The organism is Candidatus Dormiibacterota bacterium, assembly GCA_035635555.1.
Classification (GTDB): Bacteria; Acidobacteriota; Polarisedimenticolia; order Gp22-AA2; family Gp22-AA2; genus Gp22-AA3.
Genome location: DASQAT010000051.1, coordinates 1 through 43,136, shown reverse-complemented (window position 1 = coordinate 43,136; position 43,136 = coordinate 1). Strand labels below are relative to the sequence as shown.

At 69.3% G+C, this 43,136-nt stretch carries 41 protein-coding genes and 1 pseudogene; 24 read left to right on the top strand and 18 right to left on the bottom strand.

What is annotated here, in order from left to right; genetic code table 11:
- The 7 genes from VEW47_15840 to VEW47_15810 form a co-directional block, all read left to right on the top strand.
- Positions 1-140, top strand: a 140-nt coding sequence (locus VEW47_15840; protein HYS06650.1) for an aldehyde dehydrogenase family protein, incomplete at its 5' end; no start/stop codon positions are given.
- 6 nt (positions 141-146) lie between these two features.
- Positions 147-512, top strand: a complete 366-nt coding sequence (locus VEW47_15835) for a hypothetical protein (protein ID HYS06649.1) — start codon at positions 147-149, stop codon at positions 510-512.
- Positions 513-524: 12 nt separating this feature from the next.
- Entirely contained in the window at positions 525-1,346 is an 822-nt protein-coding gene (locus VEW47_15830; GenBank protein ID HYS06648.1) for a class I SAM-dependent methyltransferase, read from the top strand.
- Positions 1,343-1,672, top strand: coding sequence for a DMT family protein (locus VEW47_15825; GenBank protein HYS06647.1), 330 nt, complete (start codon positions 1,343-1,345; stop codon positions 1,670-1,672). The genes VEW47_15830 and VEW47_15825 overlap by 4 nt, the downstream gene beginning before the upstream one ends.
- On the top strand, positions 1,669-2,979 hold the full coding sequence (gene chrA, locus VEW47_15820; GenBank protein ID HYS06646.1) for a chromate efflux transporter: 1,311 nt from the start codon (positions 1,669-1,671) through the stop codon (positions 2,977-2,979). The genes VEW47_15825 and chrA overlap by 4 nt, the downstream gene beginning before the upstream one ends.
- A 135-nt stretch (positions 2,980-3,114) precedes the next feature.
- Entirely contained in the window at positions 3,115-3,384 is a 270-nt protein-coding gene (locus VEW47_15815) for an SWIB/MDM2 domain-containing protein (GenBank protein HYS06645.1), read from the top strand.
- A gap of 174 nt (positions 3,385-3,558) precedes the next feature.
- The gene (locus VEW47_15810) at positions 3,559-4,290 is read left to right on the top strand and encodes a YIP1 family protein (GenBank protein ID HYS06644.1); all 732 of its coding nucleotides are present in this window, start codon (positions 3,559-3,561) and stop codon (positions 4,288-4,290) included.
- A gap of 6 nt (positions 4,291-4,296) precedes the next feature.
- Here VEW47_15810 and VEW47_15805 read toward each other — a convergent pair whose 3' ends face one another.
- The 4 genes from VEW47_15805 to VEW47_15790 all read right to left on the bottom strand — a co-directional run bounded on the left by VEW47_15805 (position 4,297) and on the right by VEW47_15790 (position 9,474).
- Complete coding sequence (locus VEW47_15805; GenBank protein ID HYS06643.1) at positions 4,297-5,445, bottom strand: M20 family metallopeptidase; 1,149 nt, start codon at positions 5,443-5,445, stop codon at positions 4,297-4,299.
- A 26-nt stretch (positions 5,446-5,471) separates the two neighbouring features.
- Positions 5,472-6,812 (bottom strand): aspartate aminotransferase family protein, encoded by a 1,341-nt coding sequence (locus VEW47_15800; GenBank protein ID HYS06642.1) that lies wholly within the window; start codon positions 6,810-6,812, stop codon positions 5,472-5,474.
- A gap of 398 nt (positions 6,813-7,210) precedes the next feature.
- A complete protein-coding gene (locus VEW47_15795; protein HYS06641.1) occupies positions 7,211-8,542 on the bottom strand; it encodes a DUF393 domain-containing protein in 1,332 nt (443 codons plus the stop codon).
- The gene (locus tag VEW47_15790; protein ID HYS06640.1) at positions 8,539-9,474 is read right to left on the bottom strand and encodes a hypothetical protein; all 936 of its coding nucleotides are present in this window, start codon (positions 9,472-9,474) and stop codon (positions 8,539-8,541) included. Before VEW47_15790 ends, VEW47_15795 begins: the two co-directional genes overlap by 4 nt.
- A 134-nt stretch (positions 9,475-9,608) precedes the next feature.
- On the opposite strand from VEW47_15790, the gene VEW47_15785 reads away from it, so the two are divergent.
- The 4 genes and pseudogenes from VEW47_15785 (at position 9,609) to VEW47_15770 (ending at position 13,005) form a co-directional block, all read left to right on the top strand.
- Positions 9,609-11,000, top strand: coding sequence for an FAD-binding protein (locus VEW47_15785; GenBank protein HYS06639.1), 1,392 nt, complete (start codon positions 9,609-9,611; stop codon positions 10,998-11,000).
- A 13-nt stretch (positions 11,001-11,013) separates the two neighbouring features.
- Positions 11,014-11,229: pseudogene (locus VEW47_15780) on the top strand (DUF190 domain-containing protein).
- A gap of 4 nt (positions 11,230-11,233) precedes the next feature.
- Positions 11,234-12,172 carry a MauE/DoxX family redox-associated membrane protein gene (locus VEW47_15775; GenBank protein ID HYS06638.1) on the top strand — a complete coding sequence of 313 codons (939 nt, stop codon included), beginning with the start codon at positions 11,234-11,236 and terminating at the stop codon, positions 12,170-12,172.
- A gap of 11 nt (positions 12,173-12,183) precedes the next feature.
- Entirely contained in the window at positions 12,184-13,005 is an 822-nt protein-coding gene (locus VEW47_15770) for a thioredoxin family protein (protein ID HYS06637.1), read from the top strand.
- Here the strand turns inward: VEW47_15770 and VEW47_15765 are convergent.
- Positions 12,998-13,339 (bottom strand): hypothetical protein, encoded by a 342-nt coding sequence (locus VEW47_15765; protein ID HYS06636.1) that lies wholly within the window; start codon positions 13,337-13,339, stop codon positions 12,998-13,000. The genes VEW47_15770 and VEW47_15765 overlap by 8 nt on opposite strands.
- Before the next feature lie 51 nt (positions 13,340-13,390).
- Between VEW47_15765 and VEW47_15760 the strand changes: the two genes are divergently transcribed.
- Positions 13,391-13,681, top strand: a complete 291-nt coding sequence (locus VEW47_15760) for a hypothetical protein (GenBank protein ID HYS06635.1) — start codon at positions 13,391-13,393, stop codon at positions 13,679-13,681.
- 19 nt (positions 13,682-13,700) lie between these two features.
- Here VEW47_15760 and VEW47_15755 read toward each other — a convergent pair whose 3' ends face one another.
- A complete protein-coding gene (locus VEW47_15755) occupies positions 13,701-14,771 on the bottom strand; it encodes a tetratricopeptide repeat protein (protein ID HYS06634.1) in 1,071 nt (356 codons plus the stop codon).
- Positions 14,772-14,798: 27 nt separating this feature from the next.
- On the opposite strand from VEW47_15755, the gene VEW47_15750 reads away from it, so the two are divergent.
- Entirely contained in the window at positions 14,799-16,394 is a 1,596-nt protein-coding gene (locus tag VEW47_15750; GenBank protein HYS06633.1) for an HEXXH motif-containing putative peptide modification protein, read from the top strand.
- A gap of 9 nt (positions 16,395-16,403) precedes the next feature.
- On the opposite strand, the gene VEW47_15745 is transcribed toward VEW47_15750, so the two are convergent.
- From VEW47_15745 to VEW47_15700, 10 genes are all read right to left on the bottom strand, one after another.
- Positions 16,404-17,627 (bottom strand): aminoacetone oxidase family FAD-binding enzyme, encoded by a 1,224-nt coding sequence (locus tag VEW47_15745; GenBank protein ID HYS06632.1) that lies wholly within the window; start codon positions 17,625-17,627, stop codon positions 16,404-16,406.
- Entirely contained in the window at positions 17,624-18,163 is a 540-nt protein-coding gene (locus VEW47_15740) for a YaeQ family protein (protein HYS06631.1), read from the bottom strand. The genes VEW47_15745 and VEW47_15740 overlap by 4 nt, the downstream gene beginning before the upstream one ends.
- Before the next feature lie 57 nt (positions 18,164-18,220).
- Positions 18,221-19,942: a CRTAC1 family protein gene (locus VEW47_15735; protein HYS06630.1), complete on the bottom strand. Its 1,722-nt coding sequence runs from the start codon at positions 19,940-19,942 to the stop codon at positions 18,221-18,223.
- Positions 19,939-22,902 carry a tetratricopeptide repeat protein gene (locus VEW47_15730; protein ID HYS06629.1) on the bottom strand — a complete coding sequence of 988 codons (2,964 nt, stop codon included), beginning with the start codon at positions 22,900-22,902 and terminating at the stop codon, positions 19,939-19,941. The genes VEW47_15735 and VEW47_15730 overlap by 4 nt, the downstream gene beginning before the upstream one ends.
- A gap of 1 nt (position 22,903) precedes the next feature.
- Complete coding sequence (locus VEW47_15725; GenBank protein HYS06628.1) at positions 22,904-24,298, bottom strand: sigma-54 dependent transcriptional regulator; 1,395 nt, start codon at positions 24,296-24,298, stop codon at positions 22,904-22,906.
- Between the two features lie 20 nt (positions 24,299-24,318).
- Complete coding sequence (locus tag VEW47_15720) at positions 24,319-25,980, bottom strand: HAMP domain-containing sensor histidine kinase (protein ID HYS06627.1); 1,662 nt, start codon at positions 25,978-25,980, stop codon at positions 24,319-24,321.
- Between the two features lie 219 nt (positions 25,981-26,199).
- Positions 26,200-26,583: a hypothetical protein gene (locus tag VEW47_15715; GenBank protein HYS06626.1), complete on the bottom strand. Its 384-nt coding sequence runs from the start codon at positions 26,581-26,583 to the stop codon at positions 26,200-26,202.
- A gap of 102 nt (positions 26,584-26,685) precedes the next feature.
- Positions 26,686-27,807, bottom strand: coding sequence for a hypothetical protein (locus VEW47_15710; GenBank protein ID HYS06625.1), 1,122 nt, complete (start codon positions 27,805-27,807; stop codon positions 26,686-26,688).
- Between the two features lie 359 nt (positions 27,808-28,166).
- Positions 28,167-30,548 (bottom strand): ATP-binding protein, encoded by a 2,382-nt coding sequence (locus VEW47_15705; protein ID HYS06624.1) that lies wholly within the window; start codon positions 30,546-30,548, stop codon positions 28,167-28,169.
- 8 nt (positions 30,549-30,556) lie between these two features.
- Entirely contained in the window at positions 30,557-31,531 is a 975-nt protein-coding gene (locus tag VEW47_15700) for an ABC transporter substrate-binding protein (protein ID HYS06623.1), read from the bottom strand.
- 212 nt (positions 31,532-31,743) lie between these two features.
- On the opposite strand from VEW47_15700, the gene VEW47_15695 reads away from it, so the two are divergent.
- Positions 31,744-33,183, top strand: coding sequence for a hypothetical protein (locus VEW47_15695; protein HYS06622.1), 1,440 nt, complete (start codon positions 31,744-31,746; stop codon positions 33,181-33,183).
- A 25-nt stretch (positions 33,184-33,208) separates the two neighbouring features.
- Here the strand turns inward: VEW47_15695 and VEW47_15690 are convergent, their stop codons facing one another.
- Positions 33,209-34,408 (bottom strand): aminotransferase class I/II-fold pyridoxal phosphate-dependent enzyme, encoded by a 1,200-nt coding sequence (locus VEW47_15690; GenBank protein HYS06621.1) that lies wholly within the window; start codon positions 34,406-34,408, stop codon positions 33,209-33,211.
- 413 nt (positions 34,409-34,821) lie between these two features.
- On the opposite strand from VEW47_15690, the gene VEW47_15685 reads away from it, so the two are divergent.
- The 5 genes from VEW47_15685 to VEW47_15665 all read left to right on the top strand — a co-directional run bounded on the left by VEW47_15685 (position 34,822) and on the right by VEW47_15665 (position 37,906).
- Positions 34,822-35,826, top strand: coding sequence for an ornithine cyclodeaminase family protein (locus VEW47_15685; protein ID HYS06620.1), 1,005 nt, complete (start codon positions 34,822-34,824; stop codon positions 35,824-35,826).
- A gap of 58 nt (positions 35,827-35,884) precedes the next feature.
- Positions 35,885-36,187, top strand: coding sequence for a hypothetical protein (locus VEW47_15680; GenBank protein HYS06619.1), 303 nt, complete (start codon positions 35,885-35,887; stop codon positions 36,185-36,187).
- Between the two features lie 14 nt (positions 36,188-36,201).
- Positions 36,202-36,612, top strand: coding sequence for a hypothetical protein (locus VEW47_15675; GenBank protein HYS06618.1), 411 nt, complete (start codon positions 36,202-36,204; stop codon positions 36,610-36,612).
- 184 nt (positions 36,613-36,796) lie between these two features.
- On the top strand, positions 36,797-37,291 hold the full coding sequence (locus VEW47_15670; protein ID HYS06617.1) for a roadblock/LC7 domain-containing protein: 495 nt from the start codon (positions 36,797-36,799) through the stop codon (positions 37,289-37,291).
- Positions 37,292-37,318: 27 nt separating this feature from the next.
- Entirely contained in the window at positions 37,319-37,906 is a 588-nt protein-coding gene (locus VEW47_15665; GenBank protein HYS06616.1) for an ADP-ribosylation factor-like protein, read from the top strand.
- Between the two features lie 19 nt (positions 37,907-37,925).
- Here VEW47_15665 and VEW47_15660 read toward each other — a convergent pair whose 3' ends face one another.
- Positions 37,926-39,923 (bottom strand): tetratricopeptide repeat protein, encoded by a 1,998-nt coding sequence (locus tag VEW47_15660; protein HYS06615.1) that lies wholly within the window; start codon positions 39,921-39,923, stop codon positions 37,926-37,928.
- A gap of 396 nt (positions 39,924-40,319) precedes the next feature.
- On the opposite strand from VEW47_15660, the gene rplU reads away from it, so the two are divergent.
- From rplU to VEW47_15635, 5 genes are all read left to right on the top strand, one after another.
- On the top strand, positions 40,320-40,637 hold the full coding sequence (gene rplU / locus VEW47_15655; GenBank protein HYS06614.1) for a 50S ribosomal protein L21: 318 nt from the start codon (positions 40,320-40,322) through the stop codon (positions 40,635-40,637).
- Between the two features lie 24 nt (positions 40,638-40,661).
- Positions 40,662-40,937, top strand: a complete 276-nt coding sequence (rpmA, locus tag VEW47_15650) for a 50S ribosomal protein L27 (GenBank protein ID HYS06613.1) — start codon at positions 40,662-40,664, stop codon at positions 40,935-40,937.
- 79 nt (positions 40,938-41,016) lie between these two features.
- On the top strand, positions 41,017-42,087 hold the full coding sequence (gene obgE / locus VEW47_15645) for a GTPase ObgE (protein HYS06612.1): 1,071 nt from the start codon (positions 41,017-41,019) through the stop codon (positions 42,085-42,087).
- A gap of 47 nt (positions 42,088-42,134) precedes the next feature.
- A complete protein-coding gene (rsfS, locus tag VEW47_15640) occupies positions 42,135-42,506 on the top strand; it encodes a ribosome silencing factor (protein ID HYS06611.1) in 372 nt (123 codons plus the stop codon).
- Positions 42,507-42,561: 55 nt separating this feature from the next.
- The coding region (locus tag VEW47_15635) for a sigma-54 factor interaction domain-containing protein (GenBank protein HYS06610.1) at positions 42,562-43,136 on the top strand (575 nt) is incomplete at its 3' end.

The window sequence follows — 43,136 nt, the reverse complement described above, 5'->3', positions numbered from 1 at the left end:
CCCCCGTGGAGGCCCCGTGGGGCGGCTACAAGCAGTCCGGGTTCGGGCGCGAGCTCGGTCCGCACGGCCTCGACGAGTACCTGGAGGTCAAGCACGTCTACATCAACCTCGACGAGCGGCCGATCGGGTGGTACAAGTAGCCGGGGATGCGCGAACCCCGTCCCGTTCCGATGCACCCCCCCAGGTTCTTCCTCAAGCACCTGGCCCGGAGCGCCGGCGTGGCCGGGGTGGTCGTCATCGGATCTCTCGGTCTGGGTGTGCTCGGATATCATCGCTTCGGCGGTCTCGACTGGCTCGATGCCCTCGTCAACGCCTCGATGATTCTGGCGGGGATGGGTCCCGTCGATCCGATCACCTCGGTGTCGGGCAAACTGTTCGAGTCGTTCTACGCCCTGTTCAGCGGCGTGACCTTCCTGACCATCGCCGCCGTCCTGCTCGCACCCGCGGTGCACCGCTTCCTGCACCGATTCCACCTGGAGCTCGCGGACGAGCCGCCCGAGAAGAAGAGTTGACGCGTGACGTGCATGCAATCCAGGCTGCTCGACATGCGGGACTGCCGTGACGGCGCTCTTGCAGCGATCCATCGCGACATGCTCGAGCTCGATCTGTCGCAGCAGCCACGCTGGTTCCGCCCCCTCCTGACGAAGAGCCGCGCCCTGCAGGCCATGACCGGCTACGACCACTGGTCGCGCGCCTGGGAATATCCCTGGGCGGTCCTGGCCGCCGACCTGGGGCCGCGGCCGCTCGCTGTGCTCGACGTGGGTGGCGGGGGGAGCCCGTTCTCCCTCTACCTCGCGGCCCGCGGTCACGAGTCACACGTGGCCGACCCGTCCCTCGATCAGGGGACGAGCTTCGTTTTCGATCCGAAAAAGAGCCTGTACAGGAACACCCGCTCCCTGGCCAAGCGGCTGATCTTCCGCGCCGCCGGGATCCACTCGCTGTGGGGGCTTCCAGGCGAAGACGGCCGGCGCCCCGTCCGCTATCATGCCTGCCCGGCCGACCGGCTCGATTTCGAAGACCGGCGCTTCGAAAGGGTGTTCTGCCTGAGCGTCATGGAGCACATTCCACGGGCCGCCTGGAAGGGCTGCATGCGTGAGTTCGAGCGTGTCCTGAAACCCGGCGGCCGACTGGTCATCACGCTCGACATGACCCCCGAAGAGGCCGATGACCGGGTCTACGGGGAGCTCCTGGCCCACTGCACCCTCGCGCTCCTCGGCGACCCCCGGTACGACGTGCCGATCGGGAAGGAGAGCAAGGCGGCGCGACACCCGGGGCACGGGTACGAGACGCTCGGGATGGTCTGGGAGAAACGCGGCGGGGGCGCGGCCGGGGATGCAGGACGATGATGACGATCGTCCTTCTCACGCTCTCCAACATCTTCATGACCTTCGCCTGGTACGGGCACCTCAAGTACAAGTCCTCGCCGCTGTGGAAGGCGGTCCTCTTCAGCTGGCTCATCGCCTCGTTCGAGTACTGTCTTCAAGTACCCGCGAACCGTTACGGCAGTGCCCGGTTCACGACCACCCAGCTCAAGACGATCCAGGAGGTCATCACGCTGGCCGTGTTCTGCGTCTTCTCGGTCCTGTATCTTCGGGAAGACTTGAAGTGGAACTACCTCGCAGGATTCGGCCTGATGATCCTGGCGGTCTTCGTCATCTTCAAGAAGTGGTGAGCTTCCGCGAGGCCCTGCGCTTCTGGGTGAAGCTCGGGTTCATCAACTTCGGCGGACCGGCCGGACAGATCGCCATCATGCACCGGGAGATCGTCGAGCGCAGGCGCTGGATCCCGGAGGAGCAGTTCCTGCGCGCCCTCAACTTCTGCATGATCCTCCCCGGGCCGGAGGCCCAGCAGCTCGCCGTGTATATCGGCTGGCTCCTGCACGGCACGGCCGGCGGCATCGCCGCCGGCGTGCTCTTCGTGGTGCCTTCGATTTTCGTCCTGCTGGTCCTGAGCTGGCTGGTGGCGGCGCACGCCGATGTTCCGGCTGTGGCGGGCCTGCTCTACGGCGTGCGGCCGGTCGTGATCGCCATCGTGGCCGAGGCGGTGCTGCGGATCGGCCGAAGGACCCTGCGCCATCCGGCCCTGTACCTCTTCGCGGCGGCGGCCTTCATCGCGATCGCCTTCTTCGCCGTGCCGTTCCCGCTCATCGTGGCGGCGGCCGCCGCCTCAGGCATCCTCCTCGAGCGCGCGCTTCCGGAGGCCGTCCGCGCGCGCGGCGCAGGCACGCCCGATGCGGAACGTCCCGTCGCCGGCGCGAATCGAGCGGTGCCGGGAGCCCGGTCCGCCCCGACCGGATCGTCCTACCCGCCGGCCGGACGCGCCGCGCGGATCGTTCTCCTGTTCGCCGCGCTGTGGGCGCTGCCCGTGGGCCTCCTCCGCCTGTGGCGGGGAGGCGGAGACGTCCTCGTGAAGGAGGCCCTGTTCTTCACCCGGGCCGCGCTCATCACCTTCGGCGGCGCGTACGCCGTCCTCAGCTACATCGCGCACGTGGCGGTGAACGTGTACGGCTGGCTGACCGCCGACCAGATGATCCAGGGTCTGGCCCTCGCCGAATCGACCCCCGGACCGCTCATCATGGTCACCCAGTACGTCGGCTTCATCGGCGCCTGGAACCAGGCGCACGGTCTCAGCCCGCTCGCCAGCGGCGTGCTCGGCGCGCTGATCACGACCTACGTCACCTTCCTCTTCTGCTTCATGTTCATTTTCGTCGGGGCGCCGTACGTGGAGGCGCTCGCCGGGAATCGCAGGCTGCAGGCCGCCCTGGTGGGAGTGACGTCGGCCGTCGTCGGCGTGATCCTGAACCTCGCGACGTTCTTCGGCGCGCATGTGCTGCTCCCCGCGGGCCGCGGCCTCGACGTGTTCGCCCTGGTCCTGGCGCTCGCATCGCTCGCCGCGATCGTGCGGTTCAGGCTGCCGATTCAGTATCTCGTCCCTGCCGGCGCACTGGTCGGGATGGCCTGGTCGCTCCTGAACCGGTGACCGCCCGCTCGATCCCCGGCCTCGTCCCTCCCGGGGCCTTCTTGACGTCGCAGCAACGGGCGGGCCTCACCCGTGGTAGAGTTTCGGCGGTTTTGCCGGTCCGGTCCGATTCCAACACTCTAGCTGGAGGAGCAGATGGCAGCCAAGAAAGGTCGAAAGCCGAGCGCCGCTTTCATGAAGCCGCTGATGCCGAGCGACGCGCTCGCCGAGGTCATCGGGTCGAAGGCGTTGCCGCGCACGCAGGTGACCAAGAAGCTGTGGGACTACATCAAGAAGAACAAGCTCCAGGACAGCAAGAACCGCCGCATGATCAACGCGGATGAGTCGCTCAAGAAGGTCTTCGGCGGCAAGAAGCAGGTCAGCATGTTCGAGATGACCAAGCTGGTCTCCAAGCACCTCAAGTAAACCTCGTCGCGCGGATCACCCGTCTCCGCGGCCGCCCGAGTCCGCGCAGGCTCGGGCGCCAGGACAGAAGCCGCGAGTGACGGAGTCCGCTCCTCCGCCCGACGGGCGGCCGGCGTCCGATGGCGCCGGCGCTCCGAGCCCGCGGGCGGAGGGGTTGCTCCGAGGGGGAGTTCGATGAGCGAGATGACCTCTGCTCCGGGCGCGCACGGAGCGACGCCACCCCCGCTCCTCGAACCGCCACCGGTCGTCACCTCCTCCTCCGGCACTCAGGCCGGTTCGGCCGCTCCGGCCGAGCCGCTGGTCCCCTGGATCTCGATCTGGACCCGCCCGCGCGCCACGCTCCGGCAGATCCTCGACTCCGACCCGCGCCGCTCGGTGTACCGGCTCGCCGCCCTGGGTGGTGTGGCCGGAGCTCTGAGGCTCGCGTCCACCTCCGGCTTCGGTGACACACATCCCGCGTCGGTCGTCCTCGTCGTCTGCATTGCGGGCGGGGCCGTCGGCGGCATCCTGGCCCTGTTCCTGTTGACGAGCCTGGTGGGTCTGGCGGGCCGCTGGCTGGGGGGCCAGGGACGCATGTCCGCGGTCATGGCGGCTCTGGCGTGGAGCTACGCGCCGGCGATCTGGGGCCTCGCGCTCTGGCTGCCGAGAGCCGCGCTCCTCGGTGAGAAGACCTTCCAGTCCCTCCCCGCGACCATCGAGGGGAACCCGCCCGCGGCGCTTCTCTTCGGATTCCTGCAGCTGGCGCACGACCTGATCGGCATCTGGGGATTCCTGATCACGCTGAAGTGCATCGCGGAGGCAGAGCGTTTCTCCGCCTGGAGGGCGTTCGGCGCGTTCGTGCTTGCGGGACTGATGGTCGGCGTTCCGGTCGGCCTGGTCCTGGTGGCGCTGCAGGCGTTGAGCTGAATTTTTCTAGGCGCCTTCGACCTGCTCGAGCAGGGAGCCCAGGAAGGCGGCCCGCCATGCGATCCGGTCGGTGCGCACCCTTTCGCTCACGGCATGCGCCCCTTCCCCTTCGACACCGAGACCGTCGAGGATCGGAACACCGAGCGCGGCGCAGTACGACCCGTCGCTCCCCCCTCCGGTCGATCCTTCCCGCAGGTCGAAGCCAAGCTCCCCCGCCACCCGCCGGGCCTTCCCGTACAGGGAGGCGATCGCCTCGGTGCGGACCATGGGGGGGTGGGTCAGGGCCGCCTCGACGCGCAGGCGGGCCTTCGGGTGGCGCGTCCGCAGATTGAGGACGGCCGTCTCCACGCGTCTCCACTCCGGAAGCGACGGGACGCGCACGTCGAACTCGGCGCGCGCCTTGGGTGCTATGACGTTCTTCGCCACGCCCCCCCCGATGAGTCCCGCGTGCAGCGTGGTCCCGGCCGGCCCCGATTCCAGGAGCTTGACCGCCAGAACCTGCGCCGCCAATTCCTCGATGGCGTTGACCCCCTTCTCCGGGTCGATGCCGGCGTGGGCCGCGACCCCCTGCACCTCGACGACGACCCGACCGACTCCCTTCCGCTCCGTCTTCGCCCCGCCGTCCGGATTGCTCGGCTCGAGTCCCAGGACGTAGCGCGAGCCGCGAGCCTCCGCCTCGATGTGCGCGCGCGACGCCGGGCTCCCGGTCTCCTCGTCGCCGCTGAAGAGACAGACGACCGGCAGGCAGGGCCTGAGGACGTTCTCCCTGGCCGCCCGCGCCAGGAGAACGCAGAGCACCAGCCCAACCTTCATGTCGAAGACACCCGGCCCGAAGGCCCAGGAGCCCTCGACGCGGAACGGGCGACGGGCCGCCTCCCCGTCCGGCCAGACGGTGTCGAGGTGACCCAGGAGCATCGCGGGGCGCCCGCCTTGGGAGCCGAACGCCGCCCTCAGGACATCGCCGGCCCTCTCCTGACGGAGGATGTCGACGCTCGCGCCCGCCTCCCGAAGCTCCGCGGCGAGGAGCGCCGCGACCCGGTCGACCCCCCCCTTGTCCGATGTCGGCGAGTCGATGGCGACCAGTCGCCCGAGCAGATCGAGGGTCCGGTCCCCGCGTGCCTCGAAATAGGCGAGAAGCTCCCGCGCCCGGCTCATCGACTGGTCACCGCCCGGAGCGGTCCTCAGAGGGATTTCAGGAGGGGTGCGACCTTCGCGAAGGCCTTGAGGTGCGTTTCGACGTCGGCCTCGGTGTGCTGCACCGTGATCGTCCACTGTTCGTCGGGGCCGGGCGGCTGAGGGATGATCCCTTCGTTCAGCATCGCCAGGTACCAGGCCTGCGAGGCGAGCTTGTCGACGGAGGCCCAGTCGCGGTAGTCCTTGATGACGTCCTTCCTGAAGTTGATCGTCCCCATGCAGCCGACTCCGTTGGCGTAGCAGGGCATGCCGTGGTCGCGGATGATCTGGCTGTACCCGTCGACCAGTCTCTTGTTGAGGGAGAACACCCGGCGGTACGCCTCGTCGGTGAGGATCTCCTTGAGCGTCACCTCGGCCGCCGCGAGGGTGACCGGATTGCTGGCATAGGTGCCGACATGAATGACGCGGAGCGAGTTCAGCTCCTCCATGATCTCCGCCGAGGCGCCGAACGCGGCCAGAGGCATCCCCCCGCCGATCGCCTTCGCCAGGACGGTGATGTCCGGTCTGACCTTGAAATACTCGGTGGCGCCGCCGCGCGCGATCTTCACGCCGGTCTTCACCTCGTCGAAGATGAGCAGGGCGCCGAACTCGCTGCACAGCGCGCGCAGACCGGGCAGGAAGTCCGGCAGCGGCTCGGTCACTCCCATGTTCATCATGATCGGCTCGAGGATGAGACAGGCGACCTCGTTCAGGTGCTCTTCGAACAGGGCGCGCACCCCCTTCAGGTCGTTGAAGGAGGCGACCAGCGTGTGGGCGTAGGACTCCTCCGGGATCCCCTCGCTCCAGCTGACCACGCGCGGGCGGGATCGAAGGCCGGCCAGACGCAGCGGTGGCTTGTTGGAGACGAGGACTGTGTCGTGCGCCCCGTGGTATCCCCCCTCGAACTTGATCACCTTGGACCGCCCCGTGTAGCCGCGCGCCAGCCGGATGGCGTGCATGGTCGCCTCGGTCCCGGAGTTCGCGAAACGCCACTGCTCCTGGCCGAAGCGCTCCTTCAGCTCCTTCGCGACGGACATCTCCAGACGGTGCGGCATGGCGTGCAGGGTGCCGCGCTTCGCCTGCGACTCGATCGCCTGGACGACTTTGGGGTGGGCGTGGCCGACGAGCAGCGCACCGAACGCGTTGGAGAAATCGGTGTACCGGTTGCCGTCGGCGTCCGTGATCACGGCACCGACCGCCGTCTCGATGAAGATCGGGTTCGGGTCGACCACCCTGAAGTTGGAGGACACGCCGCGAGGCAGGAGGCGCTTCGCCTCGCCGTGCAGCTCGCGGGATTTCCTCGTCCGTTCGATGTAGCGGTTGACGATCGCGTCGTAGGTGCTGGACATCCTGCGTACCTCCCCGCCGCCCGGTACCGGGACCACCCGTCGTTGGGGGGTTCTGTCCCATGCAGGCCGGTCCGGCGGGGGGACACCGGGACTGCCTCGGCCTGGTGCAGATGGTGCGGCTGAAGCGCCGAGTCTACCAGAGAAAGAGAAAACCCGGAAGCGTCTGCGGCGCAGCGCGCCGCCCCGGCTGGACCTGCGCCGGGACTTCCGGGTTCGGTGGCCGGCCGGTATTCCTCAGGCGGAGATACCGAGCGGCCCGATGACCGTGGGTCCGCCTAAGTTGCCGCCACCTCACGGGTCCGGTCGAACACCTCGCTTCTACTGTGATAACTCATCTGCTGGACCACCTCCTTTCTCGTGTACCGGAGAAGATACTCCGGTCGGAGGAGGCCCGCAACTCACTGCGCGTCGTTTCGCGGGGGGGCGGACGGGTCCGGCGGGGCGAGGCGGCCGGCGGTGGCGGGGACCGCCGGGATCGACGGCGCCTCGGATTCCTCCGGCATGCCGGCCCAGACCTCGTCCCCGAACGGGGCGTCGAAGCGGACGTCCGAGTACTCCACCACCGCCTCGAGCGGTCCGATCGTGGCGGCCACGTCCGAGGCATGCGTCTCGCGGCGCGTCGCGACGCGCACGCCGCCGAATGTCCTGTGGTCGGACCAGAGCGACAGCCAGTAGGACCGGTCCTCCCCGCGGTACGAATGGATCCGGTCGATGAGGTGGTTCACGCGGCTCACATAGAGGTCGTGCCAGTCGTCCTTGCGCGACGGGTCCTTCTCATCGAAGGTGAGCCTCACGACATCGCACTCGTCGGACGGCACGTGGCCCGCCCGGGGAGGCGTCCTCTCTCCTCTGTACTGCAGGCGCGATTCCGTGTCGAGCAGGTTCCAGGGAAGAAGAAACGTGAAGCGCGCGATCCGCATGAAGGCCCGCGGGAACTCGAGCTGCGTCGGCTCGGTCACCGGGGCGCCCGACCGGATGACCTCGATGCGCGAGCCCGCCACCCTCACCACCTGGAGTTCAGCCCCCTCGAGGTCCTGGGCGAACGATCTCTCGCCGGCGCCGAGATCGATCCGGTGCACCTGGTGCACGATCTTCTGCGGCTCCTTCCCGCCGGCGTAGAGCTGCAGCCTGTACGTGTACTCGACGTTGTGGTGGGCGCTCCAGGCGGTGTGGGGGCCGTACGCCTCGAACATCGCGAGGACGACGTCCTCGGCCTGCGGGTCGGCGATCGCCTGCAGGCGCTCGGACACGAGGTCGGGCGGGCCTTCCCCGCAACCCCAGACCGAGGTCGACGCGACCAGCGTCGGGACCAGCAGGGCCAGAAGACCGAGCGCCCGCGGACCGGCGCCCGCCTGCCCGCGACAGGCGGCGTTGCTGCAGGACAGGCGATACCGCCGCGCCGCGATGTAACGGTAGACGCGGTCCATCACGAAGGGGACACCCGGTATCCTGTAGAGGCCGGACACCCACGAGAGTCCATCCAGAACGCCGAACAGGATGCGCCAGCCCTCCGCCCCCTTGTGGACCGATCCGTCGGGAGTGTAGACCCACATCTGGCGCAGCGCGTCTTCGCGGTCGATGCCGGGGAAGCGCGTCGTGACCGACGGATCGTGCACCGACACCCACTCGATCGCCCTTTTCGAATCGCGCCGGATCATCCGATCCCGCCAGCGTATGCAGAACCTGCAGTCGCCGTCGTACAGCGCGACGTAGCGGGCCGGGGCGCTCACCGCGCGCCTCCCCGACCCGGGGGGGGCGGGCTCGGGGCGGGTTTCACCAAGGGTGTCGGGTTCGGACCGAGCCAGGTGACCCCTCCCTCCCGATCGACGCGGAACATGAAGCGTCCCGTCAGGACCAGGAGCGGCGCTAAGACCGGCTGGCGCATCACCAGGGCCACGTCGGTGGGAGCCGGGAGATCTCCCTTGTCGTGCTCGTGCAAAAGCGGCGCGCCGGGCGCGCGCGGCAGGAGCGACAGGGAGGCCACGCTGTCGTGCAGCCTGTCAACGGAAAGTACCTGCCGGCCGTTCGCCGCGACCCTGACGATGAAATCGCGCCCGATCACGATGCTCGGCGGCGTGGCGGGCGCGGGCGCCGCCTCATCCGGCTTCTGCGAGATGACGTACACCGTGAACGTGGAGTCCTTCTCCCGGATCACCGCGTCCACGAACGGCGGCCCGGCCTCGGGACGGCTGAGCGTCGCGCTCTCGGCCTCGTCCAGGGCGCGGCTGTACGCCTGGATCGTCGCCGGGGCCGATCGCGGCGGCACGATCAGGCCGAGCGTCCCCACCTGCCCGGAGTCCGGGCTGAAGGTGGTCTCGCCCACGATCGAGAGCCCGCCGCGGGCAGGGGCGGCCATGCCGGGCTCCTTCGTCAGATCCTTGAGGCAGACGACGCGCCAGCCGGCGCTGTCCGGGAGGACCACGGTGCGGTCCGAGGGAGGCGCGCCGCTTCCCTGGGCCTTGAGGAGATCGGCCGTCCGGTCAACAGCCTGCAGGTAGAGGGCGATCAGACGCCCGCGTTCCTGCAACGACAGCAGCGTCTCCTCCGCCGGCCGGTCGGCCTGCGCCGATGCGGTGGCCGGGGAGACGATCAGGCAGGCCAGCGCGAGGCCCGCGCGCAACAGCGCGGCCGTGCAGCATGCTCCCCGCAGCGACACCCTCATCCCGTCCCTCCCCGGAGTAGACATCCAGTCTACACCAGCCCATCGGCCGGAAACGGAGGGCCGGAGCACGCTTGAAGGACCCGTTTCGATCCCGTATCATGGCCGGTCTTGACCACTCTTCACGGAACAGGGTGATGGCGGGAAATCTGGCGGGCGACCTCAGGGCGCTCATCGCGGGACAGGTGCTGGACGACCAGGCCCTCCGCGCCGACGCGAGCAGCGATTTCGGCCGGATGATCAGGCGCGTCCCGGGGGTCGTGGTCCGGCCGTCCTCGACCCAGGACGTCGCGGAAGTCATCCGCTACGCCCGCAAGAACTCCGTGCCGGTCGCCACGCGCGGCGAGGCGCACACCCAGAGCGGCCAGGCCACCGTGGCGGACGGGATCCTCATCGACCTGACCTCCCTCGATCGCATCCTCTCGATCGATCCCGTGGGTCTTCTGGCGGACTGCCAGGCCGGCGTCAAGTGGGAGACCCTGGTGCGCCAGGCGATTCCGCAAGGACTCGTGCCGCCGGTCCTGACCAACAACCTCGGCGTCACGGTCGGGGGAACGCTGTCGGTCGCCGGGCTGGGGGTGGCCTCCTTCCGCTTCGGAGCGCAGGGGGACAACGTCACCGAGATCGAGGCGGTCACAGGCCTGGGGGACATCGTGGTCGCGTCGGAGTCGCGTGAGCACGCGGTCTTCGATGCGGTGCGTTCGACCTTCGGGCAGATCGGCGTGATCACGCGCGCCCGGTTGAAGCTGCGCCGCTGCAGGCCCAGGACTCGCACCTATTTCCTGTTGTACGACGATCTCGGGGCGATCATGCGCGACGCCCAGCTCGCCATCGAGCAGGACCGGGTGGATTACATCGAGGCGACCTGCTCCCCCTGCCCGCAGGGGTTCAAGAGCACGCCCTCCGGCAAGGAGGCGTTCGCCGCCTGGTTCTTTCCCCTGCAGCTGACGGTCGAGTTCGAGCCGCAGTCGCCACCCGACGACGCGCGCGTCCTGCAGGGGCTCGCGCCGTACCGCCGCACCCACATCGACGACCAGGATCTCCTCGGCTTCGCCGCCCGCCTGGAGCCGCTGTTCGCCATCTGGAAGCGGATGGGGAACTGGGGGATGGCGCACCCGTGGACGGAAACGATCATCCCGTGGGGGGCGGCCCAGCCGTTCATCACGCAGGTCCTCGCCGGCCTGCCGCCCACCGCGCTCGGAGGGGGGCATGTCCTTCTCTGGCCTTGCCGCGGCACCGTGTCGCACATTCCCTTCTTCATGTACCCTCAGACACCGCTCGTGATGGGCTTCGGAATCCTGCCGGGAGTCCCGCCGGACCTCCTGCCGCAGGCGAAGGCGCGCCTGAACCTGGTGTCGGACATGAGCCTGGCGGCCGGCGCGAAGCGCTATCTCTCCGGCTTCATCGAGTTCGACCGGAAGCGCTGGAAGCAGCATTTCGGGACGCGCTGGGACGAGCTCTGCCGTCTCAAGACGACCTACGACCCGGACGGCGTCCTGAACCCCGGGTTCATCGACTACGGTCCGTGAGATCCCGATGAAGGTAAGGAAGGCGCGCGAGCAGGGCCTGGCGGGAGCCACGGTGCTGCGGGGGGTGGAGGGGTTCGGCGCCCACAGCCGCCTTCACACCGCCAAGATCCTGCGCCTCTCCGAAGACCTGCCCATCGTCGACGCCGCAATCCCGGAGGGACTCGCCACGATCGAGAAGGTCCAGATCCGGCTGTATCGCAGCGGCCAGATCCCGAAGCGGAGGACCTGAGGACATGGACGCGGCGACGGAGGCGCACGCCCTGCAGCGGAACGCCCGCTGGCCATCCTGGCGCGGCGGCCTGGGGCATGCCGGGCGGATTCTCCTCGGTGCGATCTTCCTGTTCTCCGGAATCGCCAAGGGACTCACTCCCTCCGAGTTCACGCAACAGGTGGCGGGATACGGCATCCTCGGTCCACGCCTGACGGCCCTCGCCGCCCCCGCCCTCATCGTGTTCGAGATCGTCCTCGGCGTGGCGCTGGTGTGCGCCGTGCGGCCGGTCCTGACCGCGGGCGCATCCATCGTCCTGCTGCTGATCTTCATCGGCATCGAGGCCTACGGCCTCTCGGCCGGTCGCACGGAGGCGTGCGGCTGTTTCGGGGCCTACTCGAGCAGGACCCCGGCGGAGGTGATCGGCGAAGATCTGCTGTTCGTCCTCCTGGGTGCGATCGCGATCTGGGGATCGAGGGGATGGGAAGGACTCCGAGCCGGCGGGGCCGGCGCCGTGCTGGTCGCGTCTCTCCTGATCTCGACGGCCTTCGTGGTCGCGTCCCCTTCGTTGCCGTTCTTCAACATTCCCGTCATCACGCGACTGGCTCCCGGGGCGGTCCTGGCGGACCTCAAACTCGAGAAGCGTCTGCCCGCGCTCGCCGAGGGGCGTCACCTCGTCGCCCTCTTCGACGTGACCGACGCGCGCGCGGCGGGGATCGCCGAGGCGCTGAACGCCCTCGCCGCGACGCAGGGAGCCCCGCCGATCCTAGGTCTCACGCCCTCGACCGAGCAGGAGATCGACGCCTTCCTGTGGACGGCGGTGCCGGCGTTCGAGGTCAAGCGAATCGACCGCGAGGTGATCCCCGTGCTCTACCGGAGGCTGCCGCGCTTCTTCCTGGTCGACTCCGGCCGCGTGACGGCGGTCTACGACGGCGCTCCCCCGGAGGCGAAAGACCTGCTATGATCGGAGGCCTCATGATGCTTGATATGGCCTCTCTCCGGACGATCCGTCTTCTGCCGGTCCTGGCACTGGCGCTCGCCGCGACCTCACCGGCGCTCGCGGACGCGATCGTGTGCAAGCCGAACTACGACTACAGCGTCGAGGTCGACGGCTCCTATCCGAAGAACGCCACCCTCTACCAGGCGGCGAGCCCCGGCATGTATTACGTCGACGTCCCGGCGTGCAAGACCGGCCTGCTCATGGACATGAAGGCCCGCAAGGTCGTGGCGGTGCCGCGCGAGCAGATCAAGCAGGTGGATGGCGGCCTTCAGATGAACGACACCGCCCCTCCGACCGCCACCGCCTACGCCCTGGCGGTGGACGGACCCTTCGTGCAGTTCCAGGCCGAGGACAAGAAGGTGCGCATCCTGCGCTGCCTGGACCGCCCGCCGATCGTCGGGGCGGTCGAGATGGACACGCTCGTCGCCGACCGGCCGGAGTACCGGGAGGGGATGCGGGAGTACGCGCCCAAGGGAGAGTCGATCGCGGCCTTGAACAAGTACACGAAGAAGGTCCAGATCGACGCCTTCTTCGCGACCTGGTGCCCCCACTGCAAAGAGTACATGCCGAAGTTCCTGCGGGTCGTCTCGGAAGTCAAGAACCCCAACATCAAGGTCAATCTCTACGGCGTGCCGAAGGGGTTCACCCAGGCACCGGGGCCCTGGCAGGGCCGGAACATCAACTCGATCCCGACCATCATCGTGAAGATCGACGGGCGGGAGATCACCCGGATGGGATCCCAGCCCGGCGCGGTCCCCGAGACGGAGCTGGCCGACATCTTCGGCGCGGTCAGGTAGACCGCTTCGTCCTGGCCCCTCCCTTGCCCGATCGCACCTCCTCGATCGCCTTGTCCCGCTGCTCCTCGATCCGGCGCCTGTCGCCGAGGTAATGCTCCTCGAGCTCCTTGAGCTTCTCCGCTCCCTCGGGATCGGAGAGGAGCCTGGCCCGTTCCGAGCGGTGCAGGATCTCCCGCTCGGCCAGCCGGGCCTCGTGGACCTTGCGCAGGTCGGCGATTTTCTTCTTCTGTCCGTCCGTCAAGGCCGCGGGGGCGGTCTCGCCTCGCTCGCGATCGCGCGCCTTCAGCTTCTCCATCGTGATCTCGTAGGCGCTCTTCGGTCTGTCGTCGCTCATGCGGCTCCCTTCACGCTATAATGAGGGTTCAGTTTCGGGTGCGGTCCCGCCATGTCGAAGAGCCTGAAGATCGTCTGTCCCTGCTGCGATACTCTCCTGACCGTCGACCCCCGGACAGGGGCGATTCTCCTCGAGGAGCGGCGCCGGCACCGCGAGCACCAGTCGCTCGACGAGGCGATGGGGCAGGTCAAGGCCCAGCGCAAGGAAGCCGAGGACAAGCTCGCCCGGGCGATGGACGAGGCGCGACACCGCGAGGAGATCCTGGAGAAGAAATTCCAGGAGGCGCGCAAGAAGGCCGCCGAATCCGACGAGCCCCCGCCCCGACCCTTCGACGCCGATTGAAGCCGGCGCCGGCCGTCCCTCAGGCGCCCGCCGGGGCCGGGGCTTTCCGGATTCGCCTCACGACCAGCCGGCCGACCAGTGCCATCCCCCCGAGGACGAGCAGGCCCAGGATCACCAGGACCCAGACACTCGACAGGGTGTCGGCGAGCCTCTGCTTCGCCGGGAGCCACCGGGTCAGGGCCCACTCCGGGTTGGTCGGCTTCGGGTTCGTCTTCGCCTTGATCTGAGCCAGCGCGTAGAGCTGCGCGCTCTGCTTCGGGGAGCGGAGCAGCAGCAGATCGGCCGCCTTCTCGAGGGCGGCCGGCGCTTCCGCGGACGTCGGATTCATGGAGACGTACTGGGTGAAGTAGTCCGCCCCCTCCGCGCTCTGCCGCAGTTCGGACAGGACGAGGCCCATCTCGAAGTGGGCTTCGATCGTCGCGGGCTTGCCCGGGAACTTCTCGATCAATTTCCTGTAGATCGCCACCGCCTCCTCGAGCTTGGCGCGGTCCTTGTTGCCGGTGCCCAGATCGTGCGTGGCGATGGCCAGCTGGTACAGGGCCGTCGGCAGGAGACCGTGGTCCGGAAAATCCTTCTCGAAGTCCTTCAGGACCTCGATCGCCTCTCCCGCCCGTCCGGTCATCCGCAGCGCGAGGGCGAGCTGGAGCTTGAGGGGCGGCAGGATGTCCGCTGTCGGGTTTCTCGCCAGCGCCCTGCGGTAGAGGTCGATCGCCTTGTCGAACTCGCCCGCGCTCTGGGACACGGAGCCCGCCTGGAACAGAAGGTTCGAGGCGCGCGGGTCATCCGGAAAGCGCGTCGCGGCCTCCTCGAGGAGACCGACCGCCGGAAGCATCTCGTCCTGCAGCAGGTGCCCGCGCGCCTCGCCCTCGAGAGCCGAAACGATCTCGTCCGGCTCCGCACAGAGAGTGCGCGCCTCCTGGAACTGCATGATCGCCTCCGCCCCCTTCTTCTGCGCCAGCAGGCTGTCGCCGCGCACCAGGTGGTCCGCGACCGTCCCGCCGAACCCCTGCGCAAAGATCTCAGGCCCCGCGCAGACCAAGGCCGGCAGGACCCCGAGACGAACGGCGATCCGCACGATGTGACTTGTCATGGCGGGGTATTGTAGGGCATTTTCAACTTGAACGAGAATGACCCGCCCCGGGAGGTTTCTGCCATCACGACCGTCGGCGCTGTGACCGTAGAGCAGGGACTGGAGACGGACAACCTGTCGCCCCGGCTGGCCCGTCTCGGCCTTTGGAGGCTGCGACGGACGCGGCGCAGGCTCGCCTCCCTCCCCCGCGCCGCCTCGGTGCGGCGGGCTGTCCCGCTCCTGGACGGCCTCCTCGCCACGCTGCGCGCCCTGCCCCGGCCGGTCCGCGACAGGATCCTGGTCGGGCCGGACATTCGGGGGTTTCTCGCCGAGGCGGAGACATGGCTCGAGGCGGGGCGGTTGTCCCGGCTCCTCCTCGCGCGCCGCGTCCACCGTAAGGCGCCCGGCGGTCGTGGCGGGACGGGGTCGACGACGGCGCGGCTGTTCCATCTCGTCTGCGGGACGGAGCACCTCGGCACACTCGTTCCCCGGGGGCGTGTCGACTCCGGATTCGCCCGCCGCTGCGGGACCTTCGCCAGGAAACGTCTCGACGACGCCACCTTCGATCTCGCGGCGCTCGTCCTCGGACTGCGGCTCGCCTACAGGCAGCCCGGCCCCCTCAGCGTCGTTCTCAGGTTTCGTGAAGATGCCGAGCAGGGCCGGCCCCGCGACCGGATCGATCTGGGGACCCTGGCCGGACCTGCGGGACCGCTCGCCATCACCCGCGCCGGCAGGCCCGGCGGACGACCCCGCCCCGCGGGCACGCTGCGCCCTGCGGCGGAGCGGCACGTGCGCGCCACGCTCCGCGGCGCGCGGCTCGATCTGAGAGCACCGGGCGCGGGACGCGTCATCGTGCCGGCCGCCGGGACGGGTCTCCTCGCTCCGGACCTGGTGCCGGGCGCGCGGCGCCGGCGTCCGGGGGCGCGCGGCGCCGCGCTCCGCCTGCAGCGCCGGGAGAGTCTCCCGGGAACGGCCATCGTCCTCGCCCCGGTCGTCCTGTCGAGTCGCCGCCCCCCGCGCGTGCTGCGGGAGTCCCGGGGGCTCGGCCCCAGACTGGCGGGCGCCCTCCGGATCGTGCGGGTGTCGTGGCCCGAGGCGCAGCGCGAGATCGAGCGGCGCACCTTCATGGTCGTGCCGATCCGTGAACCCGGGACCGTGAGTTACTCGATGGCCGCGCGACCCGGCATTTCGTTCATCAACGTGTCCGGCAAGTCGCCGATCGATCTGGCCGACGACCTCCTGCACGAGACCGCGCACCACCGCCTGCATGACCTGCAGGGAACGGTCGATCTCCTGGTGCCCGGCCCGGAGACGCTGGAGGTGCAGGCCTTCGATTCGCCGTGGCGCGGGGCGCGCCGGCCTCTGCACGGCCTCCTGCACGGCGCCTACACGTTCCTGTTTCGCGCCGAGCTGTTCCGCCGCGTGCTGCGGGTGCAGCGCGACCGGATGCGCGCCCCCGGCGCCCGGCTCGGGGCGACCGAGAGCGCCTTCGTCCGCCGCGAGCTCCACCGCGAGAAGCGGATGATCGCCTCCGCGCTGCGGGATCTCGAGGAGGCCTCGCGCTCGGGTCTCCTCACTCCCGCCGGCCGGAGGCTGGTGCGTGGGATGCGCGCCTGGTTCGCGCGGCTCGGGAGCGTGTCCTGACCGGTCCGTTCACGACGCGCGCGCGGCTCCGAGCCCCGCGGCGCGTCCCGTCGCCCACGCCCAGAGAAAGTTGTAGCCGCCGATCGGGCCGAACGAGTCGAGCATCTCCCCGCAGAGGAACAGGCCGGGATGCCTCCGGCTCTCCATCGTTCCGGGATCGATCTCCGACAGGCTCACTCCGCCCCCGGTCACTTCGGCCTTCCTGTACCCCTCGTCCCCCGTCCAAGGAAGGACGCCGCGCACCAGCGTCTCGATCAGCCGGAGACGCTCGTCGCGGCGCAGCCCCGCGAGCGTCCGCCCCGGGTCGACCGACACCGACGCCGATAGCGCGGCCGCCAGGCGGTCCGGGAGCACCGCTCGCAGCGCCCCCGACACGGTCCCGGTCCCCCGCGGGCGCAGGGCCGACTCCCAGTCCTCGTCCCCGAGCGGCGTCCAGCGCACCAGAAAACGCGCCGGCGATGTCGTGGCGGCCCGCGAGCGCACGGCCACGTGCGAAACATCGAGCACCGCGGGTCCGCTGTAGCCGCGGTGCGTGAACAGGAATCCTCCGGTCGAAGTGGCGGCCCGCCCTTGGGCCCGGGCTGTGATCGTGACGTTCAGCGAAACGCCCGCGAGATTCGCGAATGGAGCGGGGTCGGCCGTGATCGGCGTGAGCGCCGCGTAGGTCGGATGGACCGCATGACCCAGCCGCTCGGCGACCTGGAGACCGAGGCCGTCGCTGCCGGTGGACGGAACGGAGAGACCGCCCGTGGCCACGACCACCGCATCCGCCTGCAGAGAGGCGTCCCCCTCCCGCTCGATCCGCCAGCCCCGGCCGGAAGGCGCGAATCCGGTCACCCTGGTGTTCATCAGCAGGGTCGCCCCCCGGCGGGCCGCCAGCGCGAGCAGCCCGTCCCGCACCTCACGGGCCCGATTCGAGGCCGGGAAGAGCTTCGCCGACTCCGGCTCTTCCACGAGCCTCAGACCGACCTCGTCCTCGAAGAAGGCGATCTGCTCGCGCAGGGGCCAGGACCGGAGCATCTTGCGCATCAGGGCGGAGGAGGAATCGGTGACGAAGCGGGACTCGTCGACCCGTGCGGGCAGGATGTTGCATCGACCGCCGCCGCTGATGAGGATCTTCCGTCCGCCGTCCGCGGTGCGCTCCAGGAGGAGTGTCTGCGACCCCTGCGACGCCGCGAAGATCGCCGCCATCGTTCCTGCTGCGCCGGCGCCGATCACCGCGACACGCTTCATCCGATGCGATGCTCCACCACCGTGGTGCTGAAGGCCCGTCCGTCGATGTCCAGGTACATCTCGCGCTCCGTGATCGAGACGGTCACCGCGGCCCGCCGCTGCACCACTGCGGCGATCGCGTCCACGAAGCCACGGCCGAGCTCGTAGACCGGGATCTCCGGCGCGCGGTGGATGTTCTTCCCGCTCAGGCCCGCCAGCACCTGGGCGATGTTCCGATGTGTGTACACGGCCGCGCGGCCGGCGAGCTTGCTGCCCCGGTGCAGCCGTTGCGCTTCGGGCATGCCGACTTCGATCCAGGCCGTGACGCGGCCCGTCCTGTCCCGCACCAGCACGGCCGGCTCGTCCCCCGCCGCGACCCCCTCGGTGAGCTCGATCCCTTCGGTGTATTCGAGGCAGTAGGCGAGGAACCGGGTCAGCATGTATTCGAGGGTCTCGGACGGCTGCCTCGCCAGGCGCAACCCGAAGGTCTCGTACACGCCGCGATCGATGTCGGCCAGCTCGGTGTCCAGGCTGTAGATCGTCGCCGTCTGGGCCATGCTCTGGCTCACCTGCCGGGATGGCTTCGTGTCCCCGCCGGCGGCGGGGCGGTCCCTCTATCGATCGACCTGGGAGGATTCCTCGATCACGTGCAGGCGGCCGGGCTCGATCCCCAAGACCGGTTGCTGCGTGCCGTCCGGCCACGTGATCTGGAGATCGACGGTCGGGGAGTCTCCGTGCCGGGCGGGGCCGAGACCGAAGGTCAGCTCGAGCTCGCTCTGCGACGCGTAGGACGCGGCGGAGCGGACGGTGCGCGTGCCGGTGATGCTGCCCGCCTTGAGCCGGACGACGGCGCCGACCGCGTCCCGGTTCGACTTGCCGCGGCCGACGAGGCGCAGACGCAGCCAGCCATAGGAGTTGCCGCCGTCGTTGCGCAGGAGGACGGGCGGGCCGTTGTTGGCGGCGACGGCGATGTCCAGATCGCCGTCGCCGTCGAAGTCGGCGTAAGCGGCGCCGCGCGCCACGAGCGGCCGCTGCAGGTCGGCCCCCGACCGGCCCCCGATCGGCTCGAAGCGCCCACCCCCGAGACCCCGGAACAGGTGCGGCGGCTGGGCGTAGGTCACGGACGGCTGCACGCGGTTGATGTCGTTCTCGACGTGGCCGTTCGCCACGAAGATGTCGAGGACACCGTCCAGGTCGAAATCGAAGAAGAAGCAGCCGAAGGCGAGGGTGAGGAGGCTGGGCTGGCCGATGCCGGACATCGCCGCGTCGTCGATGAACAGGCCGCGTCCCTCGTTGTGGTACAGGGCGAGCATCTCGTTCGAGAAGTTGCCGATCACCAGGCTGTCGCGCCCGCTGCCGTCGTAGTCGGCGGCATCGATCCCCATGGCGCCGCGCGCCTTGCCCTCTTCGCTGAAGGCGATGCCGGCGACCTTGCCCACCTCCTCGAACGTGCCGTCCCTCTTGTTGTGGTACAGGAAGTTCGGCTGCGTGTCGTTGGCGACGGCCAGGTCCGGCCAGCCGTCACCGTCGTAGTCGAGGGCGACGACCCCGAGCGATTTCCCGGTCGGGTCGTAGACCCCCGCTCTTTCCGACACGTCCTCGAAGGTCCCGTCCCCCCTGTTGCGGAACAGACGGTTGGTCACGCCGCGGTACGATTCGGGCGTGCAGTACGACTTGTCGACGCCGTCGAGAGTGCAGAAGATGTCGTCCTTCCGGGACCACTGCACGTAATTGCACGCGAACAGGTCGAGCCGGCCGTCCCTGTCGTAGTCGACCCAGGTGGCGCTCGTCCCGAAGCCGGGGTCGGACACGCCCGCCTTCTCCGTCACGTCCTCGAACGTCCCGTCACCGCGGTTGCGGAACAGCCGGTCGGGACCGAGTGCGTTGATGAACAGGTCGACGTGGCCGTCGTTGTCGTAATCGCCGGCCGCCACGCCGATGGCGTACAGCTCCACCGCCAGACCGGCCTTCCGGGTCACGTCCTCGAACGTGCCGTCCCCCTTGTTGCGGTACAACGCCTGGGTGGTCTTGTGGCGCCGATTCCCGGGCCAGTCGGCGCTCTGGACGAAGAACAGGTCCTGTCGGCCGTCGTCGTCGTAATCCAGGAACGCCACGCCCGAACCCATCGTTTCCGGCAGGTATTTCCTGCCGGAGGCGCCGCTGTTGTGCACGAAGCCGATCCCCGCCGCCCGCGTCACGTCCGTGAACAGCACCGCGTTCGCCGGTGGCGCCGGCGCCTTGGTCTCCGCGGCCGGCGACGCGTTCCTGCGCCCGCACCCCGCGAGCGCGAGCACGGCCAGGAGCGCCGCCCGTCCCGCCAGCGGCATCCGCCTCATCGACCGGTCTCCTTCCCCCGGCCGGCGCCGGGAGGGGTGTCCGCCCGGCGGAGGGACGCGGCCGGGGACGGTTCACTGTAGCGGTTCGGGTGCTCGTGGATCGGCTGTCGCTCCAGGTTCATCTCGGTGTTCAGGCGGCGGTACGGGCCGGTGATCGCCTGGGCGGACTCATCGGCCTTGAAGCGGGTGTAGAGGGCCTCCTCGCGCTTCTCGTCCTTCTCACGGCCGAGAGCCCTGTAGCAGAGCATCAGGTTGTAGTGCGCCGTCAGGTCCTCGGGGTCGACGCGCAGGGTGTTCTCGAACTCGGCGATGGCCGCCGAATGGTGGCGCTTCAGGAAGAGGATCCGCCCGATCTGGTTGCGCACGACCCGGTCGCGCGGGAAACGCTCCGCCGCCGCCCGGAGGTGCAGGAGCGCTTCGTCGTAGCGGCCGCGCGCCTTCAGCGCCAGGGCCAGGAAGTAATGGGCGCTCGCCAGGTCCGGCTGGAGGGAGAGGGCCCGCTCGAGTCTCGGCACCGCCGCGGCCTGGTCCCCCTCCTGCACCAGCACCCGGCCGACATTGACGTAGCCGTCGGCGTATTTCGGGTCGAGGGTCGTGACCCGCTCGAACGCCTCCTTCGCCGCCACCAGATCCCCCTGGAGCAGCATGCCGATGCCGTAGTCGTTGAAACGCTCCCGATCCATGGGCTGGGGCCGCGGCGCCACTCTGCGGTTGCTCCTGTCTCCGGCGGGACGGATCGGCAGGGTCAGACTGTCCTCGGCCACCACAACCACCGGCAGGTCGGGGATCCCCTTGATCTGCCCGGAGACGCGCGAGGTGTCGCCGGTGAACCGGAAGACCCTGTCGTCGAAATCGGGCGTCACGGCCCCCGCCGCCGCCTCCGGGTCTCCCTGACCCGCGAAGGAGAACTGCGTGTTGTACCAGTGGAATTTCCTGTAGTTCATGCGGGCCGTGAGCGTGATCGGACCACGCGCGCCCGCAGGAATCGTGACGCGAAAACGGCCGACGTCGGCCGCCCCGGGCGGGATCAGGCGCGCGTACACGAGCGCCCGCGCCGCCCAGGCGTTCCGCTTGTTGATCTCGTTCCCGTGCGCGTCGATCAGGAGCGACCTGTAGCGATGCGCCCCCGCTTCCACCGGCCCCTTGCCGCCGTCCTCGATGAAGCCGCTCCAGTAGAAGATCCTGCCCTTCGCATCCTCCGCCTTCAGCTCCAGCCAGACATCGAAGGCGTCCACGGTCCCTCCCGGGAAAAAATGACCGACGCCGCGCGTGCGCGCCACGACGTCGATGCGGTAGGTCTTGCCGGTCCGCAGGAACGGATCGGCGCGATCGAGAGGGGCGATCAGGAGGGGACGCTTCGCGCGCGGGAGGGCCCCGGGGGCCGGCGTCCCGCCCGGTCCCACCTCGGGCAGCTCCGGAAAGAAGGAGGCGGCCTGCGGCTCGGCGGCGTCGCCGAGGGGTGCTCTGGGCGGGGCGCCCGATCTGCGGGCGGGGGCCTGAGGCAGCGCCTCGCTGGCCGCGAAGATGTCGAGAGTCAGGATGCCGGCCCTGAGGAAATCGCTTGTGGCTTGAAGCTGGGTCTCGTCGCGGTTGGCGAACGGCACGGCGGTGTTCGCCCCCGGAAACCGGTGCGAGTGCACGAAGCCGGCCTCGTTTCCCTGGTCGTCGGAACGGACCAGCGGCATGTGGCAGTCGGCGCAGTCCTTCGCCTTGTCCGGGTAGTAGAAGGCGCGCGCCCCCTGGTGCGAGACGCCGCTGCCCTGCCAGGCGTCGTACTCGTTGAAGCCCCTGAACCAGCGGTAATGGTTCACCGGCACGTCCAGGTGCACCTTGTGACAGGCCGAGCAGAACTCGGCGCGGCTCTGGCGATGGAACGGCTTCAGCATCGTAGCTTTGTGCGGCCCGGGGTCGAGACGCGTCATGTAGTCGTGGAGGGTGTGAAGCAGCGGGTTGCGGCTCGCCACCAGCCGGTGCATCTCCGGGTACTCCAGGACGTACCCCCCCTGACCCATCGTGTCCTTCACCGCCACGATCGAGTGGCACACCAGGCAGCCGATCCCGGCCTGGGCCTGCGGCGTGTCGATCTGCTGCACGATCGGAGTGTCCATCCGGCCGGTCAGCAGGACCGCCTGGTCGTGGCATCCTCCGCACCATTTCGAGGGACGCGTCCCGACGACCTCCTGCATGTACTCGATCGACTTCCGGTACCACTGGTTGTTGAACGACGAGAAATGGTGCATCGAGGACTCCCACTGCGCCGTGATGTCCGGGTGGCAGCCCCTGTTGCCGCAGGCCTTCGATTCCAGGAAGAAGTCGTGCGGGATCAGGCGGTCGTTGACCGTGGTGACCGAGGAAGGGAAGAACGGGCTCTTCTCGCCCCCCCCCTCCTCGAACGGCGTCTGCGGCGGGGCGGTCGGGTTCACGATGGTGGCGGTGGGCGGCGGGAACAGCCAGAGGCGCCCGCGCGCTGCGGCCGGCAGCGCCAGGGCGGCGAGGAGAACCACGGCGACACGACGCGCGCCGACCCGGTTGCCGCGCGCCCTCTGCCAGAAGACGGCGGCGGCGAGCGCCAGGACGGCGGAGCCGATGTGCGCACCGAGGAGGAGCCGCCAGCGCGTGGCGGTCCCGGTGACCGCCAGCACCAGGCTGGTCCCGACCGCGACGATCGAGGCGGCGCCGACGACCGCGAGCCAGGCCCGGGCCGAGGCGTTGCCGCAGCGGTCCCGGAGCCTGCGCACGGCCGGGAGACCGCGCGCCAGGAGGACCAGGACGATGAGAAGCCCCGCCACGAGGTGCGCCACGACCTGCGCGTGATAGAAGATCGTCGCGGAATCGAAGGCGGCGAGGTACGAGGCGTTCAACAGCTCGAAGATCAGCAGGCCGCGCAGGAGCCGCGTGCTGGGGCGCGCCGCGGTGTCACGCACGCCGCGCCCGCCGTCGTCCATCCGCCGGCCCGCCATCTCAGTCGGCCGCCTCGTCGGGATCGATCCCGTGCTTGCGCAGGTAGTACGCCAGATTGCGCTGGTCGATCCCCAGGAGGCGCGCCGCCTCCTTGCGCAGTCCCTTCGAGCGCCTGAGCGCCTCGAGGACGACCTCCTTCTCGCGTCGCGCCAGGACCGACCGGATGTTCAGGTCCCCCTCCTCCGGCCGCGCCGTCGCCTCGGGAGTCGCGGCCAGGCCCGCGACCGGCGGGAGATCGAGCGACGCCAGGGAGGGACCGGGGTCGAGGATGAGGGCCCGCTCGATCACATTGCGCAGCTCCCGCACGTTGCCGGGCCACGAGTACGCCATCAGGTCGGCGAGGACATCTTTCGCGATCCTGGGCGCGGGCCGCCCCAGGCGTGACGCGACCTCGCCGGCGAAGCGTTCCGCGAGGATCGGCACGTCCTCCTTGCGTTCGCGCAGCGGCGGGAGCGTGATGCGCACGACGTCGAGCCGGTAGAACAGATCCTGGCGGAAGCGCCGCTCGGCGACCGCGCGGTCGATGTCGCTGTTGGTGGCCGCCACGACCCGTACGTCCACGCGTGTCGGCCGCTCGTCGCCGAGCCGGTCGAACTCTCCGTCCTGCAGCACGCGCAGGATCTTGGCCTGGGCCTGGAGGGGCATGTCGGCGATCTCGTCCATGAACAGCGTGCCGCGATGGGCCAGCCGGAAGCGTCCCTCGCGATCGGCGACGGCGCCCGTGAACGAGCCCCTGCGGTGGCCGAAGAATTCGCTCTCCCACATCTCCAGCGGGATGGCCGAGCAGTTCACGCGCACGTAGGGCCCCTTCGATCGCCGTCCCAGGCGGTGGATCATCCGCGCCACCAGCTCCTTGCCGGTGCCCGACTCGCCGAGCAGCAGGATCGTCGAGTCGCTGGACGCGACCGAGCGCACCGTCTCCATCACGGCCGTCCAGGCGGGCGACACGCCGGCCGGCTGGTCGTCCCTGTCCAGCGCCCCGCCGCGCAGGTAGTCCACCTCACGCTGCAGGGCCCGCGTGCGAAGCGCGCGATCGAGCGCGACCTCGAGGGCGTCCGGATCGGCCGGCTTGAGGATGTAGTCGCTGGCGCCCGCCTTGATGCACTCGACCGCCGAGGCGATCGTCCCCTGTCCCGTGAGGACGACGACCGGGATCAGCGGGCAGGCCGCCTGCATCTTCTTCACCAGATCGAGTCCGTCGGACCCCGGCATGCGGAGATCGGTCAGGACGACGTCCACCGGCGACCGCGCCAGGGACGCGACCGCGTCGGCGACGCTCCCGCTCAGGTCCACGTCGAAGCCCCGCTGTCCCAGGAGCTCCCCCAGGGAGGAGCGCACGTACGCCTCGTCCTCCACGACCAGGACCCGGCCGCGCGCCGGTCGTTTCTCAGGCATGACCTGGACCCTTCTCCCCGTCAGGCGACGCGCCGCTGCGCCGCGGGAAGGCTGACCCGGAAGATCGCCCCGCCCCCCTCGCGATCCAGGACCACGAGGTCGCCGCCGTGCTGCGTGACGATCGAATAGCAGATGGAAAGACCGAGCCCGGTCGAGTGCTTGGTCGAGTAGAACGGCTCGAAGATGCGCGCGCTCTCCTCCCGTGGCACGCCCGGACCCCGGTCGGCGATCTCCGCGATCATCCTCTCCCCGTCGCGCCGCGTGCCCACCCGCACCTCACCCCCCGCGGGCTGCGCCTCGCAGGCGTTCAGGATCAGGTTCATGAACACCTGTCCCAGGAGCGCCTCGCTTCCTTTCACGTCCAGAGGCCGGGCGGAAAGATCCTGCTCGAAATGGATCGCCCGGAACTCGGGACGCGACTTCACGAAATCGACCGTCTGCCGGAGAACGCCGCTCAGGTCCAGGATCACGCGCGGCGTGGTCGCCGGGTCGGCGTGCTGCAGTACCTGGCGCACGATGTCCCCGGCGCGCCGCAGCCCCTCCTGGACCATCTCCAGCCGCCGCGCCGCTGACGCCGCGTCGCCGCGCTGCAGGTCCTCACGCGCCAGGCTGAGATAGTTCGACATTCCCTCCAGGGGATTGTTGATCTCGTGCGCCATGCCGGCGGCGAGCCGACCGACCGTGCTGAGCCTCTCGCTGTGGAACAGCTGTCGCTCCAGATCACGCACGCGCGCCTCCTCCCGCGCGGCCGCCTCGAGCGACTGGCGACGGCGCCCCTCCCTGACCGCGAACATCCCGAGCAGCAGCGCCAGGCTCATGACCGCCAGGTTCAGGAGGAGCGTCATGCGGTAGCGCGCCGACAGCGGCGCCACCAGGGCCTCCGCCGGACCGCGGCGCTGGGTGCAGACCAGACGCCAGGGGGACGGAGCCGACCAGCTCTCGGTGTGCACCGGCGCCCCGGCGTACAGCGACCCCTCGCCTGCCTCACCCATGGCCGCACCCGCCGTCGCCCGGGCGACGGCGTTCGCCGCGTCCGGCTCCGCCGCCAGGAGCGCACCGGCGCGGTCCAGGAGGGCGCAGGCGCGCGCCGGATTCTCGACCGCCCGGTTGTGGGCCAGAAGGCTCCCCCCGTCGATCGTCGCTTCGAGCATGACCGCCCCGGTGACCCTCCGGACACCCGTCGCGAACTCGAACCGCCCCGTGATCCCCCTGCCCGCCAACGGCTCCGTGCCCGCCTCCGATCCCGCGGCGGCCTCCGCCTGCACCGCCCGCTCGGTGTCGCGGGGGTTCCAGAGGACCGGGATTCCGCCGCGCCGGCCGGCCGAGACGAGGACCACCCCCTGTGCGGATCGCGCCGCCAGATGCGCCGTCTCCGCATGCCCGCGGAGGAACAGCAGGAGCGCCCCCTCCGCCTCGAGTCTCCTCCAGCGGGCTTCCCGGGGGTCGCGCGACACCAGCGCCGACTCGAGTCCGAAGAAGACCGGTGAGCCGGTCAGGAACGCGAGGTCCGCTCGCGTCGACGCGAGGACGCTCTCGAGCGCCCCGGCGCGCGCCTCGGTTTCCAGTCGCAGAAGCCTCCGCGCCTCCTCGACGACACCGCGCTGCGCCACGGCGATGGCACCGATGCCGGCCACGTTGATGGCGATGGCGGCGAGGACGGCGACAGCGGTCAGCCAGCCCACGGGCGGCCGCCAGGCCCTTCCCCCCTGCGCCGGACCCGACGGGCCCTCTGTCGATTCGCCACCTCGCGCCGTGGACATCCGACTCAATATAGCGCACGACGGCGGCTCCCCGGTCCGCCCGGGACACATGAAAAGGGCCGCGTTCCCGCGGCCCTTTCAAGAAACCCGGTTTGGAGCGCCTGGGCGCCTCACCTGATCAGCGCGCCGGCTCCCGAAGGATCAGCCTTCCTTCACCACCTCGATCGAGGCGACCTTGATCGTGCCGGTGGACTCATCCAGCTGGCCCGTCACCTTCACCGGCACGCCGAACTGGTTCTCGGCCACGCTCGCCTTGTCGAGGGTGTAAAGCTTCTCGTTGGCGTACAGCTGGACCTTGGCACCCCCCTTGACGCAGCGGGCCGCGCAGCTCTTGCCCTTGGCGTTGGCGTTCGCCGCTCCACAGTTGGAGTCGGTCAGATATCCGGTGAGGGCGACTTCCTTGGCCCCTCCCGAGGGGTCGGAGACGGCGGCCTGCGTTGCGGTGTTCTTGGTCTTGTCGCAGGCGAACGCCGCCGACAGGGCGACGAGCGCCATCAGCGCGAAGACGGTTGCGATCTTCTTCATGCGAAATACCTCCCTGAATAATCCGGGGTGCGCCCCGTGGCGTTCCCCGCGCGCTGTACCGCGCGGACCGGCAGTGGGTCAGGTGCTCAAGAGGCCCCTATCTTAGGGCGCTCCCGCCGACGAGTCAAACCCCGGTTCCACGCACGCCGCCAGGGGCGGGGCCAAAGGGGACGCGCCTGTCTCGGCCGGCTTCGAAGGCGCCTCGTCGACGCCCGGCCGGGCCTCCTCCCTCGGCGCCGAAGCCGGGCCGCCGAAGCGATGCGTGTACGACACCAGGTAGATGTGGTTGGGGAACGTCGCGTCCCCGGCGGCGCCGGTGTACGGGTCGGGACGCCGGTTTCGCTTCAGTGCGATCGGAACGTTCACCGACCAGGTGTCGTTCCCGCGCGAGTAGTAGAAACCGGGCTCCGCGAAGGTCTCGTAGCCGGGGCGCCTGAAGCCATGGCTGGCGCCGGACAGATCGTAGCGCGGCACACCCTCCATCCTGAACCCGAGGGCGGCGGCGAACGGGCTCTTCCCGAGGGCGAAGGCCATGCCGGTCCTCAGGACGTACTGATCCGGCACCGAGTTCTCGATCCGGCCTGCCAGGGCAGGGTTCGAGGCTGCCCCAGGGACCAGCCCGGCGATGATCGACGGCGTGCCGTTCGTGTCCTTGGGATTGACCAGATAGGTGCCGCTGCCGTAATAGGAAGCGCTGCCGATCCGCTTGAAACCGTTGATCTCGACGACGGCCCCCCATCCTCCGTCCCCCGGCTGGATCGACTGGTCCACCGCCTTGTCCTGCGGGCTCGCCCCGGTGAGGTAGGGATACGTGTCGGTGACGTCATCCTTTCCGGTGGGCGCCTTCAATCCAAGTCCGAGGGACAGGTTCCCTCTTCTGTGCACCTCCGGATTGAACATCCAGTAGCGGCCGGTCACGGTCACGTCGCCGATTCCCTGGGCGTTCTGCTCGTTGCGCTGCCCGGTGGCGTTGACGGGAAGCGGGATCGACCAGGAGGCGCGGACGATCGGCAGGCCCAGCGCCATGCTGAACCGGCGCGTCACGGCGTAGGTGCCCGACAGGTCGAGCGAGTCCTGGATGTTGACGACGTAAGTGTGCTGGTCCTGTCTCTGGGTCTGCTCGACCGTGCCGTTGTAGTGGTCGTGCGAGCGCAGGGCGCGGACGGCGGTGCCGAACAGCCATTCCCCTTTCTGCAGATAGGGATCGGCGGACGCGCCGAACACGGGCGCGTTTTGGCGTATGAGGACTCAGCCCTGGGCCCAGGCCGACCCGTTCCACGGCACGACTGCAAGGAGCGCGCCCATCAAGACGATCGTCCAGCCTCTCACTCGCAGTACCTCCCCAAGTGTGTTGTTGTACGGCTGACGTCCTAACGCCTAGCAATCGGCAGGCCAGGAACGAGGACGGGCCCTCCATCGCCCGGCTCGCGCGGAAGTGCAGGAGCATCGAGACTTTATTTCGAGGTGGAGGGGATGTTCCGGTGGGAGCCGCGGAGGGGGATCGCATAGGGTGTATGGGATCGAGGCTCAGGGATCATAAGGAAAATGACCTGCGACAGTACGGTTGCAGGGCCTGTTCCGGCTCAATTGGGGTTCGTGAGGAGCCCTGGATCCCGTTCAATCGCCTGCCGCACGATCCGCGCGAGGGCGTCCACGTCGTACGGCTTCTGCACGTAGGCCAGAGCCCCTTCGTCGATGAGCTCGGTCGCCGTGCCCTCCGCCGAGAAACCGCTGCTGACCAGGACGCGGACCCGCGGGTCGATCTGCTTCAGGAGCTTGAGGCAGTCGCGTCCTCCCATGACCGGCATGGTGAGATCGAGCAGCACCAGATCGATCTTGCCCGGGTTATCGCGGAACACGCGCAGCGCCTCTTCGCCGTTGCGCGCCGTGAGGACGAGGTAGCCGTGCATCTCCAGGATGTCGCGCGCCAGCGCGAGGACGGTGGACTCGTCGTCCACCGCCAGGACCGTGCGCTTCGGCGACGGACGCGCGGAGGGCGACCTCCGACCCGACACCTCGGCTTGAGGTTTGAGCCCGGCGAGTCGCTCCAGGAGCGCCGCGGGGGACTCGGCGGCTACGCGCGCCGCCGCCTGCGCCTCGTCCCACACGGGGAAATGGACCACGAAGTCCGAGCCGCGTCCCGGCTGGCTCCGGACTTCGATCCAGCCGTCATGCCCCTTCACCACCCCGTGCACGATCGAGAGACCGAGACCGGCGCCCTGGCCCATTTCCTTGGTCGTGAAGAACGGCTCGAAGATGCGCGACAGGATCCGCGAGTCGATGCCGCGTCCGGTGTCGCTCACCGTCAGTGTCACGAAGCGCCCGGCCCGCGCCTCGAGGTTCCCCTGCGCTTCCAACGTCGTGAGCGCGCGATTTCCCGTGGCAATCGTCAAACGTCCTCCACCGGGCATCGCGTCGCGGGCGTTGGCGCACAGGTGCCGCAGGATCTGCTCCGCCTGGGCGGCGTCGACTGCCGCGGTCCACGGGTCGGCGGCCGGCTCGAAGAGCAGCTCGATGGCCGGCGGCAGGTCGGGCTTGACCACGGCGATCACGCGCGCCACAAGCTCGTTCAGGTTGACGGGGGCCGGACGGGAGGCCGCCCTGCGGCTGAAGGTCAGGAGCTGCGCGGTCAGCTCCGCCGCGCGCATCGCCGACTTCTCGATCAGCTCGAGCTTCTTGCGGTTCGGATCTTCGGCCTGGAGACGGATCTTGACCAGACGCGTGTACCCCAGGATGCCGGTGAGCAGATTGTTGAAGTCGTGCGCGATCCCCCCGGCGAGCGTCCCGACGCTCTCCATCTTCTGCGCCTGGCGGAGCTGATCCTCGAGCGTCCGCCGTTCGGTCGTGTCCCGCAGGATCCACTCGGTCACGGTGCGGTTCCCCAGGGAGATCGGCCCGCCGCGCACGTCCGCGAGAAAGCGCTCGCCGTTGCTGCGCACGCAGGGAAGGTCGTGGAAGCTGCGCTGCCCCCTGGCCGACGCCGAACCGTACGCCTCCATCAACCGCTCGCGCTCCTCTTCGGGGTGCAGATCGCGCAGGACGAGCGACACCGCCTTCTCCGGGACGTAGCCGAACATGCAGCAGAACATGTTGTTCACTTCGAGGACGCGTCCCGTTTCGGGGTCGGCGGTGAGGATGGCGTCGTAGGCCCCCTCGAGCAGCCGGCGATGGCGCTCCATCGAGGCGGCGAGGGCCGACTGCTTCTCCTCGAGGTCGGCGGCCATGCGCGCGACGTCCTCCGTGAGCTCCGCGACCTCGCGCGTGCCGGCCGCGCGCGGAGGCGCCCCGGTCGACCCCGCGGCGATTTCCCTCACGAACGCGGCGACGCGCAGGAGCGGCTGCGCGAGGTGCACCCGCACCCAGAACAGCAGGATGAGGCTGACGAGGAGGATTCCCAGGGCCGACACCATGCCGCGCTCCAGGATGCTGGCGTAGATCGCGTAGAGCTGTTTCTGCTGGTCCACCTTCAGGTAGAGGAGCCCCCCCAGGTTGGAGAGTTTCGGGTTGACCCCTTCGAGCACGAGGGGCGAGACCAGGATCAGGCGCGTGCCGCCGTCCACCAGGCGGTGCTGTGCCTGCGCGGTGGCGCGGGCGGCCGCGGCCACGGCGGTGAAATCCGGATCCGGGATGACCGACTCGTCGCCGCCGATCCAGTCGCGCTTGTTGCTGGCGATGACCCTCCCGTCCTTGCCGATCAGGGCGACCGCCAGCACCGATCGCCTGCTGCCCGTCTCCTCGATCATTTCCTGGACGGCGGACAGCGATCCCAGCCGCAGGAAGCGCTGCGAGGCCGACAGGAGCTGGTCGGCGAGCATGTCTCCATAACGCACGCCCTCGTCCGCCATGAACCGGCGTGCCCCCATCGAGTGATAGAACAGGAGCAGCCCCGCGATGAGCATCGCCGGGACGGTGAACGCGAGCCCCATCAATGTCGAAGTCTGGAAACGCGAGAGGATGTGGCGCACGGAGAGTCCTAAGGAGCGTCCAGGAAATCGGCCCGGATGAGATCGTCTCCCGACGTCGCCTTCCTGGTCAGGCCGCGGCGCACGAGGAACTCGGCGAGACGGGCGGCCGTCTGGTGCAGCCGGCCTCCCGAACGGTCGCGCCCGAGCAGATCGCGGTTCTCCGCCAGATCGGGGATGCGCGCACCCTGCAGGCCGTGCAGAAACTCCTCGATCGTCAGGTGCTGCCTGTGCGCCATCTCGGCCGCGGCCTCCTCCGGATGCTCCTGCATCGAGGCGACCGCCCGGAACCAGGCGCGCACGGCCCGTCGCACCTCCTCGGGGCGCCGATCGAGGATGACGCGCCGCATCGCGAGGACGTCGACGATTTCCCCGGGAATGGCGCGCGACGAGAACAGCACGCGCGCTCCCCTGTCCCGCAGCAGGCGGCCGAGCCCCGGCTCGTAGGTGATCACCCCGTCCACGGCTCCTCTGTGGAAGTCCTGCTCCGCCTCCTCCGGAAGCCGGCTGACCGCCAGGATCTCCCCGGGCTTGAGCCCGCCGATCTCCAGGATGCGCTCCAGCTCGTACGAGCCGAGCGCCGACTCCTCGAAGGCGATGCGCCGGCCGCGCAACCCCTTGAGATCGACGATTCCGTCGCGCACGACCAGGGCGTCGCCTCCGAAGGAGTAATCGACCACCAGGATCACGGCCGGCAGATCCTGGAAGTTGTCGGCGATCTGCACCTCGTTGAGCGTCGCGAGAAACCCGTCGATGTTCCCCTGGTGGTACGCCCTCAGGATTCCCGTATACGAGGAGAATTCGACCAGATCCACGTCCACGTTCTCGACGTTGAAATAGCCGCGGGCCCGCGCCAGGTACATCAGCTCGAAGGGGGGCCAGTCGTTGACGCCGATGCGCAGCGGCTCAGTCGGGCGGCTCAGACAACCCGGGAGAGGAGCCAGGAGGACGGCCACGATCGCCCCGAGAAGGAGCGACGCCTTCAACCCACACCGCATCCCTTCCACGCGCAGGCCTCCCCGGGCGACCCGTCAGGGGTCCGACGGGACCGCATCGAACATCGAGTCAAAGGTAGGTTTCCCCGGGGTGGAGTCAAGGACGGGGCCGTGCCGGAGGTGTCCGTGATCTGGGCACTTCCCCGGAAAGGCCCGCGCCGGCAGTACCAGTGGCCGCAGCGACTCCCGTTATACTGACGGCCATGGAGCCCCTGCCGCCCCTTATCTTCGAACTCTGCAAGGCGGTTCTCGATGAAGGAGGCCGCGCCTTCCTCGTCGGGGGATGGGTGCGCGACCTTGAGATTCGGCGCCTGCAGGGACTCGCCGATTTTCCGACCGCGGGGGAGCTCGATCTCGAGGTGTACGGTGTGCCGGCCGACCGTCTGGCGTCGCTCCTCGGGCGCTTCGGCGAAGTGAGGCTGGTCGGCCAGTCGTTCGCGGTCTACAAGCTCGTCCCGCGCCCCGCAGGCGGTTCCGGAACGGGAGCGGCCATCGACGTCAGCCTGCCGCGCCGCGACACCAAGGTCGCCATGGGTCACCGGGGATTCGAGGTGCAGGGAGACCCGAACCTGTCGCAACGGGAGGCGACGCGCCGCCGCGATTTCACCGTCAACGCCATGATGTACGACCCGCTCGAGCGGGAGACAATCGATCTGTGGTCCGGCCGTGACGATCTGCGCGCCGGGCTCCTGCGGGCGGTCGATCCCTCGACCTTCATCGAGGACAGCCTGCGGGTCCTGCGCGCCGTCCAGTTCTCCGCCCGCCTCGGTTTCGGCGTGGAACCGGGCACGGTCGATTTGTGCCGGGGGATCGACCTCTCCGATCTGCCCGCCGAGAGGATCTGGGGCGAGATCGAGAAGCTGCTCTTGAAGGCCGCGCGCCCGTCTATCGGGCTCGAGTGGGCGTCCCGCCTGGGCGTGGTCGACAGGTTGTTCCCGGAGATGAAGGCGCTCCAGGGTTGTCCCCAGGAGCCGGAATGGCACCCCGAGGGGGACGTCTGGGTGCACACGCTCATGGCGGTCGACCAGGCGAAGCGGGAGATCGACGGCCTGCCGATCGAGAAGGCGCTGACCGTGCTGCTGGCGGTCATCTGCCACGATTTCGGGAAGCCCTCGACGACCGCCGTCGTGGACGGTCGAATCCGGTCCTACGAGCATGAGGAGGCGGGCATCCTCCCGGCGCGGGCCTTTCTCGATCGTCTGAACATCCGCACGCTGCACGGCTACGACGTGCGGGAGCAGGTGGTGCAGCTCGTCGCCCATCACCTGACGCCCAGTCACTACTTCAAGAACCGGGAGAACGTCGGCGACGGAGCCTTCCGCCGTCTGGCACGACGGCTGGAGCCGGACCTTCTCTATCGGGTCTCGCGCGCCGACTGTCTCGGGCGCACCGGCGACTTCTCCACGGAGGCGCAGGAGTGGTTCATCGGCAGGGTGCGCGACCTGAGCGTCCAGAGCCGGCCGCCGGCGCCGATCCTCATGGGCCGGCACCTCCTGGAGATGGGGCTCCCTCCGGGACCGGCCATCGGTCGGATCACCCGGGCGATTTACGAGCTCCAGCTCGACGGCAGGATCAGGGATCTCGAGGAGGCCAGGCGCGAGGCGCGGCGACTGCTGAACGAGGGCGAAGTCAACACGTCCTGACGACGCTCCATGCGGAGGCCGGCTCTCAGGAGGAGGCGCTTCGGGCCGGACGGCGCTCCGGCGCCGACGATCCCCTGCGGACCGGTCGGCCCTCTCTACGCAGCGCGGCGATCGTCTCGTCGATGCGTGCGAGTCCCCGCGACAGGTACCCCGAGTCGGAGCCGAACCCGACGCGCAGGTGGCGCGCCGTCCCGAACTGATCACCCGGGACGATCAGGACCGATCTCTCGACCCGCAGCCTGTCCACCAGGGGGACCGACCCGATCGGCAGGTCGTAGCGCGCGAACAGGATGGCCCCGGCCAGCGGCGGGACATACCGGAAGACATCGGGGCGCGCCTGCATCCACGATTCCAGGACCGGCAGGTTCGCGCGGATGATGCCGCGGGTGCGGGCGAAGATCGCCTCGCGTCGCTCCGGCTCCAGGGCGATCCGGGCCAGGCGGTCGGAGAGGGCGCCGGGGGCGATCGTCGTGTAATCACGGTAGGACCAGAGCCGTTGCACCGTGGCCTTCGGTCCGACCACCCAGCCGATCCGCAGGCCCGGCAGACCGAACGCCTTCGACAGTCCGGAGGTGATCAGAACCCGGTCGTGGCGCCCCCAGAAGGACGGAGTCGTCGTCCCCGAGACTTCGGCCCCTCGATAGATCTCGTCGGCGACGATGAAGGCGCCGCTCCGCCGCGCGTTGTCCACGATCGCGTCCATCTCCGCCTCGGTCAGGACACCGCCGGTCGGATTGTTCGGGTTCGTGACCAGGATGACGCGGGTCTTCTTCGTGACCGCCCGGCGCAGCCCCTCGACGTCGAGGGCCCAGCGTTCGACACCCCCAGCGCGGCGCATCACGAGACGGAACGGAGCCACCGCCGAGGCGAACGCGCGCGACAGGCCCCAGGTCTGGAGATAATTGGGAAGCATGAACGCCACCCGATCGCCGCGCTCGAGAAGCGACCAGAAGGTGGCATAGTTCGCCTCGCTCCCGCCGTTGGTCACGAGCACGTTGTCGCGCGAGGCGCCCGGGTAGAAGGCGGCGATCTTGTCGCGCAGGTCCTCCGAGCCGTTCGACTGGATGTACCCCATCTCGGTGGACAGGAACGGATCCACGGCACCGCTCTCCCGGAGCAGCTCCCGCACGCTCATCGGCTGCACACCGCTCTCGGACAAGTTGTAATCGACGTAGTTCTCGTAGGTGGACTGCATCCTCTCCATCCGGAACGGCTCGATGCGCACGACAATCTCCTCAGACGCACAGGCGCGGCCCCGAACCGGCCGCGATGCACATTTCCCTGAAAGCGGTTCTCGCGAGACAGGCCGAGAATATCAGCGCCCCCAGATCTTTGTAAAGCGCGCTACTCAATCGCGCGGCGTGTGTGTTGGTATTCGGGGGCACGACGCGCGGCAGCCTGTGCGTCCCCCGCCGGGGAGCGGGCCCGGGCTCCCCCGCGCGGCCGTGTGAGACCTCGCGCCGGGGCCCCGCCGCGCGCACACCAGCGCGGTGGGCGGCGCGAGGCGAACCGAGGGGAGGCTTGCGCAGCAAGCCGGACCCGTGCCGCGCGGGGGAGCCCGGGCCCGCTCCCCGGCGTCGCGGCGGCGAAAAGGGGGGGCCAGTCAGGAGGACGGCCGGTGATGGTAGTCTTGGGCCCATGGAGCGAACGGTTCTTGTCCTGCGCGAGCAGGAGATCAGGCGCCTGCTCGACCCGGCCTCATGCCTGAAGGCGGTCGAGGAGGCGTTCACCGCCTATACCACCGGCGGCGCCTCCCTGCCGGCCGTCATCAACCTCGACGTCGAGGAGCACAAGGGGGAGATCCACATCAAGGCGGGACACCTGCGTCATGGATCCCACTACGCCGTGAAGATCGCCTCCGGATTTCAGGGCAATCCGGCGAAGGGGCTGCCACAGAACGACGGGATGGTCCTCGTGTTCGACGCGAAGACCGGCGTTCCAGTCGCGATCCTTCTCGACAACGGCTTCATCACCGAGCAGCGCACCGGGGCCGCAGGGGCCGTGGCGGCGAAGCACCTGGCCCGCCGCGACGCGCGCGTCGTCGGCGTGGTCGGATGCGGCAACCAGGCGCGCTACCAGCTCGAGTCGCTCGCCCTGGTGCGGCGGCCGGAGGAGGTGCGCATCTATGGCCGCCGCCCCGACAGAGCGCGCGCCTGCGCCGACGAAATGGCGCGGCACCGTGGAATGCCGGAGGGCTGCCGCTTCATGGCCGTTCCCACGGTGCACGAGGCGGTCGAGGGGGCCGACATCGTCGTCACCGTCACGCCCAGCCGCGAGCCGCTCGTGTGCGCCGAGTGGCTCTCTCCGGGCGCGCACGTCACGGCGGTGGGCTCCGACGGACCCGACAAACGGGAGCTGCACACCGACGTTCTGAGGAGAGCCGATCGGATCGTCGCCGACAGCAGGGATCAATGCCTCCGGCTGGGCGAGATCCACCACGCCGTCGCCGAAGGAGCGATTCCCGCGGGCCGGATCGACAGCGAGCTGGGGGAGATCACGGCGGGACGGCGGCCCGGACGGAGCACCGACGCCGAGATCACGGTGTGCGATCTGACCGGCGTGGGCGTGCAGGACGTCGCGGCGGCGACAGTCGTCATGACGCGCGCCCGGGCCGAGGGTCTGGGTCAGACGCTCCCTCTGTGAGGCCCCGACCCGGGGGCGCCGAAGCCCTCGCGGCGCGACGTGTATAATAGATGACGCCATGGCGCAGGAAGTCGCCTTCGAGTACACCGTCCGAACACGTCAGAGCGATGAAAGTTATGCGATCCTGGTCGAGCAGGCGCCCGGCCACTGGATCGCCCAGATTCGCCTGCCCGACGGCACGTTCTGGACAATGAACCGGTCCGAGCCGAAGGCACCCGCCCTGCCGAAGCAGTGGGTCGGGGCCACGCCGGCCGCGGCCGCCGACTACGCCGCCCGCATCCTCACCAATTACTTCGCGAACGAGGGGATGGAGGTCGTGAAGCGTCGATACCTCCTGGAGACGAAGCCCCAGGGCTCCTAGAACGCGGGGGTGAAGTGAGGAAGCTCTCGAGCCTGACGTTCCACGAACGCGCGACCTTGGGCTGGGGCAAGGTGCGCCGCTTCTACCTGGCCCACTTCCGCCCGGCCTACGTGCGCGAGAGCCTGGCCCGCAGGGTCGGGCAGTGCAACCGGACCGGCGCCTGCTGCAATCTCATGTTCACCTGCCCGCTCCTCGACCGCCGCGCCGACCCCGTGCGCTGCACCATCCACGAGTTCAAGCCGAAGGTCTGCCGCCTTTTCCCGATCGACGAGCGCGACCTGCTCGACCGGGACATCGTGTCGCCGGATCACCCGTGCGGATTCTCCTTCGTCCCCCGCGACGAGTTCCTGGCGCGGGGGAGCGGCGAGGCCCGCGCCGCCGCCGCGCGCGTCCACGTGGAAACGATTGATCTCCCGCGGGAGTGAGAACCGTCCCACCCGCGGGGCCCTCACCGTCCGCCGGCGCGGCGCCCTCCTCGCCGCATCCGGCGCGGACTCCCCGGGGGCCGTTGATCTTTGCGGGCAGGTGCCCCATATTGACACGCGCCGCCATCCGTCCGTCGGCTGCTTGACGCGGCGGCGCGGCAGGTAAGGCCGAGGACCCTACTGAATGCCCGGCACCGATCTGGTCCTTCATGAAGAGGAGTACACGAAGATCCGCGAGGTGATCGACCGCCTGCGGACCGAGTGCAACGCCAAGGTCGTCTTCCTCGTCGACAAGAACGGCCAGCAGATCGCCGCGACCGGCGACCTGCACGCGATCGACACCACCGCCCTGGCCTCCCTCGCCGCCGGCAACGTCGCGGCCACCGATTCGCTGGCCCGGCTCATCGGCGAGAAGGAATTCTCCGTCCTGTTCCACGAGGGGGAGCGGGACAACCTGCACATCTCCGTGGTCAGCGGGCGGGTGATCCTCGTCGTCATCTTCGACGAGCGATCGTCGCTCGGGCTCGTGAGGCTGCGGGTCAAGAAGGGTTCGTCGGAGCTCTCGGCCATCCTGGACGTGATGCTGAAGAAATCCGCCCAGCCGCGCAAGGCCGCCGCGGGCGGATCTCCGTTCTCCGAGATCACGGACGAGGACATCGACAAGCTGTTCAGCGACTAGACGAGTACGGGAGCTGCCACCGGGCCCATGACGTTCATCAATTACGCGGCACGAGAGATCAACTGCAAGATCGTCTACTACGGCCCCGGCCTGGGCGGCAAGACGACGAACATCAAGTACGTCTACGAGAAGACCAACCCGAACTCCAAGGGGAAGCTGATCTCCCTGGCCACCGAGACTGACCGAACCCTGTTCTTCGATTTCCTGCCGCTGGACCTGGGCGAGATCCGCGGCTTCCGCACCCGCTTCCACCTCTACACCGTGCCGGGCCAGGTGTTCTACGACGCGTCGCGCAAGCTGATCCTGAAGGGCGTGGACGGGGTCGTCTTCGTCGCCGACTCGCAGGCCGCGCGCATGGAGGCGAATCTCGAGAGCCTGCGGAACCTCGACCTCAATCTCAAGGAGCAGGGGTACGACCTGCGCGCCATTCCCTACGTGCTGCAGCTCAACAAGCGCGACCTTCCTTCCGCCCTGCAGGTCGAGGAGATGAAGCGCCAGCTGATCCGCAAGGGTGAGCCTGTGTTCGAGGCGATCGCCTCGAAGGGGAACGGCGTCTTCGAGACCCTCAAGACCATCGCCAAGATGGTTCTCATCGATCTGCGCAAGGGGCGCTGAGCCCCCGGCTCTCGTCCCGTCATTTCCGCTGGTCCTCCTGCCCGCGGTCCGTCTCAGGTTGCGGAACCGGCGGCGGCGCGCCGCCGGGGACGCGCTCGTCGTGGCGGCGCATCCGGTCGAGAATCTCCTCCGCGCGAGCCCGGCCGGGGGCGCCCGCCGGGAAGAGGCGGGACGCCTCGGTCAGCTCGGCCCGCGCGCGATCGCGCTGTCGCAGGGCGCGGGCGACCAGGCCCATGGCGAGGTGCGTCTCGGGGAGATCGGGACGGACCCGGACGCCCTGTTCGCAGTAGGGCGCGCCGTCGACGAGGACCCCCTCGTCGTAATACGACATGCACAGGTCGGCAAGAGCCAGACCCGCGCCCGGGGCGAGGTGGATCGCCACCTGCCACTCACGCCGGGCGTCCTCCTTCCGGCCGAGGGCGAGGTAGGCTTCGCCCCGACTGCGTCTGACGTCGACGAAGTCCGGGGCGACCTCCAGGAGATCGGTGTAGCGCGCCACGGCCTCGTCCCAGCGCCCCTGCTCGGCGGCCATCGTGGCGAGCGAGTTGTACGCGTCGATCCGGCGCGGGTTCAGGAGGATCGCCTGCAGGTAGGCGTCGCGCGCCTCCTCGACGCGGCCCTTGGACCGGAGCGCGTACGCCCGGTTGAGCGCCTCCTCCTCCGGATACGATTCGCCCGGGTGGAGCGCGTCCAGGTTGAACAGGACGAGTCCGCCCAGGAGGGCGGCGATCACACCCGGCCGGCGCAGGCTCGCCGGTACGGCCGCCAGGAGATTCCCCGACAGGAGCGCCATGACCGGCACCAGAGAAAGCCGGTAGCGATCGGTCGGGAAGAACAGGAGGATCGAGAGGGCATACGATGCCGCGTAGAGAAGCAGGAGCCGGACGCCCGAGCGGCGATCGTCGCTCGAGCCCCGCGAGCCCGCGACGAGACCGGCGAGCGCGAGGGGGGCCACGAGACCGAACGGAAACGACACGAACGAGCGCCACAGAAGAAGGGAGAACAGGGACGATTCGCGCCGGTAGACGTAGGGATCCTGGTTGCGCGGGATCTCCCGTCCCGCGACAAGATCCCTGGCCTTGCGCGCATACAGCCGAAATGCCTCGGCGGGATACTCCCGCAGGAATTGCCAGGCGCGCCCCGCGAAGTAGCGCGAGCGGGCGGACGCCTTCACGATGCCGAGATTTTCCGGCTCCTGCGCCAGGCGCTCGAATTCACCGCCCGGCCGCAGGCGGATGGTCCGGTCGTAGTCGGGGTTGTTGCCGATGTAGAAATTGATGCCGCCGTTGCTCGAGATCAACACGGTCTCGCCGGCCACCATCCAGTTGCGCGCCGCGACGGCGAGAACCGGCAGCGCGACCCCCAGGACGAACAGACCCGGCATCGCCAGGGTTCGGATCCGGCGCCAGGCCCACCACGACGCAGCGGGGACCGCGAAGAGGATGTTGGGGGTCGCCGTGGCCGCGAGACCCCAGAGGACGCCGGCGCCGAAACCGCGGCGGCGCAGGAGCATCAGGAGGCCGCCCAGGACCAGGACGATGTGCAGGACCGGGATGAGAGGCTGGGCGTCGAAATGGACCAGAGGTCCATAGAGCGCCATGACCAGGCCGGCGCACAGGGCGGCGCGCGGGCCGAACAGGCGCCGTCCGATGGCGTACACGAGGACGCACGACAGCGACCCGATCGCCGCCTGGACGGCGTAGATCGCCTCCATGCGCGTGCCCACCGTCACGAACAGAAGCGCTAGAAAGTAGGAGTAGAGCGGCGGCTGCCAGAACACCTCGTGGCCGCCCGTGAGCGACCCGGACGCGATCGCCGTCGCCATCCGGAAATAGTTGGGGCCGTCGACCAGCGGAACATCGAAGTACGGCATGTGCCGGATCTGCAGGACGTACACGATCCGTACGGCGTACGCGAGCAGGAATACGAGGACAGCCCGCGGATCCACCACACGGCGCAAGAAATCCACCGCCCCGTGCCGGCCCGCGGAGGCGGGCGGGGCCGCATCGTGGCTCATGCTCGCTCGCGCGGAGCAGGCGAGGCCGCGGGCAAACCCATGGCGCTGCTCGAAATCGCCCCGACGCGGCCCCGCCCGCCTCCGCTCCCCGAAGACGCCGGCCGGTTCAATCTGTCTGTGCCGTTCCCGTATAAGCCTGAGAACGGCACTGCCAACGGCCCGATCGGCCGTTGGTGAGCCCCGCAAGTCCTGGGCGGGACGCGCCGCGTCGTGGCGATTTCGAGCCGCGCCATGCGCGTGACTCGATCACCGGGTAGCCCGCGCGAGCGAGCATGAGCCACGACGCGGCGCGTCCCGCTCAGGGGGTTCGGAGAATCGGGGCGCAGATTGTGCGTTGACAGTGCCACGAGGCGCCCAGTATAATTGCCGGTCCATCCAGGGAAAAGAGGAGCGAGTGTGAGCTACGCCGTAATATCCGCCGGAGGCAAGCAGCACAAGGTCGCCGTCGGCGATCGGATCAGGGTCGAGAAGATCGTGGCCGGGGTCGGCGACAAGGTGACCTTCGACGAGGTCCTGGCGTTGCAGACCGAGGGCGGGCTCCAGGTCGGCCGCCCCGTCCTGAAGGGCGCGCGGGTGGTCGGTCGCGTCGTCGAGCAGGACAAGGCCAAGAAGGTGCTGATCTTCAAGAAGAAGAAGCGCAAACAGTATCGGCGCACGCGCGGCCACCGGCAGCCGTTCACGGCGGTGGTTGTCGAGGAAATTCACGCCGGATAGGCAGAGGACGGACGAGGATACCGAATGGCCCATAAGAAAGCCGGAGGCAGTTCGAGAAACGGCCGCGACAGCAACTCCCAGCGCCTGGGGGTGAAGCGCTACGGCGGACAGTTCGTCACCGGTGGCTCGATCCTGGTTCGGCAGCGCGGCACACGCTTCAAGCCGGGCCACAACGTCGGTCTGGGACGGGACGATTCCCTGTTCGCCCTGATCGACGGATTCGTGAAGTTCCAGGATCGCGGGCGCATGGGAAAGTACATCAGCGTCCTCCCCTCGGAGGCCGCCCCCGCCCGGCCTTAGATACGCGCCCTCCTTTCCTCCGAACCTCATTGCCGGGCAGCGTGAAAGCCCCGCCAACCCTCGCGAGCAGGGCGTTCACATGTTGATCGATCAGGCCACGATCGTGGTCGCCGGGGGACGCGGCGGCAACGGCTGCGTGAGCTTCCGCCGCGAGAAGTACGTTCCCAGGGGGGGCCCGAACGGCGGTCCCGGGGGGGACGGCGGCTCCGTCTTCATGGTCGCGGACCCATCCCTCAAGGGGCTGAACGCCTTCCGCTACAAGCGAAGGTTCGAGGCGGAGCGCGGCCGCCACGGCGAGGGGAGCGACCGGGCCGGGCACGGGGGCGAGGACCTCCATATCAAAGTTCCACCCGGGACGATGGTGCGGGACGAGAGCGGCACGCTCCTCGCCGACCTGTCGCACACCGGCGATGTCGTGCAGGTGGCCGCGGGTGGCCGCGGCGGGCGCGGCAACGCGGCCTTCGCGACGTCCACGCACCAGGCGCCGCGTGAATCCGAGCCCGGGGCGGACGGCGAAGAGCGCCGCCTGGTCCTGGAGCTGAAGCTCATCGCCGACGTGGGTATCGTCGGGTTCCCGAACGCGGGGAAATCGACTCTCATCTCGCGAATCTCCTCGGCTCGGCCGAAGATTGCGGCGTATCCTTTCACCACGCTCCAGCCGAACCTGGGGGTGGTGGACCTCGGCGAGTTCCGGACGTACGTGGTGGCCGACATCCCAGGGCTGATCGAGGGGGCGCACCACGGCCAGGGACTGGGGATGAAGTTCCTGAGACATATCGAGCGCACGCGTGTCCTCATCCACCTGGTGGACGTCTCCGAAATGTCGGGGCGGGACCCGGTGAGCGATCTGGACGTGGTGAACGCCGAGCTGCGCGCCTTCGGTGAAGGCCTCGCCGGCAAGCCTCAGATCGTCGCGGCCAGCAAGCTCGACGCGCTCGCCGACCGGAAGCGGCTGTCCGGCCTGCAGGCGCGCTGCGAAGCCGCGGGGGTGCCGTTCCACGCGGTGTCGGCGGTGAGTGGTGAAGGAGTACGGGACCTCCTGGAGGAGGTCTGGTCCGTGCTGGCTGCACAGGGGGACAGGGCGGTGCTTACCGCCGCCGAGCCCCGCGAGACCCTGCGCGCGCCCGGACCCGAATCCGCGGGGCGCTGAGTCACGTCTTGTCCGCAGAGGAGGCATCCATACAACTGAAGACAAAGGTGCAGCTGGCCATCGCGGCCGCCGCCGACAGGAAGGCGGAAGATCCGGTCGCATTGAACCTGAAAGGGATCGCGACGTTCACCGACTGCTTCGTCATCGTCGGGGGAAGCCAGAGGCGGCAGACGCAGGCGATTTGCGACGCCGTCATCGAGCGCCTGGCGGAGAAGGGGCAGCACCCCGGGCACGTGGAGGGGTACAAGCTCGGGGACTGGATCCTGATCGACTATGCCGATCTCGTCGTGCACGTGTTCACCCGGGAGACCCGCGAGTTCTACGGACTCGAGAATCTCTGGGGCGACGCTCCGCGCATGGCCCTCGCGGGTCCGCAAAACCGCAGGAACAGAGGGGCTTCGGCCGCCCGCAAGGGTTGACATTGGGAAGGGCGATCCGTACATTACCCGCCTTAATCGGCGGAAGGATACCGGCGTGAACGCGATCGCCTCGGACGTCCTGGCGGTCCCCTTGGTCCATCGGTCGGCGCTGATGGCACGCGTCGTCGAACTGGCGCGACGGGTCGCGGGGAGCGACGCGAATCTCCTCGTCGTCGGCGAGAGCGGTACCGGCAAGGGCCTCCTGGCGCGGTTCATCCACGAGGCCAGCGCGAGGCGGCGGGGCCCGTTCGTCACCATCACCTGCGCCAACATCGCGGCCGACCTGCTCGAGAGCGAGCTGTTCGGCCACGAGAAGGGCGCCTTCACCGGCGCGGTGCGCCAGAAGCCCGGGCGCTTCGAGGACGCGGCCAAGGGGACGCTGTTCCTGGACGAGATCGGGGAGCTGCCGGTGAGCCTCCAGGTCAAGCTGCTCCAGGTGCTCGAGGAGAAGACCTTCACCCGAGTGGGGGGCAACCAGCCGCTGACCGTGGACGTGCGCATCCTCGCCGCGACCAACCGCAACCTCGAGGACATGGTGCGCGAGCGCCATTTTCGAGAGGACCTGTTCTTCCGGCTCAACGTGTTTCCGATCACGCTGCCGCCGCTGCGCGAGCATCCGGCCGACATCGC

Coding starts and splice junctions, on each gene's coding strand:
- VEW47_15835 (HYS06649.1), top strand. CDS start 147: ATGCGCGAACCCCGTCCCGTTCCGATGCACCCCCCCAGGTTCTTCCTC.
- VEW47_15830 (HYS06648.1), top strand. CDS start 525: ATGCAATCCAGGCTGCTCGACATGCGGGACTGCCGTGACGGCGCTCTT.
- VEW47_15825 (HYS06647.1), top strand. CDS start 1,343: ATGATGACGATCGTCCTTCTCACGCTCTCCAACATCTTCATGACCTTC.
- VEW47_15815 (HYS06645.1), top strand. CDS start 3,115: ATGGCAGCCAAGAAAGGTCGAAAGCCGAGCGCCGCTTTCATGAAGCCG.
- VEW47_15810 (HYS06644.1), top strand. CDS start 3,559: ATGAGCGAGATGACCTCTGCTCCGGGCGCGCACGGAGCGACGCCACCC.
- VEW47_15805 (HYS06643.1), bottom strand. CDS start 5,445: ATGAGCCGGGCGCGGGAGCTTCTCGCCTATTTCGAGGCACGCGGGGAC.
- VEW47_15800 (HYS06642.1), bottom strand. CDS start 6,812: ATGTCCAGCACCTACGACGCGATCGTCAACCGCTACATCGAACGGACG.
- VEW47_15790 (HYS06640.1), bottom strand. CDS start 9,474: ATGAGGGTGTCGCTGCGGGGAGCATGCTGCACGGCCGCGCTGTTGCGC.
- VEW47_15785 (HYS06639.1), top strand. CDS start 9,609: ATGGCGGGAAATCTGGCGGGCGACCTCAGGGCGCTCATCGCGGGACAG.
- VEW47_15775 (HYS06638.1), top strand. CDS start 11,234: ATGGACGCGGCGACGGAGGCGCACGCCCTGCAGCGGAACGCCCGCTGG.
- VEW47_15770 (HYS06637.1), top strand. CDS start 12,184: ATGATGCTTGATATGGCCTCTCTCCGGACGATCCGTCTTCTGCCGGTC.
- VEW47_15765 (HYS06636.1), bottom strand. CDS start 13,339: ATGAGCGACGACAGACCGAAGAGCGCCTACGAGATCACGATGGAGAAG.
- VEW47_15760 (HYS06635.1), top strand. CDS start 13,391: ATGTCGAAGAGCCTGAAGATCGTCTGTCCCTGCTGCGATACTCTCCTG.
- VEW47_15755 (HYS06634.1), bottom strand. CDS start 14,771: ATGACAAGTCACATCGTGCGGATCGCCGTTCGTCTCGGGGTCCTGCCG.
- VEW47_15745 (HYS06632.1), bottom strand. CDS start 17,627: ATGAAGCGTGTCGCGGTGATCGGCGCCGGCGCAGCAGGAACGATGGCG.
- VEW47_15740 (HYS06631.1), bottom strand. CDS start 18,163: ATGGCCCAGACGGCGACGATCTACAGCCTGGACACCGAGCTGGCCGAC.
- VEW47_15735 (HYS06630.1), bottom strand. CDS start 19,942: ATGAGGCGGATGCCGCTGGCGGGACGGGCGGCGCTCCTGGCCGTGCTC.
- VEW47_15730 (HYS06629.1), bottom strand. CDS start 22,902: ATGGCGGGCCGGCGGATGGACGACGGCGGGCGCGGCGTGCGTGACACC.
- VEW47_15725 (HYS06628.1), bottom strand. CDS start 24,298: ATGCCTGAGAAACGACCGGCGCGCGGCCGGGTCCTGGTCGTGGAGGAC.
- VEW47_15715 (HYS06626.1), bottom strand. CDS start 26,583: ATGAAGAAGATCGCAACCGTCTTCGCGCTGATGGCGCTCGTCGCCCTG.
- VEW47_15695 (HYS06622.1), top strand. CDS start 31,744: ATGGAGCCCCTGCCGCCCCTTATCTTCGAACTCTGCAAGGCGGTTCTC.
- VEW47_15685 (HYS06620.1), top strand. CDS start 34,822: ATGGAGCGAACGGTTCTTGTCCTGCGCGAGCAGGAGATCAGGCGCCTG.
- VEW47_15680 (HYS06619.1), top strand. CDS start 35,885: ATGGCGCAGGAAGTCGCCTTCGAGTACACCGTCCGAACACGTCAGAGC.
- VEW47_15670 (HYS06617.1), top strand. CDS start 36,797: ATGCCCGGCACCGATCTGGTCCTTCATGAAGAGGAGTACACGAAGATC.
- VEW47_15665 (HYS06616.1), top strand. CDS start 37,319: ATGACGTTCATCAATTACGCGGCACGAGAGATCAACTGCAAGATCGTC.
- VEW47_15660 (HYS06615.1), bottom strand. CDS start 39,923: ATGAGCCACGATGCGGCCCCGCCCGCCTCCGCGGGCCGGCACGGGGCG.
- rpmA (HYS06613.1), top strand. CDS start 40,662: ATGGCCCATAAGAAAGCCGGAGGCAGTTCGAGAAACGGCCGCGACAGC.
- obgE (HYS06612.1), top strand. CDS start 41,017: ATGTTGATCGATCAGGCCACGATCGTGGTCGCCGGGGGACGCGGCGGC.